The sequence below is a fragment of the Halalkalicoccus paucihalophilus genome, assembly GCF_001593955.1.
GTDB classification, from domain to species: domain Archaea; phylum Halobacteriota; class Halobacteria; order Halobacteriales; family Halalkalicoccaceae; genus Halalkalicoccus; species Halalkalicoccus paucihalophilus.
Window position 1 is genome coordinate 108,566 of sequence record NZ_LTAZ01000007.1, and the last position, 45,566, is coordinate 154,131.

Sequence of the window (45,566 nt, forward strand, 5' to 3'; positions counted from 1 at the left end):
CGCGACCCGCGAGATGTACGGTTCGAAAGTCGAGACGACCGTCGAGGTCGACGCCGAGCGGGTCGCGGTGATGATCCGCGGCGGCGAGTGGCCCGGCGCGACCGGCAACGGCGACACCGAGGTCAGGGAGTTCGAGGCCGATATCGACGAGTCGGCGGTCCGGACGACGGTCACGGGCTTCGAGGAGGTCGGCGGCGGTGACGTCGATATCAGCGACGCCGAGGTGCTCGTCAGCGTCGGGCGGGGCATCGGGGAGGAGGAGAACATCGAGCTGATCGAGGAGCTCGCGGAGGCGCTCGATGCGACCCTGTCGTCCTCGCGGCCCATCGTCGACAACGAGTGGCTGCCCAAGAACAGGCAGGTCGGCCAGTCGGGCAAGACCGTCACGCCCGAGGTCTACATCGCGATCGGCATCTCAGGGGCGGTCCAGCACGTCGCCGGGATGAAAGGCTCGGAGACGATCGTCGCGATCAACACCGACCCGAACGCGCCGATCTTCGACATCGCGGACTACGGCATCGTCGACGACCTCTTCGACGTGGTGCCGGCGCTGATCGACGAGTTCGAGGGCTAGGGGTACTCGGTTCGCCCGCGTTCGCGTCGCTTGCTGCCGGTCGTCGTCACCTCAAGGCCGGGACTGTAGTAACAGACGGGCTCGGAGTCGGGACGGGCGAACCCGTTGGCCTCGAACAGCGTGTTCTCCTCCAGCCGTGCCGTTGCCGGATACAGCGTCCACGGGCCGTGATCGACGTCGGTGTAGCGGACGGCTCCATCGGCTCCCTGCGTGTAGAGCCGTCTGCGCTCGGTCAGGAACGCCGCACGGGAGCCCGGTTCTGGGATGAAGGGCTCGCCCGTCGGCCCGTAGGTCGCCGAAAAGCGAACGGGCCGGTCGCCGGGGTGGAGCCGCCGGCTCGCGAAGTGCACCTCCCCGTCTGTCGCCTCCACCTCGATCCGGGCGTAGTAGTAGGGAAGCCGGTGGAACAGGCGCGCGCCGAGGACGCTCGCGACCCCCTGTGCGTCGAGACTGAAGAAGTAGACCCCCGGTTCGCCCCAGTGGGTGACGTAGGTTCGGAGGTTGAGTTCGGGGAGGTCGATCCCCACACGTCGAGGGAGCCTGCGCGGGCGAGTGTCGACGTTGACGAAGGGGACGACCGAGAGCCAGCCGGCTCCTTCATGGGTATCGACCGACAGCGCGTCGGGCAGGTGCGAATCGAGTCGGTCGGGATCGACCGACCAGTTGGCGAACAGGAGGTGTCGCCACCCGAACGTAAGCGGGAGCGGAACGTCCATACGCGGCGTACGTCGCCCCGTCGGTTAACCCCGGCGTCGGGAGCGCCGTCGATCCGTCATCTACTTGCCTCGACCGCCCCGAATGCCCGGTAATGGAGTATCTCGAACGTCGCCAAGCGCTCGTCGACGAGCGCCTGGAGGCCATCGTGGGCGGGGTCGAGCCCGATCGCCTCGCCCACGAGGTGGGCCACACGGCGCTGTCGGGGGGAAAGCGGGTCCGCCCGACGGTGACGGTGCTGGTCTGCGAGGCCGTCGGCGGCGAGCCGGACGACGCCGTGGACTTCGGCGTCGGGATCGAACTCGTCCACAACGCCTCGCTCGTGGTCGACGACATCATCGACCAGTCGGCGAGACGCCGCGGCGTCGAGAGCGCGTGGACGAAGTACGGCTACGGCCCGGCGATCATCGGGAGCGACGCCCAGCTCGGCGAGGCCTTCGCGCTGTTCTCGGCGGATCCACGCGCGATGCAGACGGTGACCGAGGCGATGGTCGAACTCGGGGAGGGCGAGGCCACGGAGCTGGTGGCCCAGCCGAGTTCGGAGGCCGAGTACATGGAACTCGCCCGACGCAAAACCGGCGCGTTGTTTCGTGCCGCGGCCGAACTCGGGGCGATCGCTACGGACGCCGACGCCGTCACCGTCGAGGCCGTCGGCGAGTACGCAGAACGGGTCGGGATAGCCTTCCAGATCCGCGACGACGTGCTGGATGCGACGGCCGACGCCGACGATCTCGGAAAGCCCACGGGACAGGACGACGAGATGGAACGGCCCTCCCTGCTACAGGTGACCGACCTCACGCCGGAGGAGGCGGACCAGCGTGCCCACGACCAGTCCGAGGCCGCACTCAAGGCGCTCTCGCGGATCGAGGTCGCGGACGAACAGGCCCACGAGTACCTCCACGATCTCGCGGAGTTCGTCGTTATTCGTGAACAATAACCCGGTTTTAGCGCTTGGCCAACGGACCTTTATCCGCCGAGACCGTACGTCCGTCCAATGACGCGACCCGTCCACGCGACCGACCCCGACGGCCCGCCCGACAGGAAATCCGTGCTGTTCTGTCCGAACTGTGAACACTGGAGCCCGGTCGATGGCGACTGGACCGTCCGCGAACGTGCGACGAGCGTCGAGTACCGCTGTCCCGACTGCGAGGCGCGGATCACCGAGCGCGAACGCGAGCAACCGCCCATCGCGCGGGCGTGGTCCGCGTGGGTCCGCGCGGCGAGCGCGTGGTTCAAACCGCCCAAACGGCTTCGGGCCTGAAACGCTCAGGTCGGCTCCGCCCGGCGATCTATTCTCGATTCGGCGATAGCGAAGACGAGCGTGCTCGCGAGTCCCAGCAGCGTGCCGACCGTGAGCGCGATCGCCACATAGGGAAGGTCCCGATAGCCCAGCACGAACGCGCTGACAGCGTGGAGCACGACCGCGATCGAGACGACGTAAAACGGCGCGTTGAGGTAGCGCCACTCGAAACGCCCCGCGAGGTACTCGTCGGTGATCTGGCCCAGACTGGAGGTGATCCCGGCGGCGGCGAACCACTGGATCGCGCCGTAGACCAGCGCGGCGATCACGCCGCCGGTCCCTAGTGTCGTCCCCACGCGAGCACGCTCGAGGGCCTCGAGCCCGCCGACGCCGCCGATGAACAGCAACGCGGCCGCCACCACGTAGGTGATCAGGGTCACACGACCGGTGTAGAGCAACTGTCGGCCGCGTTCTGCGTACTCGTCGACCGTCGTTTCGAGCCCGAGCCCCCGGAACAGAACGTACAGGCCCAGCATCGCCGAGAGCACCCCGAGGATACTGCCGGGGAGTCCGAGCAGGTCGGCGACGGCCACGAGCGGATAGATCAACAGGAGAATACCGAGTGGAATGAGGATCGTCCCCCTCGTCTCGGGGTCGTTCAGCACCTGCTTGATCGTGTAATACATCGATTCTAAGTCCTGAGCCTGCCGGACGACGACCCGGCGCACGCCGTCGACCGGAACGCGCGAACGGATCACGGGGATGACGCTCTCGTCCTGGGCACCGTCAGTGACGATGATCACGGAGACGGACTCGCCGGTCGCCAGTCCCGCGAGCACGCGGTCGAGTTCGTCCCCGACCTCGCGGTTGGCGCTGACGTCGGCCTTCGCGTTGCCGGTGATGGCGGCGACTTCGACGGCCTCGCCCTCGCTCGCGAGCCGGTCGTAGAGGTGGGTACCCTGAAAGAGGACGTTCACGTCGGAGTCCTCGGGATCGGCGGTAGCGAGCGCGACGGCGGCGGCCTCACAGGCCTCACGGCCGACGACCGGGGTGTCGAAGCCGGTCTTCCGGCCGATGTCGTCGTCGAGGTCGACACACAACACCAGCAGCATCGGGCGGGTCTACGCTACGGGCGGATAAGGACCTTCGGGGAATCGATTGCCGCGGCGAGGCCCTCGGGACGAACCCGTGTGTCTTTTGTCCATCGGACGCGTTGTCGGAACACGAAATGATCTCGAAGGGCTGTGAGCAGTGCGCAAAAGGGGGGAAGATGGTGCTGTTCGTCTACGGCTACTGCGACCAGCGCGACTGCTTTTACTGTCCCTTGGGGGAAAACCGGAAGAACGTCACGCAGGTCTACGCCAACGAGCGCCCCGTCGAGAACGATTCCGACGTGATCGAGGAGGCAAAGCGGATGGACGCTTTGGGTACCTCGCTGACGGGCGGCGAACCACAGGAGGCCATGGAGAAGACCTGCCGGTATCTGCGCCTGCTCAAAGAGGAGTTCGGTGCCGACCACCACACCCACCTCTATACGGGCATCACGGGCGGACGCGAGAACATGCGCCGACTCAGCGAGGCGGGCCTCGACGAGATCCGATTCCACCCTCCCCTAGAGCTTTGGGGCGAGATGCACGGCACCGAATGGGAGGAGATCCTCCATATCGCCCGCGAGGAGGGACTCACTCCTGCGTTCGAGATCCCCGGTATTCGCGCCGAAACCGAGTTCCTCGACTTCCTCGACGAGGGGGCGGCGGAGTTCTGTAACATCAACCAGTTCGAGATGAGCGACGGCAACTACAGGCGGATGCAGGAGGAGGGCTACGAGCTCGAAGAGGGCCACATGAGCGCCGTCGAGGGCTCGAAAGCTATCTTAGAGGAGATGGGCGATCACCCGAAAGTCTACTTCTGTACGAGCGTGTTCAAGGACGCCGCCCAGCACCGGAATCGCCTGAAACGGATGGCCCGCAACATCCGCCGGGAGTTCGACGAGATCACCGACGACGGCACCCTCGTGTATGGAAAGACCCGGGCGCCCGAAGCCCGACTCCGGGATCTGGACGTACCCGCGGAGTTCTACACCGCCAAATCGGATCACGTCGAACTCGCGTGGTGGCTCTTAGAGGAGATGGTCGAGGAAGGAGACCTGACCGAGGGCGAGATCGTCGAGCAGTACCCGACCTACGACGGGACGGTCGTGGAGCGAACGCCGTTAGCGTAGGCGGTCACGGTTGCGGCCCCGTTTTCCCCGCGAGCGAACGAAGTGAGCGAGCGGTAGCACCGAGTGACAGACGGGAACGAGGTGCGCTTTTGATCGGCCTTTTCCTGCGCTTCGCTGGCAAAAGGTGGGTCGTAAGCGTTTAGCCCGCCGCTTTGCTACCGTTCCGTATGCCGGACTGTCCGCTCGCAGACGAGTGCCCGAGTTATTCGGAGCGAATCGCAGGGATGGGGTGTCAACACTACGGGGATCGCGGCGGCGCCGAGTGGTGTAACCACTACAATCAGCCGATCCGCGAACTCAAACAACAGCCCGTCCAGCCCGGCGAAGAGGTCGTCATCGAGGTCGATGACATGCACGAGAGCGGAGCCGGCGTGGGTCGAACCGAGGACGGGTTCATCGTAATGGTCGATGGGATCCTGCCTGTGGCGCGCGCTCGCGTGAAGATCACGAGGGTCCACTCGAACCACGCCCGTGCCGAGGAGATCGAACGACTCCCGCTCGAATCCGAGGAGAACGAGGAGCGGGCCGAAACGGACGGCGAGTCCGAGGACGAGGAGACGGAAGGAAAGGGCAGAAAACCGAGTCGCGAACGGCTCGGCAGTCGTGACAACTTCTGGGGCGCATAGGCGCACCATGACCGAATCGAACGACTACGACGTCGACGCGTTGCTCGATCAGGTCGGCTTCGAGTCGGATCGAAACGTGCTGACCCGACGACAGGCCGAGGTGTTGGCACTGCGCGAACGCGACGTGCCACAAGCCGACATCGCCCATCGCCTCGGTACCTCCCGGGCGAACGTCTCGAGCATCGAGGCGAGCGCCCGGACGAACGTCGAAAAGGCCCGCGAAACGATCGCCTTCGCTGAAGCACTCAACGCTCCGGTTCGCGTGGACGTCGCCGCGGGCGCTGATCTCTACGACATTCCCTCTCGCGTGTATGCCGCCTGTGACGACGCCGGTGTGAAGGTCAACCAGACCGCGCCGGAACTGATGAAATCCGTCAGCGATGCTGCCGGTGACGCAGTGAGCGGACGTGAAGTCAAGCGCGACCTACTGGTAGGAGTCACAATGGACGGCACCGTACGAGTCCGGCGACAGGACACCGGTTGAACGAACTCCCGACGATCAGCCGGAGGTCCACCACAGATTATAAACCAACAGTGACGATAGAGAACCGGCGAGCGATGCTCTCGGTCGAGGTGGTGTGCACTAGGGAGGGTCGCGCTTCTGAAAACGGTCCTCGATCCCCCACCGGGACGATACCGACCGATCAGCCCCCGAGTTTCGGCGTGCCGAACGGATAAGTAGATCAAGTATTGTGGTAGAGTAAATCTAACAATGAGATAGGTCTCTCGAGATCGGTCTCGATGGATGTCGGCTATATGATGGGTGTCGGGATCTTCACCGCGCTCGGCATCGTCGCCGTCACCGCCAGTACTCTCGCGTGGCTCGCGTTCGTTGCCTTCGAGGGGTAGGAACTCCTCCTGTTTTCGACGGGCAATGCGCTCACTGCGATCCCCTCTAGCGCCGCTCGACTCTGGAAGAGATGGTCTGTGAGGACAACCTCCCGACCGAACTCCACGGAATCGACGACAGTGAGCCGAGACGACCGTTACTCATCACCGGCGCTCGCGGTGCTCGGAAGCTTGAACGCGATCAGTTCGTTTGCACCGCTGTCCTTTGTTGTGATCTCCGTCTACTACAGAGCGTTCCGGCGGTTGTGCTCTCGGTCTCGATCGCTTCGCGTTCGAAGTAACCGCTTCGATAGCGATGACGTCGATGACGAGCCCACCACGAACGTATCGACCTTGATGGTATATAGGTGAGACAGTAAGGCGATAGCGACAGACATCGCCCCGACCGCATCGATAACCGAGAGGGGACCCGTCACCATCGAGTCGCACCGTGGTATCGCAAGCGCGCTGATCGGTACGTCGGTCGAACCTCCTTAACCCCGATCCATCGTTCGAGAGGAGCCGTCTCGCCGAACCGCCTTTTATCCATCACCTATCGTTCTATATCGTAGAATAGAGTTTATCCCGGTCACGCGCGAATCGGACGCCCCAAAGAGGTACGAACGGAAGCTACCAGGTCTCGATCGTCTCGTTATGGAGGTCCTCGACACAGCCCTCACAGTCGGGATGACCGGCCTCGTAACACTCGGGACGACCGTCAGAATCGAGTTCGACGGCTCGCTTCTCGGCGTAGCGTCGACAGACGATGTGTGCGCGTTCGTTTTCGAGGACGGAATTTCTGGCGCCTTCGTAGTCGTGGCGTGCCTTCTCGTAGTGTCGCCCCGCTTTGCGGAGCGTCGTCCGTACGAAACGATTCATCGCCCGTCGATCCATACGGTTGCTACAGGAGCGCCACACAAAGACCCGTCGTCGAATTTACCTCGCGTCCGTACGGGAGTACGTTCGAGGTAGGTGTATCGATACGTACCGAACCGTCGGCTGACCGGATACGGACGCTCGCTACGGACGGTACTCGAGGATGGAGGGATCACTTTCACTCCGCTCACGGAACTTTTTATACTATCGGGGACCAACAGTCGTATGTCTCCCATTGAAAACGAAGCGGAGACAGTAAACCCATGACAGACCTGCGACAGCATGCGGAACGCATAGCAGACCAGTTCTCCGAACACCTCGATATCGACAGCGACGAGGTCGAGGCCCGACTCGAAACACTCGTCAGCGAGTACAAGATCCCCGCGGAGGAAGCACGTCGAAGCGTCACCAATCACTATCTGGACGAGGCAGGGTTGGAGCGCGACGCGCTCGGCGGTGGATCGAACAGCGAAGTAGAGCTCGCGGGAATCGACGCCGCAGAGCAATGGGTCGATCTGACCGTGAAGGTCGTCGACCTCTGGGAGCCCCGGAGCGACTCCATCGCTCAAGTGGGGCTGCTGGGTGATCCATCGGGCACCCTGAAGTTCACCAAGTGGGCGAAGTCGGATCTACCGGAACTCGAAGAAGACGCCGTCTACCGCCTAGAGAACGTCGTCACCGACGAGTATCAGGGTCAGTTCTCGGTAAAGCTCAACCGGACGACCACGATTACGGAGCTCGACGAGGAGCTCGAAGTCGGCGACGACGAGACCGAGATCGAAGGCGCGTTCGTGGACATCCAGTCGGGGTCGGGGCTGATCAAGCGCTGCCCCGAAGAGGGCTGTACCCGCGTCCTCCAGAACGGCCGGTGTTCGGAACACGGCGAGGTCGAAGGCGAGTTCGACCTCCGGATCAAGGGCGTCCTCGACGACGGCCGCGAGGTCCAGGAAGTGATCTTCGACAAGGAAGCGACCGAAGAGATCGCCGGGATCGGTTTGGACGAAGCCAAACAGATGGCGATGGACGCACTGGACACGACGGTCGTCGCCGACGAGATTCGAGGCAAACTGCTCGGGCGGTACTACCGCGTCCGAGGCCCGACGTTCGGCCGGTACGTACTCGCCGACGCGGTCGAGAAACTGGGCGAACCGACGGATCCTGAAGAGACGCTGATCAAAGCGAGGTCGATCTGAATGAGTCAAGCACCCACCCGCGAACTCGCCCAGCGCGTCTTCGCCAGCGAGTTCAACGACGCCGGCTACACGTTCAAGGAGAGCGACGACGAACGCGCGCCGCTGTACGCGCTGCTCCCGACGGGCGCGCGCGCGAACCGCGTGTTCATCGTCGGCACACTCACCGAGAAAAGCGACGTCGGCGAGGACAGCGAGTACTGGCAGGGTCGGATCGTCGACCCCACTGGTACGTTCTTCGTCTACGCCGGCCAGTACCAGCCCGAGGCGGCGAACTTCCTGCGCGAGGCCGAACCGCCGGCGTACGTCTCGATCGTCGGGAAGCCACGCACTTACGAAACCGACGACGGCGACGTCAACGTCTCGGTCCGACCGGAATCGATCACCGAGGTCGACGTCGGCACGCGGGATCGTTGGGTCGTCGAAACCGCAGAGCGCACGATCGAACGCATCGAGACGTTCGACGACGAGGCCAACGAGTACGCCGCGATGGCCCGCGAGGAGTACGACCTCCCGATCGAGGACTACCGGCGAGACCTACTCTCCGCACTCGAAAGCGTCGAGGAAGCCGACGACGAATCCGAAGAGAGCGCCGAAACTACGGCGTAACGACGTATCGTTTTCGATCGACACTGCCCTGAACGATCGCCAAAATCGAGGCGTCCGGGTGTCACTACCACCCGAACAGGCCGGCTACCAGCCCATGCAACCCGAACCCAACGAGAGGCAAGAACGTATCGATACGACCGACCGTCGGACGTCGCCGAGTGCCGGATGGCAAGCGGTGTACGCCGCGATGGGTGTCTCACCGAGCGGGGATGTAGAAGACGAAGAGACGGCACCGAAACGTGATCGAATACCCGAACGCGAGCAGTCAACCGAGGCGAGCGCGGGCGAAAACCACGCTTCGGTGGACCCATCGCCAGTCGTCTGACGAACGCTTAAGTGTTTTACGAGCGAAGTGAGGGGAGAATGGGCAACAAGAACAAAACGATCTCGTTTCGCGTCAACGAGGACGTCTTCGAGACGTTACGGGAGATCGCAGAGGAACGTGACATCTCGCTTTCGGCTGTGTTTCGCGACTACGTCGACACGTTGGTTGCCCACGACGGTCAGGTGCGGGTCGTTCCCGAAGGCGAAGCGACTGGAGAGGACACCGAGGAGTTCCCACCGAAGGTGGAGGTACCAAAGAGCTTCGTCCGCGAGCACGAGCGCCTCGAACTCGAGGCTGAACACCTCCGCGACCAACTCGACGAGCACAAACGCTACATCACGCAGTTACGCCAACGGCTCGACGAGGGCGAGGAGATCGAGGAGGTCGTCCACCTCGAGGAACTCGACCGCGAGAACGGGAAAGCCGAGGACCCCTACAGGCTGGGTTAGCCCGAGAGTTCGCGTTTCTTCTCGCTTGCCACCCGCTCGGCCTCGTCGTTCCCGTCGACGCCCGCGAGCGCCTCGATCGCCTCGAGCGTTCTGACCGAATCGTCGAGAAACGAGAGGACGTCGCCGGGATACGCATAGACCATGTAGTCGTCGCTCATCACGTCGACGATCGCCTCGGGACCGAGGCCGCCGGCTCGAAGTTCGAGGAGGTAGCGCATGAACTTGCGTTCGGGATGCCCACAGTAGGGGTTGGTGTCACAGCCACAGTCGAGGAAGTCCTGTGCGAATTCCAGGACACGCTCGCGGGAGGCCTCATCGAGTTTCTCCAAGCCCTCCCCCTGAAAGAGCAAGTCGAGCGTCGCTCCCTTGAACGCCCCCTTCGGGATCGAGGTCTCGAGTTGGGAGACGAGTTGGCGGTGGTTCTTGACGTAGATCTTGTCCGTGATCGCCACGATGGAAGGCTCTACGGGCCGCGATCACAAAAGCGCCCGGTCCTATTCGAGGGTGACGTCCCGTATCTCGCTTCAGACGGTACTCCCTGCTACAGTGACGCCCATTGAAACGAGCAGGGTATCCTACTAACCAGTGATAGCACACCCCACGTCCTCGAAGAGTCGTAACGTATTTCAGCCACAGGGCGAGTAGGAGTGGGTGTGTCCGGGTTGGGGTAGTGGACTATCCTTCAGCCTTGTGGAGGCTGAGACGCGGGTTCAATTCTCGCACCTGGACCTCTTTCGAACGATAGCTCACGAGCGGGTGCTCTCGCCGGAAACCCCCCTCTCGAACGCTGAAGAGGCAGTAAGCTCCGTTCGACTCTACCCGGTACCCGGATCTAGAACAGCGGCGCTTTCGGCGGCCGACGTGGTCTGTAAAAACGGCGTTACTCCGAGGGGTCGTTACCGCGCTGGAACAGGTAGGTCATCTCCCACAGCGCCGACTCGAAATCGTTCTCGTCGCAGGCGCTTTCGAGCTGTCGGTACAGCGAGTCGGAGACGGTGATCTCTGGCATCACCGATCAGTACAACTGCTTGCCATAAGAAGCTACTGCGATTCGAAATCGAGTAAATTTTCGTTCAGGTGTTAGCACATTTCTCGTAAATTTTATATAGAATTGTAAACAATATACTACCGATCATTATGGCAATGCGACGCTACCCCTTCGAGGAGATGGATCGAATGTTCGAACAGATGCGCCGTTCGATGTGGGACGGCTGGGCCGACCGGCCAGCGCTCCCGGACGGCAACGTCGGGATCAACCTGAGTCTCGACACCGACGACGAGGGCTACGTCGTACTGGCGGACATGCCGGGCTTCGAGAAGGAGGAGATCGACCTCCGATTCGACGACGGGGTCCTGTCAGTCGAGGCGTCCCACGAGAGACGCGAAGACGACGCGACTACCGCTCGGCGGCACACTCGCCACGTCCACGAACGGCTCCACGTCGGCGACGTGATCGACGAGGAGATCAGCGCGACCTACCGAAACGGCGTTCTCGAAGTTCGGCTCCCGACTCGCGAGGAGGTCTCGGACGACGGATCGCGTATCGACATCGACTGACGAATTTTTCGACGCTATCGATCCCAGCGCTGATCGGAGCTACGGTTCCGTGGCGGTGGTGAGCGGTCGGAATCGGGATCGGGTTCGTCGGCCGCCCGTTTTGCGGCCTCGATCGAGCCGCTCGATTGGATGATATCGAGCGCGGTCATCAGGTCCGTGCGGGAGATCAACCCGACGAGTTCGTCGTTTTCGACGACGAGCAGGCGTCCGATTCGGCGCTGTTGCATCCGGTTGAGGGCCTCCATCGCCTCGGCGTCGGGCTCGATCGTCTCCAGTTCGGTGGTCATCACGTCCGCGACGGTGAAGGCGTCCCGCTCGACGGCGTCGACCCCACGGGCGTCCGAGAGGGTGACGATCCCGACGAGCCGACCGTTCTCCATCACGGGGTAGCCGGTGTGGCGCTCCGAGAACATCCGTTCTAAGAGGTCGGCAACCGAGGTGTCGGGCGAAACGCTGTCGACCTCCTCGCCGGGAGTCATGATATCGTCGACGTGAACCCCCTCGAAGGCGGCGTTCAACACGGTCTGCTGGGCCTCGCCCGAGGCACCGATGTAGATGAAAAAGGCGATCCCGATGAGGATGATGTTGAGTTGGAGCAGGCCGAACAGTCCCATGAGCAGCGCGAAGAGCTTTCCCACCTCGGCGGCGATCTGGGTCGCCCGCGCGAAGGGGCGGTTTCTCGCGAGGAGCGCCCGCAGGACGCGCCCGCCGTCCATCGGGAACGCCGGGAGCATGTTGAAGCCCGCGAGCGCGATATTGAGCAGTGCCAGGTAGGCCAGAACGAACACGACGCCGTCGAGTCCCGACGGGACGACGAACAGCAGGAGATACGAGCCGACCCCGACGAAAACGCTGACGATGGGGCCCGCGATGGCGATGAGAAGCTCCTGTTTCCAGTCTTCGGGCTGGTCGCTGAGTTGGGCCAAGCCGCCGAAGATCCACAGCGTGATCGAATCGATCGGGAAGCCGTAGCGGATCGCCACGAGCGAGTGGCCCAGTTCGTGAAGGATGACGCCCGCGAACAGCCCGATGGCCGCAGCGAGTCCGAGGGCCCACGGCCGGTAGCCAGTCGTGAGGTCCGCAGCGTCGAGCCCGGTTCCAAAGACGGCGTTCAACGGTCCCACGAGCAGTTCGATCTGCGCGCCGATCAGCCACGCGAAGATCGGGAGGATCAGCAGAAAAGAGACGTCTAGCTTGATCGGAATTCCGAAAAGCGAGCCGATCCGGAAACTCTTGAACATTACCGGGAGATTGGGGAAGCAGACGTATAAAAGACGCCACGAGTCACGGCGATCAGCGGTCCCATAGCCGGCTTGCTAGCCTACCGAGAACCGACGCATCGGGCCGACGACGCGCCACGATCACGGTCCGATCCGAGCGTCGGCCGACCGCCTGCGGGACCGATCCGACCACTCGGCGGCGAATCAACCCGCGCCGGGTCGCCCCGAACACGACGAGATCGCAATCCTCGGCGGCCTCGACGATGGCGTCGGCCACATCGGGCACCTCCCGGAGTTCGGCTTCGGTCGGAACCGACAGCAGGTCGGTCGCCTCCGCGAGGTGCTCGCGGGCGGTCTCGCGTTCGGCCTCGTCGGCGTTCGGGGCGACCACCGAGAGCACGGCCACCGTCGCGTCGTTCGCGCCGGCGACCGCCTCCGCGACGCTCGCCGCAAGCGGGAGGTGTGGGCCGCCCGCGACCGGCAACAGCACCCGATCGACCCCGTCGGCGGTCGGCCCGATCCGCTCGACGAGCACGTCACAACCGCTACGGCGAAGGAGGTCGTCGATGGTCGATCCGAGGACGATCCCGTCCCTACGGGACCGGCCGTGCCAGCCGACCAACAGCGCGTCGGCGTCGAGGTCCGCGGCTGCAGACCGGATCGCACTGGCCACGTCGGTCCCGACGACCACACGACCGTCGACGGGGACGGTGCCGTCGGCGACCGAAAGCGCCCGATCGAGGATCTCGCGGCGGTCGCCCGCGAACTCGGTCCTGATGGTCTCGTCCGAGAAGACCGAAAACGGCGAGTCGCGGGGTTTGTGGACGGCGGTGATGATCATCACCTCGCCCTTGTTGGCCCGTGCGATGTCGACGGCCGTCCGAACCAGTTGCTCGGCGTAGCTCGGATCGCCGACGGCGACGACCAGTCTGTACCCGTCGTTCGCCGTCGCGTCGCCCGACGCTGCACCGGTTCCCATGAGTGATGTTCGCTAGCAGTAGTAAAAAGCGTTCAGTCGCCGTCCCACGCGGCGGACGTTGACCTCGACAGCCAGTGGGCTCGACGCAGCGGCGGGTTTCTACTCGCGACGCTCGGGCTGTTGCTCGCGCTGTGAGCGCCCGGAGAGTGACAGGCACAAATACCTCCCGCTCGTAGGGCAGCCAGTGTCAACGCAGCGCCAGCGGGTCGGGACGCTCTTTCTCCACGGGACCGGCGACGACTACCTCGCCGTGCCCATCAGGGACGACGAGCGGCTGTTCCAGGCCGTCCTCGAACTGAAGGAGACGAAGGCGGGCCCCCGACCCGGGAAGTTCCGCATCAAGCGCGACTCGACCCAGGAGCCACGCAGCCCCGAGGAGTTCGTCGAGTTCGCCCGCGGGGCCGACCGAATCAGGATCTCCGAACAGACCTCACGGGAGGGACGCGACGAACTCCGCGAGATGCTTGCGGGCTACCAGCTCGATGCGCGTGTCGTCAGGACCTGTCGACTATGTGCGGCGGCGGGACGGTACTCGCCGATAACGGAGGAAACGGCGATCGAAACGGGCCGGGAACAGATCTGTCCGGACTGTGCGTTCATCGAACTCGAACGCGAACTCTCGTACGCGGGCGGCGTGACGGGCGCGGCCGAAGACAGGCTAAAGGATCTGTTGCTGGAAGTTCAGGACTTGGAACGGATCACGAACCTCCTGCAGGGTCAGCTCGATCCCGACCTCACGAAGTTCGACGAGATCAGCGCGACGACCGACGAGGTCGATCCCGTCCCCGTCTCCTCGCTCGATCTGCACCCGGAACTACAGGGCCTGCTGGAGGGACGGTTCGACGACCTGCTGCCGGTCCAGAGCCTCGCCGTCGAAAACGGACTGTTCGAGGAACAAGACCAGCTCGTCGTCTCGGCGACGGCGACGGGGAAAACCCTCGTGGGGGAGATGGCCGGGATCGACCGTGTGCTCAAGGGAGAAGGCAAGATGCTCTTTCTCGTACCCCTCGTGGCGCTCGCGAACCAAAAACACGAGGACTTTCGCGACGAGTACGGCGATCTGGTCGACGTCACCCTGCGCGTGGGCGCGAGCCGGGTCAGGGACGACGGCAACCGCTTCGATCCCGGTGCGGACGTGATCGTCGGCACCTACGAGGGGATCGACCACGCGCTGCGGACGGGGCGGGATCTCGGCGACATCGGCACGGTCGTCATCGACGAGGTCCACACCCTGAAGGAAGACGAGCGGGGCCATCGCCTCGACGGGCTGATCGCCCGGCTGAAGGACTACTGCGAGCAGCGCTCACAGTCGCGACAACGCTACGGCGGTGCACAGTGGATCTACCTCTCGGCGACCGTCGGCAACCCCGAGTGGCTCGCCCAGAAGCTCGAGGCGCGGCTCATCGAGTTCGAGGAACGGCCCATCCCGATCGAGCGCCACCTCACCTTCGCCGACGGCGCAGAGAAACCGCGCATCGAAAACAGGCTCGTCAAGCGGGAGTTCGACCGGGAGTCCTCGAAGGGGTATCAGGGTCAGACCATCATCTTCACCAACTCCCGGCGGCGGTGTCACGAGATCAGTCGAAAGATCGAGTACAACGCCGCGCCGTACCACGCGGGGCTGGATTACGGCCGGCGCAAGAAGGTCGAGCGGATGTTCGCAGACCAAGAACTCTCGGCGGTCGTGACGACGGCGGCGCTCGCGGCGGGCGTCGACTTCCCTGCCTCGCAGGTGATCTTCGACTCGCTGGCGATGGGCATCGAGTGGCTCTCGGTCCAGGAGTTCCACCAGATGCTCGGGCGGGCGGGCCGTCCCGACTATCACGATCGGGGGACGGTCTACCTGCTCGTCGAACCCGACTGTGCGTACCACAACAGCATGGAGGGTACCGAGGACGAGGTCGCCTTCACCCTGCTGAAAGACGAAATGGAGCCCGTGCGCACGCACTACGACGAGTCGGCGGCGATCGAGGAGACGCTCGCGAACGTGACCGTCGGGGGTAAACGCGCAAAAACGCTCAACGACCGCATGATCGGCGAGATTCCGACCACTCACGCCATCGGCAAACTCCTAGAATACAAGTTCATCGACGGCCTCTCCCCGACACCGCTCGGGCGGGCCATCACCCGACACTTCCTCGCGCCCGACGAGGCGTTCAAGATCCTCGACGGGATCCGAAAGGGCGAGGACCCCCTCGACATCGTCGCTGAGATGGAACTGTACGACGAAGACTGACCGGACCAGGGTTCAAGTCAGGTCACTCGGGTCGGTCGGTTCGCCGTTCGGTCCATCGGTCTTCGGCGACGAACCACGAGACGACGAGCGCAAGGGGGCGCATCCTCTCGGGACGTGGCAGGCGAATGATGTCGGTATGGGATAAATAGGTGCTCTAGCCACCGCATGACACCGGTCGACCGATGCGCCGTCGGAGGATCAAACGAGCGCGAGGAGGGGTGTAAAGGCGATGTTCAGATAGGCGAGCAGTATCACGAGCAGCGCGCCCGGAACACCGCCGATCGCGACGATCAGGAGAACGATCGGCGTGATCTCGACGCCGAATCCGAACACCGACGCGAGGATCAGAGCGACGAGACCGACGACCGCGTTAACGATGAACGGGCGAACGGTGTGGATCACGCGGTACGAACCAAGCAGGAGGACGATAACCGCGATCAGGATCGCGATTTCGAGACCGGTAACCATACCGGCGATAGACACGCGGCCGGTAAGAACGAAACGTTTTCGTTATCGGCGGGAAAACAAGGGGTACGGGACCGTGGGGTAGCTTGGTATCCTTGCGGCCTTGGGTGCCGTTGACCCCGGTTCAAATCCGGGCGGTCCCACTGCGATTCTTCGAGGGACGATCGTGCCGAGCGAATCGCTCGTCCATGAACTGATCGCGCCGCTATCGAGTGACGATCCACGCCACGGGAGGGTGCTATCCGTCCGGTCGAGTCGTCGGCGCGGACTGGCTTCGGGTGAAATGAGAGCCCATTTAGCGCCCGACGCCAAACGATCGGTATGGCGACGGCAGACGTACAGCGACGGGCGAAGGATCGGCCACTGGCGGCGGCGCTCGTGCTCACGGCACTGGGCTACACGCTCGTTATCGGGACGTTCGCCGGTGTCGTCCCGCTGTATCCCGATATCGGCGAGGCGGGCGTCGATCTGCTCTCACACGCGATCGCACTCGTCAACACGACCGCGACGGTATCGCTCGCGCTCGGGTGGTACTGGATCCGGAAGGGCGAGATCGACAGGCACAGGAACGCCATGGTGCTGTCGTTCGTCCTGATCGTGTTGTTCCTCCTACTGTATCTCCCGAAGGTCGGCGGCGGCGGCGAGAAACACTTCGTCCTCGCGACCCAGTACGCGTGGGTACCGTTGTGGGAGTGGGTCTATCCGGCGTATTTGGCTATGCTCGCGATCCACATCGTCCTCTCAGTGCTCGCGGTGCCGCTCGTGCTGTATGCGATCGTTCTCGGGCTGACCCACACGCCGGGCGAACTCACCGAGACTCGCCACGCGGCGGTGGGTAGACTCGCCGCAGGAACGTGGATCCTGAGCCTCTCCCTCGGCGTCGTCACTTACGTCATGCTCAACCACCTCTACGCCGCCGAGTTCGTCCCCGCCTAACCCCGGGGTAGGCGGGGCGGTAATCGTCACGTTAGCGTAGGATCATATACGGGTATCGTCTTCGGTAAACCATGAGTACGATCGCTCCGGTCGAAAACGGGGTGGCAGTTCGGACCGCACGTCAAGCGGAACACGAGGAACTCACGACGACGATAATCGAGACGCTTGCAGCGGCCGAAGGGGTCGATCCGCTCAACCTCGACATCCGAATCGGGGACGTCGTCGATCCGGACGCGCTGAACGCGCTGTTCGACCCGGCGACGGACCGATCGGGCCGGGTTACCGTTCCGCTCGCGGGCTATCTCGTTCGAGTGAGCGCAACCGGCGAGGTCGCGCTCTATCGCTCGTAACAGGTCTGTAAAACGTCGACTCGGTAGAACAGGACTGCCTCAGATGCTGTCGATGAGTTGGGAGGGGGTGATGACCTCGACATCGCTCTGTTCGATGTAATCGAGCACCTCACGGAGCTGTTCGTCCGTGATGTCCGCGAGCGGGTCGTCCTCTTCCGCGTCGGCGGGTTGAACGCCGTGTGCCAACCCGACCGCGAGCTGGTTGTGCTGTGCGGCCATGTCGATCAGGCTGGTAAAGCCCTCGATGTCGTGCATATCGACACGGGAGATGTGCATCGGGTCCGTCAGCGGGACGTTGCTGTTGTTGCCGGCGAAGTAGAAACACGTCTCATGGTACTCGCGGGCGATGTCGATGACCTCCTGGTTGATACTGTGATAGGGGGCGAACATGTGACGCGCGCCGTCGGGGAACCCGCGGTTGTCGAGGTACTGGAAGGCGGACTGGATCGTGTTTCTCGCCTCCTCGGGGTCGACTTCCGCGAGTCCGGTTCCCGGATCCGGGTGTGAGGAGACGTCCCAGCCGGCGTCGCGCATCTCCCGGAGCTGATCGATCGAGAGGCGCTGTGGGCGATTGAGCGAGTCGGGAATGACCGCCAATGCCCCTTGATAGCCGTACTCCTCGAGGATCGGGAAGGCACGCTCGTACTGGGTCGCGGCCCCGTCGTCGAAACTGAGGATGACGTAGCCCTGATCGGCGGCGGGCGTCGCTCGCAGGTCGTCGATCCAGAAGCGGATCTCCTCTTCTTCTTGGGTCTGGATGTAGATCCGCATTTCCTGAATGTTCCCGAGGTTCGGCTCACCGCGAGTGCCCGTCCAGCCGGCGTCCATTCGGAGCCAGCCCGAGTGGGGTTCGAGGATCGTTCGAGACGTCCAGAGCTGGTCGGCCCGTGCCGGCGCGTCGATCTCGAGTCTGACGCGGGTCGGTCGCGGGGAGTCGACACGAACGGCCATCGAGAGGTTACTGCCCGAGGCGTCGAGACCCTCGGGAAACGCCTTGAAGACGCCGGCGGTCGTCCCCTGGTTCTCGATGCGAAGGGCCTGCTCGCCGGTCAGCGCCATCTCCGTGTCGCCGACCGCATCGCCCTCCATCGGGGTCCAGCCCTCGACTTGGTCGAACCCATCGATCAGTTCACCGTCGGCGATGGCCGGCGGGGGCACCTGTGTTTGCCCGCCGTTCGTTCCGCCGTTACCGCTCCCGTTGCCGCCGTTCCCGCCGTTCCCACCATTACCGGCGTTTCCACCGTTGCTATCGCCGAGGAGGTCGGTACAACCCGCCAGACCGAGAGAGCCGACGCCGATCGCCGTGAGAAACTGCCGCCGGTGTGAACGCTTCGTCATTATCGGTTCGTGATTGGTGCCGAGCGCTCTTGGTTATTCGGGATGAAATACGAGGATCGGACACATGAATAAAATCAGGCAGATGTCGGATATCGCAAGCGGGCAATCGAATAGGCTGTGTATAGGTCGAGTAAAGGGAGTGATTAATGTGAGCGTTCGACACGGCCAATAACGGATCGGGGTTTAGGTGACGGTTAATCACGCCTTCGTCGGTGTCGTTCGTCGTGAGACCGCGGGGCGTGGTCGGGCGTATACCGGACCCTATAGTAATGAGGGGGGACAACAACGAGCCGATATGAGCCTCTTTGGAACGAGTGGAATCCGTGGACCGGTCGGCGACGTCGTTACCGGCGAGCTCGCGCTCTCGGTCGGGCGGGCGGTAGCAACCGAGAACGCAGACCGGGTCGTCGTCGGACGTGACCCCCGCGAGAGCGGCGAGTGGCTGTGCGAAGCCGCCACTGCGGGGGCGCGTGAGTGTGGTGCGGACGTCCTCGATGCCGGAATGGTCGCGACGCCGACGCTCGCACGCGCCGTCGGGCGGGAGGACGCGGGCGCGGGAATCGTCGTCACGGCCTCCCACAACCCACCGGAGGACAACGGGCTCAAACTCTGGAACCCCTCCGGGCAGGCGTTCGACGCCGCCCAGGCCGGACGGATAGAAGGACGCATCGAATCGGGCGAGTACGATCTCGGAGGCTGGAACGATGGCGGGGATCGAACCGTCCTCGAAGACGCGACCGAGCACCACGTCGAGGAACTCGTCGAGGCGGTCGGCGGGGACGGCGTCCTCGAGGGGCTCTCGGTCGTCGTCGATCTCGGCAACGGTGCGGGCGGCGTCACCGCCACCGCTCTCGAGCGACTCGGTTGTGACGTCGAGGCCATGAACGCCGAACCCGACGGTAGCTTCCCGAACCGGCCCTCCGAACCGACCGCAGAGAACTGCGAGGGACTCTGTGAGCGGGTCGCCGAAACCGATGCGGACCTCGGGATCGCCCACGACGGCGACGCCGACCGGATGATGGCCGTCGACGAGGGGGGTCGGTTCGTCCCGAAGGACGTGTTGCTCGCGCTGTTCGCGCGCGAAGCCGCGAGCGAGGGCACCCGTGTCGCGGTCCCGGTCGATACGAGCCTCGTCGTGGAGGACGAGTTAGCGGGGATCGGCGCGTCAGTCACCCACACCAAGGTGGGCGACGTCCACGTCGCCGAACGCGCGACCGAGTCCGACGTCGTCTTCGGCGGCGAACCGAGCGGGGCGTGGATCTGGCCCGACGAGACGCTCTGTCCCGACGGCCCGCTCGCGGCGTGTAAGCTCGCGGCCACAGTAACGAAGACGCCGCTGTCGGAACTCGTCGACGGCGTCGTCTCCCCGCACCTGCGCCGCGAGAACATCGAAACCGATCGAAAGGAGGCGGTGATGGAGCACGTCGCGGCGGCAGTTCCCGAGGCCTATCCCGAGGCCGACCTGCTGACGATCGACGGCGTCCGGGTCGGCTTTTCGGACGGATGGTTCCTGCTCCGGGCGAGCGGTACCCAACAGCTCGTGCGCGTGACCGCGGAATCGCGCGAGGAAGAGCGCGCCGAGGAGCTTCGGGAGATCGCCTTGGGACTCGTCGACGACGCGGTACGGAGCGTGTGAACACCGCTCGTTGGGGCGTACGAATCGCCATACATTAACCGGCAGATAACAAAACCAGGTACCAAGAAACCACCAAACAATGCAAACCGTAATCCTCGCAGCGGGTCAGGGAACCCGCCTTCGTCCCCTCTCGGAGTCCGTCCCGAAACCGATGTTACCGGTCGCCGGCCGTCCGATCGCCGCCCACGTCGCCGACGCGGCGGTCGCCGGCGGGTCGGACGAACTCGTCTTCGTGACGGGCTACATGGCCGACGTCGTCGAGTCGTACTTCGGCGAGACCTATCGGGGGGTACCGGTCAGCTACGCTACCCAGGAAGAACAGTTGGGAACGGCCCACGCCGTCCGGGCCGCCCGTGAACACATAACCGAGGAGTTCGCCGTTCTCAACGGTGACAACCTCTACGATCCCGAGAGCATCGCCGAACTGTTCGCGGACGGGCCCGGGATCGGCGTCTTCGAGGTCGAGAACCCCTCGAATTACGGCGTGCTCTCGACCGACGCGGGGCGGGTGACCGACATCATCGAGAAGCCCGACGAACCGCCGACGAACCTCGCGAACGCGGGGGTCTATCTCTTCCCTGCGGAGGCGCGGGAGTTCCTCGACGTGCCGATGAGCGAGCGGGGCGAACACGAACTGACCGACGTCCTCGCACGCGTCATCGAGGACTACGACGTCACGCCCGTGGAGCTCCAACGCTGGATGGACGTCGGACGCCCGTGGGAGCTGCTCGAAGCGAACGAACTCCTGCTGGGCGAGGAGGCCGGTCGGATCGACGGCGATGTCGATCCCGACGCCACGATCGACGGAAACGTAGTCGTCGAGGAGGGCGCAACGGTCGAATCGGGCGTGACCATCGAGGGGCCCGCCTACATCGGATCGGGTTGTTCGGTCGGACCGAACGCCTACATCCGCGGGGCGACCCTTCTCGAAGGAGCGGTCCACATCGGCCAGGCAGTGGAGATCAAAAACAGCGTGATCATGCGCGGGACGAACGTCCCCCACCTCTCCTATGTCGGCGACAGCGTCCTCGGGCGGGACGTCAACCTCGGCGCGGGGACGAACGTCGCGAACCTGCGACACGACGGCGAGGACGTGAAGCTCACCGTCAAGGGCGAGCGAGTATCGACCGGACGCCGGAAGTTCGGCGTCGTCGTCGGCCACGGCGCGAAGACGGCGATCAACACGAGCCTCGCACCCGGCGTGACCCTCTCGGGGGACGCGACCACGACGCCGGGCGAGGCGGTCCTCCGTGATCGGTAAGCCCGTGACACGAGATTGATAACGCCGGTAGCACTACGGCCAGAAACCAGTATATGAAACGGACACTCGTCACCGCGTTCATCTCCATCGCCGGCGCGAACGTCGCCGCCACGTTCCTCGGAGCGGTGATGACGCCGATCCTCGTGCGGATCCTCGGTCCCTCGCAGTACGGCACCTACGCGACCGTGATGTCGGTGTTCGCCCTGCTGATGATCGCCGTGAGTTCGGGCGTCGACAGCGGCACCCGGAAGTACCTCGCGGAGGACCGCGACGACCCCGACTGGCACGACAACGTCTTCGGCTACTACTTCCGGATCGCGACGGTCCTCGCGCTCGTCGCGAGCGCCCTGCTGATCGCCGCGACTCAGATCGGGGTCGTCGACGCGACCCTCGGCGAGGAGTACGCCTTTTTCTTCTTCCTGCTCGCGATCATTACGATCATGGCCCAGTTTCGCGAGTACGTCCGGCGCTCGCTGCTGGGGCTGAAACTCGAATACCTCTCGGAGCCGCTCTACGTCGCCCAGAAGGTCTTTTTCTTCCTGTTTGCGATCCCACTCGCGTATCTGGGCTACGGCGTGACCGGCGTGCTCATCGGCCACATCCTCGCGGACGGGCTCGTAACGGCGATCGGCCTCGTCGGACTGGCAAGCCACGTCTCGCTGTCGTCGGTCTTCGAGCGCACTCCCGAGAGCTTCCCCCGCCGGGAGCTACTCAGTTTCAACAACCTCTCGATCGTCTACATCTTCCTGCTGACCTCGCTGTATCACGTCGACGTGCTCATGCTACAGGCGTACACGACCGAGGCACAGGTCGGCTACTACAAGGCCGCGCTCGTCCTCGCGGAGTTCCTCTGGCTCGCACCCAAGGCCGTCCAGTCGGTGATGATCCAGTCGGCCTCCGAGCTCTGGCATCGCGATCGGATAGAGAAGATCACCGCACTGGCGTCAAAGGCGACGCGCTATACGCTGTTGTTGACGGCGCTGATGGCGATCGGGATCGCCGTCCTCGCGGCACAGTTCGTCCCCCGATACTACGGGGCGGAGTTCACCCCGACGATCACACCGCTGTTGTTGTTGCTTCCCGGTACCGTGGGCTTCGCCGTTGCGCGCCCGATCCTCTCGGTGAGTCACGCGCGCGGGGACATGCGGGTCATGATCCTCGCGACAGGAGCGGCAGCAGCGATGAATATCGTGCTCAACGTCACGCTCATTCCACGGTTCGGGATCGAGGGGGCGGCGGTCGCGACCTCGCTGGGCTATCTCTCGCTCCCGATGTTCCACCTCTTCGGAGCGCGTGCAATCGGCTACAACCCGCTGGGTGACATCCGCCCGATCCCCGTCTCGATCACCGTCGCAGTGACCGGTGGTGTACTCGTCGCGCTCGCACTCGGAATCGACGCGCTGATCGGCTCGCCGCTCGCTACCGTCGGGGTTCCACTGACGGGCGCTTCGCTTCCGATCGACGCCGCACTGCTCGCGTTCGTGATCATCCCGCCCGCCGGCCTGCTGGTGTACGGGGTACTGACGCTGCTGACACGGGCGATCGATCCGTCGGAGATCGCTCAGATCCTCCAGGGAATGCCGGGGCCGCTGAGCCGTTACGCCTCGACGATCCAGCGGCTCTTCGGCGACAGGGACGAGATCAGAAGCTGACTCATCGGTCCGAGAACCGATCGAGCAGACCGTTTGCCGTCCGCTCGATCAACGACGGCCGGTCGTAGACGGCCTGGTCCTCGGTCCACGAGAGGAGTTCTCGGACGCGCCGTTCTACCTCGGGGGTACGGAGATCGGGGACGGTGCCCGTTTCGACCGCCAGCGCCGTCTCCATCACCGACCGGTGTGAACTGTTACGGACGACGTTGAGGAGGGTAAGCAGTTCGTCCTGTCGAGCGTCGCCGTCCCACAGCCCGTCCTGTGTGAGGTGTTGCCGTGGCTGGCGCACGAGCGCGACCGGGTTGCCGCCCGCGGCCCGCCGTAACCACCCCGAGTACCGTTGGTTGAAGATCCGAGTTGCGATCTCCTGCCAGTGGGCCGCGTACTCGTCGGGGTCGGCGATGATCCCCGAGAGCCGGTGGAGATGGGCCAGTCGCTCCTCGCGTCGGGATTCGTCGTCGAGGAGATCGACGCCGGCGTCGGTTTCCTCCGTGAGGAGGAGCCTCGCGCTCGCGGGTGTCGGGCCGTCGAAGGAGATCTCGAGCGAGAGCCCCCACTCGGCCTTCGGGCGGGCGGTGTGGTTGAACAGGAAGTTCCCGAGACTGTAGAAGATCGGCGTGCCCTCGTGGCGTTCCCAGCCCTGTGGGACGTGTGGGTGGTGGGCGACGACGAGGTCGGCGCCCGCATCCGACAGCCGTCGGAGGCGGCGTTGCCACTGCGTCGGCGGGAGCGGGACGAACTCGACGCCGCCGTGTGCGATGAGGATCACTGCGTCGGCGCGGTCGTTTGCCCGTTCGATAACCCGAGGGGCGTCGGGATGGCCGATCCAGGCTGTCCCCGGCTCTCGTTCGGTTGCGACGCCGAACTCCCGCTCGCAGGCGTTGACGATGGCGATTTCGGTTCCGTTGACCGTTCGGTACTGTGGTGTGAGTGCGTCAGTGATGTCGGTGCCGACACCGAGGGTGTCGAGGCCGGCGGCCGCACACGCATCGACCGTATTGGAGAGGCCGCCGAGGCCGTGATCCATCGTGTGGTTGTTCGCGAGCGTTACGGTGTCGAACCCGGTCTCAGCGAGCAACGCCGGAACGTCGGGATGTGACTCCTTGCGTGGACCGGCTTTCGGGATCGAGTCGTCGGCCGGTATCGGGGCCTCGAGGTTGAGGATCGAGACGTCGTTCGACGCGACGTGATCCGCGAGCGACTCCCCGATCGTCGATGGAGTCGGCGGACGGTCGTATACGCAGTCACCCGCGACGTAGAGCGACCACGTCTCCCCACCGGCCTCCGAGAGCTGGAGGCGGTCGTCAGTAGCGCCACACATTCTAGTCGCCCTAGATCGGATGGGGACTTAACTACCCGCTTTACATAGACGGAGACATGCTATCGACACGCACTCCTTACCGAACCGATAATAAAGCGATAGGCGCTAGTACGGAACAGTAATGTGGACCGTCTCACTCCCGTCACTCCCCCTTTCGACGCCGGTACAGCCACCGCCCATCGTGACACGACTCGATCAGGTCTTCATCCAGCGTGCGCTACTCGTGTTGGGTGTGAGCCTATTCGTTATCGGTCTCACGATCACCGCCGGGCTTCCGGGTGGCGATCTGGCGTCGGGCCCCATCCCTGCCGGTGAGGACGACTCAGACGGTTCGTCGGAGCCCAACACCGACACCGGAGGAACGGACGACACGGCGGACGGGGCGGACGACCCGAGCGGCGACGAAGGGAGTGAGGATGGCGGAAGCACGGACGCTCCACCGGGCGATGGGAGCGACGACGACGGAGGGAACGAGGACGGCGAATCCGACGACACCGATGGCGGTTCCGACACCTCGTCCGATGGGGGCGGAGACGAGGGGACGGGTGACGATGGCGGGAGCAGCGATGGTGACGGTAGTGGCGACGGTGGTTCGTCCGATGGGGGCGGCGGGGACGACACCGGCGGCAGCCCGATCTTCGGTGACGGCGGCAGTGACAACGAGACCGACGGGACGGACGGAGAAGGGGACGGATCAGCGAACGAAACGGGCGGCGGGGGCGAAGACGGGACGACCGGCAGCGATGACGGAACGACTGACGGAGGGACGACCGACGGCGAAGGAACCACTGATGACGGAGCAGAAGGAGGATCGACCGAGGACGACACCAACAGTAGCCCGATCTTCGGCAGCGTAGACGCCTGACCGTCGCGTTAGCGGACGGATGTGGGGCGGACGAGATCCGATGGTTCGCCGATCCCCTCGTCGGCATACTCGAGCCACGTTCGAGCGTCGTTGATTCGGAGTTTGACTCTGGGGGGGAGTGCGTGGAGATCGGGCCGGTCGGGGAACAGACGCGTATCGAGATCGTTCTTATCGTAGATACGATCCCGATCGGGCCACGGCGTTCCGAAAGGACTGATTCCGGGGAGCTTCTTTCGGAGGTACTTTTCCATCTGGTTGAGCTGATAGGATCGGTGTGGTCGGTCCGGCGGCCGGTAGCGGAAGATGTCCGGATCGACCATCCGGAGAGCCTTCTGATAGGTACGATCGTTTCTGTACTCCGGCGGCGTCGTGAGATGCCAGTCGATGAGCTCCGTATCGGCCGCGACGAAGCTTTCGAGGAACTGATCGGCGAGGTGGGTCCTGAACGGGAGTGCAGATTTGGATTTGATACCGAGCAACGCCATCGCGTTGTAGCGCGAATCCGCCCGGTCGAACCCACGCCGGTAGTGGCGTGTGATCGTGTTCTCAAGGAACTCCGCCGGAGTTTCGGCGTCGATCTCCGGACAGTCGACGAGCGTCCGGTCGCCATCGTCGTAGAAGCCGAACTTATCGGCAATATGTTGCGTAACGTCCGGATCGGGGTCGAGTCGCGGTAGGGGAAAGTCCCGATCGATGACGTCGAGATGGAGAGTGTCGTGGGGGACGAACCGGCCCCTGAGCAGCGTATCGAGGAAGAGCCCGTGATAGATCGTGTCCGTGGTGATCTCCGCCGTGTTCCCCCGATGATGGATGTGAACCGACTCGCGGATCCCGTTCGTGTACCGGACGATATCCGGACCGACCGCGAGGTAGTTTTCGTTTACGAGCAGCGTCTGGTGGCGTGCGCCGTACTGGCTGGCGACCTTGCGTGCGACCTTCACCTCGGGCGTCTGTGGCGTCCCGAGGGTGTAACAGACGTCGACGTCCCGAAGGCGTGCAAGCAGCAGTCGCGAGTCGAACCCGGCACTCATCAGCATCCCTTTCGTCCCGGGATAGGCGGTGCGCCGTTCGATCGCGCGTTCGAGGCGGGCCGCGAGCTCCTCGGCGTACTCGAACGTCGCGGGTTCATAGACGAACCGTGAGAGTGGTGTCGTGGTATCGTCGGTGAGGTAGCTGTCGAACGGGAGTCGTCTCACCTCCTCGATGGTGGTCGTTTCGCCGAACGTCAACCCGAAGTGAACGAACTCACACAGACCACGACAGTCGATCGTCGGGGAGGGTAGCGTCCGTGTCAGTGCAGCAGCGTCCGTCCCGAAACACCGGTCAGTATCGGTGTCCGCATAGAAACACTCCCAGGAATGGATCGGATCGTTGACGACGAGTGCCTCGCCGTCGTATTCGAGAACCACGAGATACGACCCGTTCAACCGTTCGAACGCGTCGGTTCCGTCCTCGATGTAGCGTTCGAACAGCCACGCAGCGGTCGATTTCTCGACCCCTCGTGGGGTAAACGTCTCGCCCCAGACGACACAGAACCCCTCAGTCGAGCGGTGTGTCGTCGTCCGATTCGGGAGGTCGAGGTGGGGATCACGGATACCGACGGTGACCGACTCGCCGACGAGGAGTCGGTCGAACTCGGTCGGGGTACGGAACCGCATGAACCGCTCGCGGTCGCCGAATACCCCGAACAACTCCGTCCTCATATGAGCGACTCTATTCGGAGGAGAACGATGTATCTTACCGTTATCTCCTCACGATCACGACGAAGAGGTATTGAAAAAACACGTCCAAACGATCGGGCTACTCGACAGTGACGCTTTTCGCGAGGTTGCGCGGTTTGTCGATCGGGCGACCGAGTGACCGTGCCGTATAGTAGGAGACGAACTGGAGTTGGACGTTCGCGAGCAATCCGCTGAGATCGGGATGCGTATCGGGGATCACCAGCATGTCGTCCGCGAACGCCGCCGTTCGTTCGCTCGCGGTGACGGCGACGATCTCCGCACCACGGGCCTGGGCCTCCTTCGCGTTGGTGTGGGTCTTTTCGTCGTGTTTCCCGTCGAACAGCGCGAAGATCGGTGTTCCGGGCGTGACGAGCGCGAGGGGGCCGTGTTTGAGTTCGCCCGAAGCGAAGCCTTCGGCGTGTTCGTACGTGATCTCCTTGAACTTCAGTGCGCCTTCGAGCGCGACCGGATGCTGGAGGGCGTGACCGATGAAGAAGTACGCGTCGCGGCCGTCGTACTTCGAACTGAGTGCCTCGGCCCGGGAGGTACGAATCACTTCCTCGATCTGGTTCGGCAAGACCGAGAGCGCCTCGAGGAACGCACCGAGGTCCTCACGGGCGGCAGCACCGTCGATCTCCTGCGTGAGCCGCTCGACGAGCAGCGCGAGCGTGACGACCTGCGAGGAGAACGTCTTCGTAGCGGCAACGCCGATCTCAGGACCGGCCCGGATGTAGAGCACCTCGTCGGCCTCGCGGGCGACCGTCGAGCCGACGACGTTGGTCACTGCGAGCGTTCGGGCCCCGGCCTCGCCGGCCGCCCTGAGCGCACCCAGGGTGTCGGCGGTCTCGCCGCTCTGTGTGACCGGCACGACGAGCGTTCCCTCGGGATCGGGGATCCGGCCGGTGAACTCGCTCGCCCGCGAGGTACGAACCCGAACGTTCGCCTCCTCGAGGAGGCGTGCGCCGTAGAGCGCGGCGTGATACGACGTGCCGCAGGCGACGAAATGGACCTCGGTGACGTCCTGGAAACAGCCCGGGGGGAAGTCCTCGAGGTGGACGGCGGGTGCTTCGGGATCGATCCGTCCTCGGATCGTGTTCGAGAGCGACTCGGGCTGGCTCTCGATCTCCTTGAGCATGTAGTGATCGTAGCCGCCCTTGCCCGTCTCTTCGGGGTCCCAGTCGACGGTATCGATCTCGCGGGAAATCGGTCGGCCATCGAGGTCGGTGATCTCGAGCGAACCCTCGTCGACCGTGACGACGTCACCGTCTTCCAGGTAGATCACTTCGTCGGTGAACTCGAGGAACGCGGGGACGTCGCTCGCCAGGTAGTAGGCGTCGTCGTGGAGGCCGACGACGAGCGGCGAGCCCTGTCTGGCCGCCCGGACGGTGTCTTCGCCCTCGATCATCATCGCGATCGCGTAGCTCCCTTCGAGACGGTCGATGGCCTCCCTGAACGCCGCGTCACTGTCGAGGCCGTTATCGAGGAAGTGTTCGACGAGATGGGGGATCACCTCGGTATCGGTGTCGCTCTCGAAGACGTATCCGTGCCCTTCGAGCTCCGAACGGAGCGTCTCGTAGTTGGAGATGACGCCGTTATGGACGACTGCAACAGTGCCCGAGGCACTCGTGTGGGGGTGGGCGTTCGCGTCGGTCGGCGGGCCATGAGTGCTCCAGCGGGTGTGACCGATCCCGGAGATCCCCTGCGGGAGTTCCCGGACGAATCCGTCGGTCAGGTCACTGATCTTTCCGGCGCGTTTTCGGACGACGAGGTCGGTTCCGTTCTGTATCGCGAGGCCTGCAGAGTCGTAGCCGCGATATTCGAGGTTCTTGAGACCGGTCAGTACGGTGTCGACGGCGTCGTTCGAGCCGACACAAGCGATGATCCCGCACATATCAGTTCACCTCGGTGATCGAGGCGGGCTGTCGTCGGTACGTCTCGGAGGGTGGATCGTTCGATGTCATGATTGGAGGTGCTTACGTAGCGGGGTAAGCATCGGACTTCTGTCGGATAGAACTGCTCTCGTATGCATTACTATACGCAGACTAAAACCCTACCGAACGACGGTCGATACAGTCACCTTACGCACAGATTGAGAGACGGTAGAAAACGGTACACGAGGCGGCACAGCGGGGAACGAACGTCGGTATCGGGTTTAGCAGATCGATAATCGATCGATAGCAAACAGCTCGCTACGAACGACGAACAGCCGTCGCTGACGTTCCCGCGATCCGAAGGGTGTAGCCGCATCGAACTGCTTCGGAGTTGTGCGGGTTACGTACGCCGGGAACCGTATTCAGCTGTCCGAGCCGTCGTCCGAGGCGTAGACTTCGTCCATCGATCCGAGGAAGATGATGTTCTCCCTCCCGACGGTCAGTTTCGTGATCTCCGCGTTCTCTTCCATCCCCGAGAGCAGACGACTGACCTTGGCCTTCGACCAGTCGGTGTGGTCGACGATCCGGGACTGTTTCATTCTGCCGTCGTTGGAGGCAAGCAGACGGACGATTCGGTCTTCGTCGGTCAGTACGGGATCGTCGCCGAGCGATCGGTCTCGCGACGTGGTCGTCTCAAGGGGTGGAATTGACATCGAAGCGGGTCGCGAGGGGTCTGCGGGCGAGCGAGACGGTTCGTCCGGGACACGCACGCGCGCTAGTGCCATACCAGCCAACATTCCGCCGAGTAACCCGATCAGCAGGGCGATCAGACAGTCGATACCGGGTGTGAACTGGAGGAATGCCGTCGATCCGACCCAGAGGCTCGGACACGAATACCGTCGGTACTCACCACGCCCTATCCGTCGAGGATGACACTCGTGATCGGGCGGCCGAAAGAACACCGAAGTCGAGGGTTTCGAGACGGTCGAATCCATACGGTCGTATCGAGTCAGTCCTCCAACGAGTGAATCAGCCCCACCGTCACCGTGACGTAGATCACGGTGATCAGCGTCGCTACCCCGAGACCGGCGACCGGTGAGAGCCCGAGCCATGCGAGCGTGAGGAGCCCGATACTGAGAACAGTTGCGCCACCGATATATCGCACCCACTTTGTGGCCTCGGAGTTTTCGTTCGTCGAATCCACAGTCGCGTCTTGGAGGTAACTCGCTACCTGATCGGCCAACGGCGTGCGCTCGACGACTCCCCGACTGCGATTGTAGGTGATCAGGTCGAAGTCAGCGAGTTTCGGCAAGTGAGACTGATACAACGCGATATAGACGCGCTGGCGTTGATCGGACGTGAGTTGTTGAACGGTCGTATCGTGTTCCCACGCGGCGACCTGTTCTGCGATATCACGCATATCTACAGGCCCTTCGGTGTCGGAAAGGTACTGCAGTACGCGGCGACGACGTTCGTTTTGAAGAATATGAAACGTGTCGTCTTTGGAGAGAGAGCGTTCAGGAGGAGCGGCCTCCGAGACGGCGGTGTCGTTCGAAGAGGATCGCTCCGCATTGACGGTCGACATCATTTCGTCGTTTTCGCAATATCGGCCGGCACATAATAAACCGTCCGTTGTTCCAAGTAGTTTTAGATCGTTCCAGACCGTTTCACGAACTCACACCTATCTACAAATGTACTGAATGAGATACGATAAGCATTACCCAAATCCATATCCGAGATGTCGAATTCTGCTTTTTCATCGCGATATACAGGATAACCACCCCACTAGAGGAGATATCGATTAATAAATCATAATATATAGTATATTATAATCGGTCGTTTCTTGCGTTATCGAATACATTGGATTTCCAATATATATGGCTAGAGTCGGAGAGAGGTTGTGTAGAGCGTAAGAAGTCGATCACCCATTTCATCGAGGGCTAATCCGTCGACAACGTCCCGTCCATCGGCTCGTTGGCCACGTTCGAGGATAGAATCGAGATGACATGCAAGGACGTCGGCGGACTCCCCGATGAAACAGTTCGAAACACCCTCGAGAACGTCGCTGACGAACCCGACGTCAGTCGAGACGACCGGGAGGTTACACGCAGCGGCCTCTTTGACGACCATCGGGCCGCTTTCGCGCTCGGAGGTGACGAGCAACGCGTCGCTCGCATTCATCACGTAGGGCATCTCCTCGTATGCGAGCCCCGAAACCGTATGGAGTTTAGCAGTGGTCGAGAGTCGGTCGATCACGCGTTCGGCGAGCGGGTAGTTCTTTACCGCCCGGTCTGGGTCGTACGGGAAAAGCACGATCCGCTCGTCGAGGTTCCAGCCCAAATACTCGCGGGCCTCGTCCCGGTCGATCGGCCGAAACAGGTCGGTGTCGATGCCGAACGGAACGATCGTGTGCGGAACGTCGAGTTCGCGCGAAACCGCCGCCGAGGGTGCGATCACCGCGTCGCTGTGGCGTGCCGCGAATCGGGTGACGTAGTCGAGACGGTTCGAGTAGCCCATCACCTCGGATCCCCAGATCGAGAGGATCACCGGACGGACGGGTTGGGCGAGCGCGATCGGACCGACCAGCCCATAGTTCGCATGAACGAGATCGTAGTTCCCAAAGAGAGCCTCACGGAGGACTCGTCGGTAGAAGCGCGCGAACTCGCCCGGGCCGCGGCCGTTTTCCGGTCGAGGGACCTCGACGACCGTACACTCGATGCCCCGTTCTTCGAGCATACGCACCTGCTGGTCGAAAAACGAGCGGGGCGTCGTCACCAACTGGAGGGCTCTAATAGGAGCCATCGCCGGTGAGTGCCCCGAGGATCACGTCCGTCGTGTCGACCTTCTCGTCGAGCAGGCGCTCGCGTGCGCTCTCCCAGTCCCGGTCCTCCTCGCCCGAGAGGATCGATTCGGCGACGTCGAGGGCCATCCGGTGGCGGAACGACCCCTGACAGTTGTACAACAGGCCGTAGCGTGCCTCGAGTTCATCGGTATAGCCCATTCGGAGGGTGTTGACGTAGACCGCGGGCGTCCCCAGCACCGCGCTTTCGGCAGCCATCGTCGCGCCCTCGCCGACGAACAGCGACGCTCCGGCGAGCAGGTCGTGCATCCGATGTGGCTCGATGTCGACCTGCCGGTTACGAACGCGAGAGGGGAGGTCCCCCTCTGCCGTGATCAGTACCCGTACCCCGGTGGCTTCGAGCCGATCGACCACGTCGCCGACGTCGTCGATACCGCCCGCACCGGCGTCGTGGGAGGCCTCCCACGAGACGAGTCGGAGTACGACGTACTCCTCGTCGGAGCCGAGACCGACGTCCTCGCGGATCGATTCGTCGGGCGTAAAGCGGTCCGGATGGAGGTACGCGAGTTCGTGATAACCCGGATATCGGACCTGTTTCGCGCCGAAGTCCGCGTGGAAGCACTCCGGCGTCCAGATCTCGTCCGCGAAGGGGGCCATGAGCTTGTTCGTCAGCGCCGCGTGTTCGGTATCGGTGAAGACGACGCTCTTTGCCCCTACTGCGCGTGCGACGTGGGCGACCGCCGAACCGCCGATCGCGGTCATCACGTCCGGTTCGAACGCGCGGGCGCGACGCAGCATTCTCGCTTCGTATAGTCCCTGGGCGGCGAGCAGCCGGACTCCCGAGGCGGAGCGGCCGATCACGTCGTACTCGAAGCCGTAGGCGTCGAGCAGGTCGGTCGCGACCTCCGAGTCGCGCACGACGATCGAGATCTCGTGGTCGGCTTCGAGCTCGCGGATCGCGTGTCTGTAGAAGTGGACGTGCGCCGGGTGCTGGATGGCGACCAGCAGGCGCTCGGGTTCAGAGCTTGCGGTAGGCATATCCGGCCTCCTCGACCTCAGTTTCGTCCAGTACGCCTTTCACGTCCACGAGGACGGGGTTCTCGGCGAGCTGTTCTTTCGCCGCCTCGAGATCGAAGTCCTCGAGGATCGTATCGTGTGGCGTCGCCAACACGACCCCGTCGGCATCCTCGAAGTCGGGTTCGGGCAGCGGGTCGATACCGAACGACTCGCGGATCTGCTCGTCGGGTGCGAGCGGATCGTAGCCGTCACACTCGATGCCGTATTCGGCGAGGGTCGTGATGACGCCGCCGATTTCCGACGTGCGGAGGTCCCCGACGTTCGGTTTGTACGCCAGCCCGAGCACGACCATCCGACTGTCCTGAAGCACCTTTCCGGACTCGTTGAGTGCCTTCAGCGTTAGTTCGGCGGTGTGCTTGGGCATGTACTCGTTGACCTCGCGGGCCTGGAGGATGAGCTTCGGCGAGTAGCCCGCTCGCTCGGAGCCATGGACGAGAAACAGCGGATCGACGGGGATACAGTGGCCCCCGACCAGTCCGGGGGTGTACTCGTGGAAGTTCCACTTCGACGCGGCGGCGTCGATGACCTCCTTCGTATCGAGCCCCATGTGATCGCAGATCAGCGCGAGTTCGTTGACCACCGCGATGTTGACGTCCCGCTGGACGTTCTCGAGGACCTTTGCCGCTTCCGCGGTCTCGATCGTGGGCGCTCGATAGAGGCCGGCGTCGATGATCTGCCCGTAGAGCGCCGCGAGGTCCGCGAGCGTCTCGTCCGTGTCGCCGCTGACGATCTTTTTGACCTCGCGCAGGCTCTTGTCGGTCCCCGGGGCGAGGCGCTCGGGCGAGTAGCCCATGTTGAACTCCTCGCTCTGGGTCAGCCCCGAGGCCTCCTCGATCGCGGGTCCGAGGACGTCGCGTGTCACGCCGGGGTAGACGGTCGATTCGAGGACCACGGTGGCGCCGGGCGAGAGGTGTTCGCCGACGGTCCGGCCCGCGCTCTCGACGAAGTCGAGATTGGGGTTTTTCATGCTGTCGACCGGCGTCGGAACGGTGATGACGACGTAGTCGGCGCGTTCGATTCCGGTGGGATCCATCGTGAACTCGATTCCGCTGGTAGCGACAGCGTCGTCGCCGATCTCGCCGGTCGGGTCGCGGCCCGCGGAGAGCCCTTTGATCTTCCCCTCGTCGACGTCGTAGCCGATCACGGCGAGGCCCTCCTCGTCGAAGGCGCTTGCGAGCGGTAGGCCAACGTATCCGAGACCGACGATACAGACCGTATCTCCGTTTGGTTCAGGCATTGATACCGATTCCTCTGTAGTAGATTCCGTGTTCATTCTGTAGTTCCGAAAGAGCCTGCCGGCCGTCGACGACCACCAGCGGGTCGTCGGCCGCCAGCGCAGGTATTTCGAGGTCCTCGAACGCTTCCTGGGCGGTCACCAGGACGACCGCGTCGTAGCTCCGCTGGCGGGCGTCGTCGAGCGAGACGACCGCCGCACCCACGTCCTCGAACGGTTCGTGGGTGTCGGTGATCGGGTCGACAGCCGTGACGTTCGCGCCCGCGCTCGTGAGGCGTTCGATGACGCCCACTGCGGGCGTTGCACGCAGTTCGTCGACGCCGGCCCGGTAGGTCAGCCCGAGGACGAGCACGTCGCTTCCCTCGGTCTCCTTGCCGTGTTTCGTCAGCCCGGAGAGGGCGAGTTCCGCGGTGTAGGTCGGCATGGTGTCGTTGATCTCGCGGGACAGTTCCATCAGCCGCGAGTCGGCCTCGAACATCTGGATCAGGAAGTGGGGGTAGTAGGGGATGCAGTGGCCCCCGACGCCCGCACCGGGGATGTGCAGGTCACAGAACGGCTGGGTGTTCGCGGCCTGAATCGCCTCCAGAACGCTGATCTCCAGTTCCTCGGCGTGTTTCGTCAGCTCGTTCGCGAGCGCGATGTTGACGTCGCGATATACCCCTTCGAACACCTTGACCGCCTCCGCGGTCGTCGCGTCCGAGACGGGGATGATCTCCTGGGAGTTGATCTCGCCGTAGATCAGTTCGGCCACGCGCGTGCTCTCGTCGTCGATCCCGCCGACGATCTTGGGGTAGGCCCCGTGGATGTCCTCGATCGCCCGCCCGCTCGCGGTACGCTCGGGACAGAACGCGACGCCGAACTTCTCGCGGTCCAGCCCGCTTTCTTCTGCGAGCAACGGCGCGACGACGTCCCGGCAGGTGCGGGGCGGGACCGTCGATTCGAGGATGACCTGATCGCCTGCTTCGAGTCCCGAGGCGATCTGTTCCATCACCGATTCGACGACCGAGAGGTCGGGTTTGCTGTTCTCGTCGACCAGCGTGGGAACGATCACGACGTGGATCCGGGCGGCCTCCGCGGCGGCGGGACCGTCGGTCGTCGCCGAGAGCGCGCCGCGCTCGACGACCTCGCTCACGAGCTCCGAGAGCCCGGGCTCGCCGACAATGTGGTTCTCGCCGGCGTTGACGCCCTCGACGACTGCGGGGTCGACGTCCATCCCGGTGACGTTGCCGGTCACGTCGGCGTAGACCGACGCGAGCGGCAGGCCCATCTTGCCGAGCCCGTAGACCGCGACCGGGATCTCGCCGCTCGTCAGGGCAGTGCGTTGTTCGTCCGTCGATGCCTCCGAACCGTAGAGCGCCGGGGCGCTCCGTGTTGTATTACTCATCGAGTAGGTTCTCCCCCGAGAGGGACTCGGGAAGGTCTCGGTGTCGTGCGGGGGTTCCGAGCGCGAGGGTGTGGGGCGGGACGTCCTCGGTCACGGTCGCACCGGCGGCCACGAACGAGCCGGCACCGACACGAACCCCCGGCAGGATCGTCGCGTTCGCGCCGATCGAGACGCCGTCTTCGAGGGTCGGCCCCTCGAGGTCGTCGTCCCGCCGAACGGGATAGGGATCGTTCGTCATCACCGCACGCGGGCCGATGAAGACGTTCGAGCCGATCGTCGTGTCCGTCGGGACGTAGACGCCCGTCTGGAGGCTGACGTGCGAGCCGATCTCGGTGGTGCCGTCGATCACGGTGTCAGTCCCGACGATCACATCGTCGCCGATCGTCGTGTCTTCCCTGACGAGGGCGTTGTGACCCGTCGTGAAGTCGTCGCCGATCTCGACGTCCGCGTAGACGATGGTACCCTTGCGGATCCGTGCGCGATCGCCGATGACGGCGGGGTCGGCCGACTCGTCGTGGAGATATCCCACGGAATCCGGGTCGTCGATCACACAGTCATCGCCGAGTTCGAGCCGTGTTTCTGTCATACAGTGCGCCTCCTGTCGTTAGTTCGTATCGTGTGCATGGAAATCATCGTTCCGTTCGCGTGCGGACTATAGGAGATCGTCGCTTTCCCGGATGGTTACTAAGCGATGCATAAATCGGGCTACACCGTATCGGTCATTTCAGGGGTCTCCTTGGCGGCAAGCCCGTCGATCTCTCGGGCGAGCGAGAGTGCACGGATACCGTCCTCACCGGTCACGACCGGCTCGGAGCCGGTCCGAGCGGCCTCCGCGAAGGCCGAGAGCTCGTTTTTCAGGGGCTCGCGGCGCTCGACGAGCACCTGCTCGACGATGTTCTCGTGGCGGTAGCGAAAGCCCTCCTGTTTGACGTACTCGGGGAGCGACTGGCGCGTGATCTCGATCGACTGGTCGATGTAGTCGACGATCACCCGGCAGTTCTCGGCGGTGATCGTCAGTTCGCGGACCTTCTGTTGGGTGACACGGCTCGCGGTGAGCTGGCCGATCCGGCCCGAGGGCGTCTGGATCGTCGCGGTGGCGTAGTCCGACCCGCGCGTGCCCGCGGCGTAAACGTCGGTCGCCTCCTCGCCGAGGATCGACAGCAGGATGTCGATGTCGTGGATCATCAGGTCCATCACGACGGTGTCTGCGATGTCCCGTTCGACCGGCGGGCCGAGCCGACGGGCCTCCATCGCGATGATGTCGAGGTCCTCGAGGAGGTCCTTTAGCGTCATCACCGCAGGATTGAACCGCTCGATGTGGCCGACCTGCAGCACGACCCCCCGTTCTTCGGCCAACTCGATCAGCTTTCGGCCGTCCGCCAGATCCTCGACGAAGGGCTTCTCGATGAGGACGCTCACGCCCGCGTCGATACACTCGCGGGCAGTGTCGTAGTGGAACTGGGTCGGCACCGCGATCGAGACGATATCGACCGAATCGAGGAGGTCGGCCATCTCCATTGCCGTCGACCCGAATGCGTCGGCGACCGACTGGGCCTGCTCGGTATCGACGTCCTGAACGCCGACGAGTTGGGTCTCGGGGAGTTCGCGGTACACCCGAGCGTGGTTCTGTCCCATGCTTCCGACGCCGATGACGCCAGCGCGGATCGGCGGTTGTTCAGACATGTCCTACCTCAATGTCCGCGAGCGCTTCAACGATCCGATCCGCGTCGTCGGACGAGATATTCGGGTGAACAGGCAGCGAGAGGGCCTCCTCCGACGCGCGCTTTGCGTTCGGAACGTCCGCGCTGTAGCCCTCGTAGGCCTCGAGTTCGTGGATACAGGTCGGATAGTAGATCTTGCTGTCGACGCCCCGGTCTTCGAGCGTGCGCTGGAGGGCGTCCCGATCGTCCGTTCTGATGGTGTACTGGTGGTAGACGTGCGTCCGGTCGCCGGGAACGGTCGGCGTCTCGACGCTCGTCTCGGCGAGTCCCTCGGAGAGCCGTTCGGCGTTCTCCTGACGGGCCTCGGTGAACGCGGGAAGCCGCTCGAGTTGGGCGCGTCCGAGCGCCGCGGCGATGTTCGTCAGCCGCAGGTTGTGCCCGACAATGGTGTGGGCATACTGGGCGCTCCCGTCGCGCCCGTGGTTGATGAACTGTCGGATCCCCGCCTCGAGGTCGGGGTCGTCCGTCGTCACCATCCCCCCCTCGCCCGTAGTCATGTTCTTCGTCGGGTAGAACGAAAAGCAGGCGACGTCGCCGAGCGAGCCGACGCGCCGGTCGTCGACGGTCGCGCCGTGGGCCTGGGCGGCATCCTCGATCAGCGCGACGTCGTACTCCTCGGCGAGTTCCCCGAAACAGGTCATGTCCGCCGGCAGACCGTAGAGGTGGACAGGCATGATAGCCGCGACGTCCTCTCGCTCGCGGAGGATCGATTCGACGGCGTCGGGATCGAGGTTGTAGGTGTCGGGATCGATGTCGGCGAAGACGGGTTCGCCGCCGGCCAGCCGGATCGAGTTCGCGGTCGCGACGAAGGAGAAGGGGGTCGTGATCACCGCCCGTCCTCGAACATCGAGGGCCTCACAGGCGGCGTGGAGGGCGGCGGTGCCGTTGGCGGTCGCGACGCCGCGATCGGCTCCGCAGAACTCGGCGAACTCGTTTTCGAAGGCGGTGACGACGTCGCCGCTCGCGATATAACCCGAATCGAGGACGTCCATGACGGCCTCCCGTTCGTCGTCGCCGATGTCGGGGTTGGCGATCGGGATCATCGTCGTCCTCCGCAGGAGGGCGGACCATCGGCTCGATGAGTGTCGAGCGTCGAACGGGACTGGGTGTGGTCGTACTCCGCGCGCGGTCTGGAGGCCACAGCGGGGTGGTGTGATGAGGATTGCATAGTGGAGTCGATACGGGTCGAAGCCCGTTCTCACTGCGTGCCTAGAGTGATGGAGTCTTTGTTATAAATGTGTTAACCCAGTATGGCGCCGCATAAATGGGGAAAAAACGCCGCCAGCGACGGTGTTCGTGTCGATAAACGAACTGGACGATGAGGGGGTGGCTATCCGATCGGACTGTCGGGGGGTTTTTCAAGACACCTCGCGTAGGCGGTGGAAATGAGAGTCCACCAGTGGACCGGAGACCTGCTCCTGATCCTCCTCTTCAGCGGGCTCGCCGCGGGCGGCATCCTGTCGGAGATCTCCGTCACGCCGATCCGCGTCGCGCTCGCGCTCCCGCTCGTGCTGTTGGTGCCCGGCTACGCGTTCATCAGCGCCCTCTTCCCGGAGGTGCCCGACGAGGACGACGGGTTCGGTGCCCTCGAACGGGTCGTCCTCTCGGTCGCACTCAGCCTCGCGATCGTCGCACTGGTCGCGTACGCCGCGAACTTCACGCCCTACGGGATCACCCTCCTCCCGATCACCGTCGCCGTCGTCGCGTGGACCGTTCTGTTCTCGTTGCTCGGCCTCGTTCGACGCGCCCGACTCGACCCCGCGGACCGCTACGGGATCCGGGCGGGTCCCTCCCTCGGGGTCGTTCCCGGGCTCTTTACCGTCCAGCGCCGTCGACCGGGCGACACCCGCGGGCCGTTCGAACCCGAGAACGGCCGTCACCTCCTGTTGAACGTCTTTCTGGTGTTCAGTCTCCTCGCGCTGCTGGTCGCCGGTGGCTACATGGCCTTTGCCGCCCCGTCGCTCCCGGACGAACAGCCCCACACCGAGTTCTACCTGCTCTCGGAGAACGACGAGGGCGAGTTGACCTCGACCGACCTGCCGACCGATCTATCGGCGGGCGAGACCGACCCGATTACCGTCGCCATCGAGAACCACGAAGGTGAAACCCAGACCTACACCACGGTCGTCTATCAGCAGGAGGTGACGCTGAGCGAGGACGGTCGGACCGTCGAGAGCGTCGACGGCGCGGAGGAACTCGACCGGTTCGAGACGATAGTCGAGAGCGGCGAGACCGAACAGGTGTCGTACGACGCCGGCCCGACGGCTGACGGCGACGTCTACGTCTGGTTCCTCCTCTATCACGGCGACGTACCCGACGATCCCTCCCCTGAGAACGCCGACGAGACCACCCGTCTCGTGTTTACTGACTAAGCGGAGGGACGCGATGTCCCCGTTCTCGATTGGTCTACACTTACCGGGTCGACGCCACGTCCGTCGCGGCGACGTCTTCGTAGAGCGATCCGAGCGATTCGATCACCGTTTCTGGTGCGAACCGTTCGAGTTGGTGGGGGATCGCCTCCCGGTGGTCGGCGTACTCACGACACAGCGCATCGAAGGCGTCGGCGAGTGACTCGGGATCGCCGGGTTCGAAGAGCGTCCCGGCGGGGCCGACGATGTAGTCCATGCTCCCGACGTCGGCGCTCACGATCGGCGTGTGGGTCGCGAGCGCCTCGAGCATGACACGACCGAACGGCTCGTCGATGACCCCCGGATAGACGAACAGGTCCGAGGACCGATAGAGGTCGGGCAGTTCGCCGTGATCGACGTAGCCGAGCCACGTGATCGCCTCGTCCACGCCGAGGTCGGCCGCGAGTTCGCGAAGCGTCCCTTCAAGGGGGCCGCGACCGGCGATCTGTAACTCGACCTCGTGTCCGTCCCTCCGGAGCAGTGCGAGCGCCCGGACGAGGGTGTCGATACCCTTGATGTCCTGGAGTGCGCCGACGTAGAGCGCGGTGATCGGTTCGGTCAGGTCGGCGGGTCCCTCGCGCGGCCGGTGGAACTCCTCGTCGTAGAAGTGCGGGACGACGGTCGTCGCCTCGGCGGGGAATCCCAGATCGGCGTAGTCCTCCTTCAGGTGCGGTGAGAGCGCGTGATAGGCCGTGATCTCGTCGGCGTGGGCCATCGAGGAGCGAACGAACGGGATCTGACCCATCGAGACGTAGCCCTGTCTGAGTTCGGCCTCGAGGCCCTGTCGGCGTTTCATCGCCGTCGCGGGCACGCAGGTCGCACACTTCAGCCGACCGGGCCCCGAGCACTTCCGTTCGCCGTGGTACATCATATCGGCTTTCGGGCACACCGGTAGGTAGGAATTGAGCGTGAGAAGCGTCGGGACGTCCAGATCGGCGAGCACGGGGATGAACGCCGAGGAGTAGGAGTGAACCAGATCGTGGCCCTCGAGGGCGGCGCTCTCCTCGCGCAAGGCGTCCATCTTCGTGAAGATGGGGTGGGGAAGCTTCGGGAGGCGGTCGTGAAGGACGTACTCGACGCGGTCCTGCGCGGGAAGCGTCGCCTCCGCGGCGTCCATCTGCGTCGAGACGTACACCGTCAGGTCGTGGTGATGGGAGAGCCGTTCGATGTAGATCGTCGAACTGTGGGTCGCGCCGGTGCCGTCGCTACCCGGACACTCCGCGGGAACGAACGCGACGTCGAGTCGGTCAGACATGGATACTGGAATCGGTTCCGTCGATCATTCTCGTACTCGTTCTCGGCGGGCGCACCTTATTATCGGTGTCGTAAGTCGCTTCCCCTCGCTATCCGGTTCGGCGGAGTTCGACACAGAATACCGAACCCTCCGGGTCGTTGTCCTCGACCCAGATCCCGCCGTCGTACCGGGTAACGAGCCGATCGACCAGCGAGAGCCCGATCCCCATACCCGAACTCGCCTCGCCCTGCTCGCCCTCGGCGAAGATCCGCTCCTTACGCCGATCGGGAATGCCGGGGCCGTTGTCCGCGACCCGGATCACGACCGTCTCATCGGCGGGTTCGACCGAGAGGGTCACCTCGGGAACGTCCTTGTCGTTGTAGAAGATGGCGTTGCTGATGAGGTTGCCCACGACCGACGAGAGGAGGTCGTTCGCACACACTCGCAGCCCCGCGACCTCGCCCTCGATCGAGAGTTCGACGTCGCGATAGAGCCCCTGGGCCTTCTCGACCTCGGTCGCGAGCACCTGCGAGAGGACAACGGGGTAAAGGTCGACCGCTTCGTCGTCGGTGACGGTCTCGACGATGTCGCCGACGGTCCGGGTGAGTTGAAGGACGTGGTTGCTCGACTGGATGATCTCGTCGACGGCGTCCTGCCCACGGGGTTCGACGTGTTCTGCGACCTCGCGTGCACGCCCGACGACGAGACTGATGTCGTTTCTGATGTCGTGGCGGGTGAGCTGGTTGAGAATAGCGAGTTCGCGGGTGCGCGTTCTGAGTTGGCGTTCGGTTTTCTTCCGTTCGATGGAGTAGCGGATCGCCCGCGCGAGGACCTCGGGAGTGACGTCGTCTTTCACGAGGTAGTCCTGTGCGCCATAGGAGACGGCCTCCATCCCGAGACTCGCCTCGGGCATCCCAGTCAGAACGATCACCGGCACCGTGTCGGTCTCATAGAGGACACGCTCGAGGGTGTCGAGGCCGGTGCTGTCCGGGAGACGCAGATCCAGCAGGAGGACGTCGGGATCGGTTTCGGAGAGATGGGCGAGTCCCGCATCGAGCGAGGACTCGTGGACGAACTCGATCGAGGAGTCGCGATGTTCGCGGAGCATCTCCTCGATGAGGCGGGCATCGCCGGGGTTGTCCTCGATCAGCAGCACGGACTCGAAGACGGGATCAGCGTTCATGCTGAGCTACCGGCGGGAGCGTCACGGTCGACAACCAGAACGATTCGAGGTGCTCGATGATCGAGACGAACTGCTCGACCGTTTCCGGCTTCGTGACGTAGGCGTTGGCGTGGAGGTCGTACATCCGAACGACATCATCTTTCGAGTCAGAGGTAGTAAAAATAGTGATTGGTATTCTTCGTAAAATATCGTCCGACTTCACGGCGGCAAGCACCTCCGCGCCGTCCCGTTTCGGAATGTTGTAATCGAGGAGAACGAACGCGGGCGTCATTGCGTCGGCGTACTCGCCACGGGTGTAGAGGTAGTCGATCGCGGCGACGCCGTCGGTGACGACGTCGAGTTCGATCGAACTGTCGGCCTCGGCAATGGCTTCGCGTGCGAGGCGGACGTCGTGGGGGTTGTCCTCGACGAGCAGGACGCGCGCCTCGTGCGCTCGCTCAGGCGTCATTGATGAGTGCCTGAAGCTGGGGATCGTCGGCCGCGTCGGCGGGATCGTCGAGCTCCGATTCGAGTTCCTCGATACGGCTGTGAAGGCGGTCGTACTCGTCGCTGGCGTCGAGTTCGGCCGTCGATTTCTCGGCGCGCAACAGCGACTCCTTCGCCGATAGCGCGAGGTACTCCCGGAGTGGCCCCTCGTGTACGTCGCGGGCGAGCACGTCGGTGACCGTCTCGCGGACGTCCTCTCGGAACCCGGGTTTGGTGATGTAGGCGTCGAACCCCATATCGACGATGTCGAAGTCCGGCTCGACCGCCGAGAGCATCACCACCCCGCAGTCGAGGTTCCACTCGCGGATCCGGGACAGAACGTCCTCTCCGGAGATCCCGGGCATCCGCCGGTCGAGGAGGACGACATCGACCGACTCGTCGAGTTTCCTGAAGGCCTCCTCGCCGTCGTAGGCCCGCTCGACGGTGTAGTCGGTTTCGAGCCAACTGGCGTGCATCTTCACGAGTCGGGGATCGTCGTCGACGATCAACACCACGGGATCCGGATCCGGATCGAGGTGCCGGTCGCCCCACGCGGCGAGCTCCTCGAGGGCGCTCTGGAGCTCGAGGCCCGTGTTCGTCAGTTCGTACTCGACGCGCAGCGGCGATTCGCTCACCACCGTCCTGCGCAACAGTCCGTTCTCCGTGAGATCCTCCAAACTATCGGTGAGGACCTTCGACGAGATCCCCTCGATTCGTTCCTTGAGTTCGTTGAACCGCAGCGGTCCCTCCTCAAGGAGTCGGTGGATGATCACCGGATGCCACTTCTTCGAAATGAGGTCGACGGTATCGACGACCCGTTGTGCCCGATCTGTATTGCTGTTCACCGGCTATCGCCCACTTTCCATAGAATCTCCTCCGTAATTTATTATACGTTATCTAGTTTAATTAAAGTTATATTATAAACATATTTATCGAGACGGCCGTCGTTAGCTGAACAGCGATCGGAAGAAAGCGATGATCCGCTCGAAGAACCCCATCGACTCGTCCTCATTGGGGGTCTCGTTTGGCTGTTCGTTGGGAGTTTGGTTCTCGCCGGGACTGGTCCGTCCGACCCGTCGCTCGGGAGCGGCGGCGACGCCGAAGACCTCGAGCGCTTCCTGAACGGAGACGACCTCGATGTTCCGTTCCTGTGCCTGCTGGAGGACGAACTCGACTCGCTCGGGCGGCAAGGTGTCGTACTGGCTGTGGCCGGCGAGGATACCGTAATCAGGTTCCTCGGCGACGGTATCGAGGAACGTCTCGATTTCGGCCTCGGTCATGTGATCGGTCTCCATATAGCGGCGTCCGAGGCTATAGGGGTCGGGGTTGTGGGTCGGATTGAGGCCGACACCGTCGTGGGTGGGGGTCGCGACGTAATACTCGGGGGCGAGTTCGCTCACGAGGCCGTCGTCGCGTTCGAAGGGGTAGATCATGTTCGTGACCTGTCCCTCGCCGACGTACTCTTCGAGTTGGGCCTGTGATTCGGTGAGTATCTCCCGGAGGAACTCTTCGGTGTAGCGGACTCGCGTGCTGGAGGAGGCGGTAAAGCCCGTGTCGATCCCCTCTTCGAGTTCGATATAGGGGCCGATGTCGTCCTCACCGTTGCCCGCGATGGTCGCTTGGGTTTCGTTCTGCTCGTCGAGGACGGCGATCGGATCGCCCTCGAACCGCCCGTGGATGTTGACATCGGGGTAGATCCGGGTGTCGCCGGCCTCGATGTCCTCGACGATGGGGGCGAATCCGAGCGCACGATGCTTGATCGTATGGGACATGATCTCCCAGCCGTTGTCGGCCATCTCGAGCAGTCGACCGCTGCTGAGCCACTTCTCCGAGGAGTTTATCAGACCGGGGCAAGCCGCGGTACAACCCGCCGCCCCGTAGCGCTGATGCAGGTGAAACATCTCGTAGTCTTGGGTGGGCCCGTCGTCGTAGATGATCGAGAGATAGCCCGCCGGTTCGTCGTCCGATTCTTGGGCACCAGCGGTGCCCAACAGACCGGCCGCACCGACCGCGGCCGCTCCCGCTCCGACCGTCCGCATGAACGAACGGCGACTCGGACGGGATCGAATTGTGTGCGTCATCGTACGTACTATCCGAGTCCCGACGTTTATTTATACATCGAATAATTGCCGCTAGTGACGTACTACCACGATGTACGAACGCGAGAGATAACAGTCGGCACAGATCACCCGGTATCACGCGTCTCGTCCGCTTACTCGCCGGTAGCCGACCTCGATTGCGATAGTGATAGCTTGATTTACTAGATCGTCTATTGTTTTTTGAGTTCGTGAGAAACCGTGACTGAACAACTACACACCACGAACGAATCACCGTCGGGGCTCTCCCGACGAACGTTCATGAAAGCGGTCGGTGCTGCTGGCGCGGTTGCGGCGACCGGTACGACCCGATCGCCGTCCGTTCGACGGCGGGAAGACGTACATCTCGGACGTCGTTAACGACGAACACGGTCAGTATAGACAAATAAGCAATATCCGCGGTGCGGACAACGCGAAGAGCGACCTCTTCCGACCCTGCTGACGCAGTCCCTCCACTCAGCGGATTCGAACAGTTGCCCATTTTATCAGAACTCCGATATTATATGGAGACGGTCGGGATTTCGAAAGGACTACCCATAACGACTGCTGTCGTCGGAACGAATGCGAGACAACGACCACGAAGAGCGCAGTTCCGTTAGCAGACGCGGGTATCTCGGTGCCGTCGGCGGACTTGCGGCGACACCGCTTCTCGGATCACTCGCGAGCGCGGCCGACTCCTCCGACTATTCCGACGTCGTGGACATCGTGGAGGCGGGTGCGGACAACGACGGCAACGAATCGATCACCTCCACGCTCCGCCAAGTCGCCGGAGATGACACCCTCGTGAAATTCCCCGCCGGCGAGTACCTCATGGATGGCCAGTTCCGCATCGCGGGCTACGAGCAGTTCGGGATGGTCGGCGACGACGCCACCATCCGCGTCGCCCCCACCGACGGCTACACGT

46 protein-coding genes, 2 tRNA genes and 1 pseudogene (1 of these 49 cut by a window edge) are annotated in these 45,566 nt (G+C 63.6%); 23 read left to right on the forward strand and 26 right to left on the reverse strand.

Going from position 1 to position 45,566, the window contains the following annotated elements; all coding sequences use genetic code 11:
• Window positions 1–574, forward strand: the 3' portion of a protein-coding gene (locus HAPAU_RS13370) for an electron transfer flavoprotein subunit alpha/FixB family protein (protein WP_066383600.1). 383 nt of this gene lie to the left of the window's left edge; 574 of the gene's 957 nt are visible here — the last part of the coding sequence; its start codon lies beyond the left edge, outside the window; it ends in the stop codon at window positions 572–574.
• Here the strand turns inward: HAPAU_RS13370 and HAPAU_RS13375 are convergent.
• Complete coding sequence (locus tag HAPAU_RS13375; protein ID WP_066383602.1) at window positions 571–1,290, reverse strand: YqjF family protein; 720 nt, start codon at window positions 1,288–1,290, stop codon at window positions 571–573. The two genes, HAPAU_RS13370 and HAPAU_RS13375, sit on opposite strands and share 4 nt — an antisense overlap.
• Window positions 1,291–1,382: 92 nt before the next feature.
• On the opposite strand from HAPAU_RS13375, the gene HAPAU_RS13380 reads away from it, so the two are divergent.
• Together HAPAU_RS13380 and HAPAU_RS13385 are read left to right on the forward strand one after the other, a co-directional pair.
• Window positions 1,383–2,225 carry a polyprenyl synthetase family protein gene (locus HAPAU_RS13380; RefSeq protein ID WP_066383604.1) on the forward strand — a complete coding sequence of 281 codons (843 nt, stop codon included), beginning with the start codon at window positions 1,383–1,385 and terminating at the stop codon, window positions 2,223–2,225.
• A gap of 57 nt (window positions 2,226–2,282) precedes the next feature.
• The gene (locus tag HAPAU_RS13385) at window positions 2,283–2,549 is read left to right on the forward strand and encodes a hypothetical protein (RefSeq protein ID WP_066383607.1); all 267 of its coding nucleotides are present in this window, start codon (window positions 2,283–2,285) and stop codon (window positions 2,547–2,549) included.
• Window positions 2,550–2,554: 5 nt separating this feature from the next.
• Here the strand turns inward: HAPAU_RS13385 and HAPAU_RS13390 are convergent, their stop codons facing one another.
• The gene (locus HAPAU_RS13390) at window positions 2,555–3,640 is read right to left on the reverse strand and encodes a DUF373 family protein (protein ID WP_066383616.1); all 1,086 of its coding nucleotides are present in this window, start codon (window positions 3,638–3,640) and stop codon (window positions 2,555–2,557) included.
• 116 nt (window positions 3,641–3,756) lie between these two features.
• Here HAPAU_RS13390 and HAPAU_RS13395 point away from each other — a divergent pair, with 116 nt between their 5' ends.
• The 3 genes from HAPAU_RS13395 (at window position 3,757) to HAPAU_RS13405 (ending at window position 5,859) form a co-directional block, all read left to right on the forward strand.
• Entirely contained in the window at window positions 3,757–4,749 is a 993-nt protein-coding gene (locus tag HAPAU_RS13395) for a radical SAM protein (protein WP_066383621.1), read from the forward strand.
• Between the two features lie 167 nt (window positions 4,750–4,916).
• On the forward strand, window positions 4,917–5,375 hold the full coding sequence (locus HAPAU_RS13400; RefSeq protein WP_066383623.1) for a TRAM domain-containing protein: 459 nt from the start codon (window positions 4,917–4,919) through the stop codon (window positions 5,373–5,375).
• Window positions 5,376–5,382: 7 nt separating this feature from the next.
• Window positions 5,383–5,859 carry a Tfx family DNA-binding protein gene (locus HAPAU_RS13405; RefSeq protein ID WP_066383626.1) on the forward strand — a complete coding sequence of 159 codons (477 nt, stop codon included), beginning with the start codon at window positions 5,383–5,385 and terminating at the stop codon, window positions 5,857–5,859.
• 974 nt (window positions 5,860–6,833) lie between these two features.
• Here HAPAU_RS13405 and HAPAU_RS13415 read toward each other — a convergent pair.
• The gene (locus HAPAU_RS13415; RefSeq protein WP_084383732.1) at window positions 6,834–7,082 is read right to left on the reverse strand and encodes a DUF7091 family protein; all 249 of its coding nucleotides are present in this window, start codon (window positions 7,080–7,082) and stop codon (window positions 6,834–6,836) included.
• 260 nt (window positions 7,083–7,342) lie between these two features.
• Here HAPAU_RS13415 and HAPAU_RS13420 point away from each other — a divergent pair, with 260 nt between their 5' ends.
• Genes HAPAU_RS13420 through HAPAU_RS13435 form a run of 4 tightly spaced genes read left to right on the forward strand, consistent with a single transcriptional unit; the run spans window position 7,343 to window position 9,652 of the window.
• Window positions 7,343–8,272, forward strand: a complete 930-nt coding sequence (locus HAPAU_RS13420) for a replication factor A (protein ID WP_066383633.1) — start codon at window positions 7,343–7,345, stop codon at window positions 8,270–8,272.
• Window positions 8,273–8,878 (forward strand): RPA family protein, encoded by a 606-nt coding sequence (locus HAPAU_RS13425; RefSeq protein ID WP_066383640.1) that lies wholly within the window; start codon window positions 8,273–8,275, stop codon window positions 8,876–8,878.
• Between the two features lie 58 nt (window positions 8,879–8,936).
• Window positions 8,937–9,203 carry a hypothetical protein gene (locus tag HAPAU_RS13430; protein ID WP_157078470.1) on the forward strand — a complete coding sequence of 89 codons (267 nt, stop codon included), beginning with the start codon at window positions 8,937–8,939 and terminating at the stop codon, window positions 9,201–9,203.
• 38 nt (window positions 9,204–9,241) lie between these two features.
• Entirely contained in the window at window positions 9,242–9,652 is a 411-nt protein-coding gene (locus HAPAU_RS13435) for a ribbon-helix-helix protein, CopG family (protein WP_066383644.1), read from the forward strand.
• On the opposite strand, the gene HAPAU_RS13440 is transcribed toward HAPAU_RS13435, so the two are convergent.
• A complete protein-coding gene (locus HAPAU_RS13440; protein WP_066383646.1) occupies window positions 9,649–10,104 on the reverse strand; it encodes a DUF5814 domain-containing protein in 456 nt (151 codons plus the stop codon). The genes HAPAU_RS13435 and HAPAU_RS13440 overlap by 4 nt on opposite strands.
• Window positions 10,105–10,308: 204 nt before the next feature.
• Here HAPAU_RS13440 and HAPAU_RS13445 point away from each other — a divergent pair.
• A tRNA-His gene (locus tag HAPAU_RS13445) sits at window positions 10,309–10,381 on the forward strand.
• A 151-nt stretch (window positions 10,382–10,532) separates the two neighbouring features.
• On the opposite strand, the gene HAPAU_RS13450 is transcribed toward HAPAU_RS13445, so the two are convergent.
• On the reverse strand, window positions 10,533–10,661 hold the full coding sequence (locus HAPAU_RS13450; RefSeq protein WP_066383648.1) for a phosphohydrolase: 129 nt from the start codon (window positions 10,659–10,661) through the stop codon (window positions 10,533–10,535).
• Window positions 10,662–10,789: 128 nt separating this feature from the next.
• Here HAPAU_RS13450 and HAPAU_RS13455 point away from each other — a divergent pair, with 128 nt between their 5' ends.
• Window positions 10,790–11,209: an Hsp20/alpha crystallin family protein gene (locus HAPAU_RS13455; RefSeq protein WP_245634109.1), complete on the forward strand. Its 420-nt coding sequence runs from the start codon at window positions 10,790–10,792 to the stop codon at window positions 11,207–11,209.
• Window positions 11,210–11,223: 14 nt separating this feature from the next.
• On the opposite strand, the gene HAPAU_RS13460 is transcribed toward HAPAU_RS13455, so the two are convergent.
• Window positions 11,224–12,450, reverse strand: a complete 1,227-nt coding sequence (locus HAPAU_RS13460; RefSeq protein ID WP_066383652.1) for a M50 family metallopeptidase — start codon at window positions 12,448–12,450, stop codon at window positions 11,224–11,226.
• 52 nt (window positions 12,451–12,502) lie between these two features.
• On the reverse strand, window positions 12,503–13,408 hold the full coding sequence (locus tag HAPAU_RS13465; protein ID WP_066383655.1) for a universal stress protein: 906 nt from the start codon (window positions 13,406–13,408) through the stop codon (window positions 12,503–12,505).
• 184 nt (window positions 13,409–13,592) lie between these two features.
• Between HAPAU_RS13465 and HAPAU_RS13470 the strand changes: the two genes are divergently transcribed.
• A complete protein-coding gene (locus tag HAPAU_RS13470) occupies window positions 13,593–15,644 on the forward strand; it encodes a DEAD/DEAH box helicase (protein ID WP_066383656.1) in 2,052 nt (683 codons plus the stop codon).
• 198 nt (window positions 15,645–15,842) lie between these two features.
• On the opposite strand, the gene HAPAU_RS13475 is transcribed toward HAPAU_RS13470, so the two are convergent.
• The gene (locus HAPAU_RS13475) at window positions 15,843–16,112 is read right to left on the reverse strand and encodes a pro-sigmaK processing inhibitor BofA family protein (RefSeq protein ID WP_066383659.1); all 270 of its coding nucleotides are present in this window, start codon (window positions 16,110–16,112) and stop codon (window positions 15,843–15,845) included.
• A 67-nt stretch (window positions 16,113–16,179) separates the two neighbouring features.
• Between HAPAU_RS13475 and HAPAU_RS13480 the strand changes: the two genes are divergently transcribed.
• From HAPAU_RS13480 to HAPAU_RS13490, 3 genes are all read left to right on the forward strand, one after another.
• Window positions 16,180–16,252 (forward strand) — tRNA-Pro (locus HAPAU_RS13480).
• Between the two features lie 178 nt (window positions 16,253–16,430).
• A complete protein-coding gene (locus HAPAU_RS13485) occupies window positions 16,431–17,045 on the forward strand; it encodes a DUF420 domain-containing protein (protein ID WP_066383662.1) in 615 nt (204 codons plus the stop codon).
• A gap of 71 nt (window positions 17,046–17,116) precedes the next feature.
• The gene (locus HAPAU_RS13490) at window positions 17,117–17,395 is read left to right on the forward strand and encodes a HalOD1 output domain-containing protein (protein ID WP_066383665.1); all 279 of its coding nucleotides are present in this window, start codon (window positions 17,117–17,119) and stop codon (window positions 17,393–17,395) included.
• 39 nt (window positions 17,396–17,434) lie between these two features.
• Here the strand turns inward: HAPAU_RS13490 and HAPAU_RS13495 are convergent, their stop codons facing one another.
• Entirely contained in the window at window positions 17,435–18,733 is a 1,299-nt protein-coding gene (locus tag HAPAU_RS13495) for a polysaccharide deacetylase family protein (RefSeq protein ID WP_084383727.1), read from the reverse strand.
• Window positions 18,734–19,028: 295 nt separating this feature from the next.
• On the opposite strand from HAPAU_RS13495, the gene glmM reads away from it, so the two are divergent.
• From glmM to HAPAU_RS13510, 3 genes are all read left to right on the forward strand, one after another.
• On the forward strand, window positions 19,029–20,369 hold the full coding sequence (gene glmM / locus HAPAU_RS13500; RefSeq protein WP_066383667.1) for a phosphoglucosamine mutase: 1,341 nt from the start codon (window positions 19,029–19,031) through the stop codon (window positions 20,367–20,369).
• A gap of 79 nt (window positions 20,370–20,448) precedes the next feature.
• Window positions 20,449–21,630 carry a bifunctional sugar-1-phosphate nucleotidylyltransferase/acetyltransferase gene (gene glmU, locus HAPAU_RS13505; RefSeq protein ID WP_066383670.1) on the forward strand — a complete coding sequence of 394 codons (1,182 nt, stop codon included), beginning with the start codon at window positions 20,449–20,451 and terminating at the stop codon, window positions 21,628–21,630.
• Between the two features lie 53 nt (window positions 21,631–21,683).
• Window positions 21,684–23,282 carry an oligosaccharide flippase family protein gene (locus tag HAPAU_RS13510; protein ID WP_066383672.1) on the forward strand — a complete coding sequence of 533 codons (1,599 nt, stop codon included), beginning with the start codon at window positions 21,684–21,686 and terminating at the stop codon, window positions 23,280–23,282.
• Between the two features lies 1 nt (window position 23,283).
• On the opposite strand, the gene HAPAU_RS13515 is transcribed toward HAPAU_RS13510, so the two are convergent.
• Window positions 23,284–24,603, reverse strand: a complete 1,320-nt coding sequence (locus HAPAU_RS13515; RefSeq protein ID WP_066383675.1) for a CapA family protein — start codon at window positions 24,601–24,603, stop codon at window positions 23,284–23,286.
• Window positions 24,604–24,784: 181 nt separating this feature from the next.
• Between HAPAU_RS13515 and HAPAU_RS13520 the strand changes: the two genes are divergently transcribed.
• On the forward strand, window positions 24,785–25,468 hold the full coding sequence (locus HAPAU_RS13520; protein ID WP_245634110.1) for a hypothetical protein: 684 nt from the start codon (window positions 24,785–24,787) through the stop codon (window positions 25,466–25,468).
• Window positions 25,469–25,476: 8 nt separating this feature from the next.
• Here the strand turns inward: HAPAU_RS13520 and HAPAU_RS13525 are convergent, their stop codons facing one another.
• From HAPAU_RS13525 to HAPAU_RS13575, 11 genes are all read right to left on the reverse strand, one after another.
• A complete protein-coding gene (locus HAPAU_RS13525) occupies window positions 25,477–27,171 on the reverse strand; it encodes an asparagine synthase-related protein (protein WP_066383693.1) in 1,695 nt (564 codons plus the stop codon).
• Window positions 27,172–27,268: 97 nt separating this feature from the next.
• Window positions 27,269–29,080, reverse strand: a complete 1,812-nt coding sequence (gene glmS / locus HAPAU_RS13530) for a glutamine--fructose-6-phosphate transaminase (isomerizing) (RefSeq protein WP_066383695.1) — start codon at window positions 29,078–29,080, stop codon at window positions 27,269–27,271.
• A 402-nt stretch (window positions 29,081–29,482) separates the two neighbouring features.
• The gene (locus HAPAU_RS13535) at window positions 29,483–30,055 is read right to left on the reverse strand and encodes a helix-turn-helix transcriptional regulator (protein WP_066383697.1); all 573 of its coding nucleotides are present in this window, start codon (window positions 30,053–30,055) and stop codon (window positions 29,483–29,485) included.
• A gap of 14 nt (window positions 30,056–30,069) precedes the next feature.
• The gene (locus HAPAU_RS13540; protein WP_449267235.1) at window positions 30,070–30,648 is read right to left on the reverse strand and encodes a DUF7344 domain-containing protein; all 579 of its coding nucleotides are present in this window, start codon (window positions 30,646–30,648) and stop codon (window positions 30,070–30,072) included.
• A 293-nt stretch (window positions 30,649–30,941) separates the two neighbouring features.
• Window positions 30,942–31,862: a glycosyltransferase gene (locus tag HAPAU_RS13545; RefSeq protein WP_211263577.1), complete on the reverse strand. Its 921-nt coding sequence runs from the start codon at window positions 31,860–31,862 to the stop codon at window positions 30,942–30,944.
• On the reverse strand, window positions 31,849–32,898 hold the full coding sequence (locus HAPAU_RS13550; protein ID WP_066383698.1) for a DUF354 domain-containing protein: 1,050 nt from the start codon (window positions 32,896–32,898) through the stop codon (window positions 31,849–31,851). The genes HAPAU_RS13545 and HAPAU_RS13550 overlap by 14 nt, the downstream gene beginning before the upstream one ends.
• A complete protein-coding gene (locus HAPAU_RS13555) occupies window positions 32,879–34,174 on the reverse strand; it encodes a nucleotide sugar dehydrogenase (protein ID WP_084383729.1) in 1,296 nt (431 codons plus the stop codon). The genes HAPAU_RS13550 and HAPAU_RS13555 overlap by 20 nt, the downstream gene beginning before the upstream one ends.
• The gene (locus tag HAPAU_RS13560) at window positions 34,167–35,555 is read right to left on the reverse strand and encodes a nucleotide sugar dehydrogenase (RefSeq protein ID WP_066383703.1); all 1,389 of its coding nucleotides are present in this window, start codon (window positions 35,553–35,555) and stop codon (window positions 34,167–34,169) included. Before HAPAU_RS13560 ends, HAPAU_RS13555 begins: the two co-directional genes overlap by 8 nt.
• The gene (locus tag HAPAU_RS13565) at window positions 35,548–36,141 is read right to left on the reverse strand and encodes an acyltransferase (RefSeq protein WP_066383706.1); all 594 of its coding nucleotides are present in this window, start codon (window positions 36,139–36,141) and stop codon (window positions 35,548–35,550) included. Before HAPAU_RS13565 ends, HAPAU_RS13560 begins: the two co-directional genes overlap by 8 nt.
• 119 nt (window positions 36,142–36,260) lie before the next feature.
• Window positions 36,261–37,238 carry a Gfo/Idh/MocA family protein gene (locus HAPAU_RS13570; RefSeq protein ID WP_066383708.1) on the reverse strand — a complete coding sequence of 326 codons (978 nt, stop codon included), beginning with the start codon at window positions 37,236–37,238 and terminating at the stop codon, window positions 36,261–36,263.
• Entirely contained in the window at window positions 37,231–38,319 is a 1,089-nt protein-coding gene (locus HAPAU_RS13575; RefSeq protein ID WP_066383714.1) for a DegT/DnrJ/EryC1/StrS family aminotransferase, read from the reverse strand. The genes HAPAU_RS13570 and HAPAU_RS13575 overlap by 8 nt, the downstream gene beginning before the upstream one ends.
• A 342-nt stretch (window positions 38,320–38,661) precedes the next feature.
• On the opposite strand from HAPAU_RS13575, the gene HAPAU_RS13580 reads away from it, so the two are divergent.
• Window positions 38,662–39,648 carry a DUF1616 domain-containing protein gene (locus tag HAPAU_RS13580; RefSeq protein WP_066383717.1) on the forward strand — a complete coding sequence of 329 codons (987 nt, stop codon included), beginning with the start codon at window positions 38,662–38,664 and terminating at the stop codon, window positions 39,646–39,648.
• 40 nt (window positions 39,649–39,688) lie between these two features.
• Here HAPAU_RS13580 and HAPAU_RS13585 read toward each other — a convergent pair whose 3' ends face one another.
• The 5 genes from HAPAU_RS13585 to HAPAU_RS13605 all read right to left on the reverse strand — a co-directional run bounded on the left by HAPAU_RS13585 (window position 39,689) and on the right by HAPAU_RS13605 (window position 44,605).
• A complete protein-coding gene (locus HAPAU_RS13585) occupies window positions 39,689–40,939 on the reverse strand; it encodes a glycosyltransferase (protein ID WP_066383719.1) in 1,251 nt (416 codons plus the stop codon).
• A gap of 88 nt (window positions 40,940–41,027) precedes the next feature.
• Window positions 41,028–42,101: a hybrid sensor histidine kinase/response regulator gene (locus HAPAU_RS13590; RefSeq protein WP_066383721.1), complete on the reverse strand. Its 1,074-nt coding sequence runs from the start codon at window positions 42,099–42,101 to the stop codon at window positions 41,028–41,030.
• The gene (locus HAPAU_RS13595; RefSeq protein WP_066383723.1) at window positions 42,091–42,549 is read right to left on the reverse strand and encodes a response regulator; all 459 of its coding nucleotides are present in this window, start codon (window positions 42,547–42,549) and stop codon (window positions 42,091–42,093) included. Before HAPAU_RS13595 ends, HAPAU_RS13590 begins: the two co-directional genes overlap by 11 nt.
• Window positions 42,539–43,411, reverse strand: a complete 873-nt coding sequence (locus tag HAPAU_RS13600; RefSeq protein ID WP_066383725.1) for a winged helix-turn-helix transcriptional regulator — start codon at window positions 43,409–43,411, stop codon at window positions 42,539–42,541. The genes HAPAU_RS13595 and HAPAU_RS13600 overlap by 11 nt, the downstream gene beginning before the upstream one ends.
• Window positions 43,412–43,513: 102 nt before the next feature.
• Window positions 43,514–44,605 carry a polysaccharide deacetylase family protein gene (locus tag HAPAU_RS13605; RefSeq protein WP_066383727.1) on the reverse strand — a complete coding sequence of 364 codons (1,092 nt, stop codon included), beginning with the start codon at window positions 44,603–44,605 and terminating at the stop codon, window positions 43,514–43,516.
• Window positions 44,606–44,863: 258 nt separating this feature from the next.
• Here HAPAU_RS13605 and HAPAU_RS22890 point away from each other — a divergent pair, with 258 nt between their 5' ends.
• A complete protein-coding gene (locus HAPAU_RS22890; RefSeq protein WP_157078471.1) occupies window positions 44,864–45,022 on the forward strand; it encodes a twin-arginine translocation signal domain-containing protein in 159 nt (52 codons plus the stop codon).
• Between the two features lie 201 nt (window positions 45,023–45,223).
• Window positions 45,224–45,566, forward strand: a pseudogene (locus HAPAU_RS22005) (hypothetical protein); the annotation flags it as partial.

Bases quoted from the DNA above. Each gene is read 5' to 3' on its own strand.
- HAPAU_RS13375 (WP_066383602.1), bottom strand. From the start codon at position 1,290: ATGGACGTTCCGCTCCCGCTTACGTTCGGGTGGCGACACCTCCTGTTC.
- HAPAU_RS13380 (WP_066383604.1), top strand. From the start codon at position 1,383: ATGGAGTATCTCGAACGTCGCCAAGCGCTCGTCGACGAGCGCCTGGAG.
- HAPAU_RS13385 (WP_066383607.1), top strand. From the start codon at position 2,283: ATGACGCGACCCGTCCACGCGACCGACCCCGACGGCCCGCCCGACAGG.
- HAPAU_RS13390 (WP_066383616.1), bottom strand. From the start codon at position 3,640: ATGCTGCTGGTGTTGTGTGTCGACCTCGACGACGACATCGGCCGGAAG.
- HAPAU_RS13395 (WP_066383621.1), top strand. From the start codon at position 3,757: ATGATCTCGAAGGGCTGTGAGCAGTGCGCAAAAGGGGGGAAGATGGTG.
- HAPAU_RS13400 (WP_066383623.1), top strand. From the start codon at position 4,917: ATGCCGGACTGTCCGCTCGCAGACGAGTGCCCGAGTTATTCGGAGCGA.
- HAPAU_RS13405 (WP_066383626.1), top strand. From the start codon at position 5,383: ATGACCGAATCGAACGACTACGACGTCGACGCGTTGCTCGATCAGGTC.
- HAPAU_RS13415 (WP_084383732.1), bottom strand. From the start codon at position 7,082: ATGAATCGTTTCGTACGGACGACGCTCCGCAAAGCGGGGCGACACTAC.
- HAPAU_RS13420 (WP_066383633.1), top strand. From the start codon at position 7,343: ATGACAGACCTGCGACAGCATGCGGAACGCATAGCAGACCAGTTCTCC.
- HAPAU_RS13425 (WP_066383640.1), top strand. From the start codon at position 8,273: ATGAGTCAAGCACCCACCCGCGAACTCGCCCAGCGCGTCTTCGCCAGC.
- HAPAU_RS13435 (WP_066383644.1), top strand. From the start codon at position 9,242: ATGGGCAACAAGAACAAAACGATCTCGTTTCGCGTCAACGAGGACGTC.
- HAPAU_RS13450 (WP_066383648.1), bottom strand. From the start codon at position 10,661: ATGCCAGAGATCACCGTCTCCGACTCGCTGTACCGACAGCTCGAAAGC.
- HAPAU_RS13455 (WP_245634109.1), top strand. From the start codon at position 10,790: ATGGCAATGCGACGCTACCCCTTCGAGGAGATGGATCGAATGTTCGAA.
- HAPAU_RS13460 (WP_066383652.1), bottom strand. From the start codon at position 12,450: ATGTTCAAGAGTTTCCGGATCGGCTCGCTTTTCGGAATTCCGATCAAG.
- HAPAU_RS13465 (WP_066383655.1), bottom strand. From the start codon at position 13,408: ATGGGAACCGGTGCAGCGTCGGGCGACGCGACGGCGAACGACGGGTAC.
- HAPAU_RS13475 (WP_066383659.1), bottom strand. From the start codon at position 16,112: ATGGTTACCGGTCTCGAAATCGCGATCCTGATCGCGGTTATCGTCCTC.
- HAPAU_RS13485 (WP_066383662.1), top strand. From the start codon at position 16,431: ATGGCGACGGCAGACGTACAGCGACGGGCGAAGGATCGGCCACTGGCG.
- HAPAU_RS13490 (WP_066383665.1), top strand. From the start codon at position 17,117: ATGAGTACGATCGCTCCGGTCGAAAACGGGGTGGCAGTTCGGACCGCA.
- HAPAU_RS13495 (WP_084383727.1), bottom strand. From the start codon at position 18,733: ATGACGAAGCGTTCACACCGGCGGCAGTTTCTCACGGCGATCGGCGTC.
- glmM (WP_066383667.1), top strand. From the start codon at position 19,029: ATGAGCCTCTTTGGAACGAGTGGAATCCGTGGACCGGTCGGCGACGTC.
- glmU (WP_066383670.1), top strand. From the start codon at position 20,449: ATGCAAACCGTAATCCTCGCAGCGGGTCAGGGAACCCGCCTTCGTCCC.
- HAPAU_RS13510 (WP_066383672.1), top strand. From the start codon at position 21,684: ATGAAACGGACACTCGTCACCGCGTTCATCTCCATCGCCGGCGCGAAC.
- HAPAU_RS13515 (WP_066383675.1), bottom strand. From the start codon at position 24,603: ATGTGTGGCGCTACTGACGACCGCCTCCAGCTCTCGGAGGCCGGTGGG.
- HAPAU_RS13525 (WP_066383693.1), bottom strand. From the start codon at position 27,171: ATGAGGACGGAGTTGTTCGGGGTATTCGGCGACCGCGAGCGGTTCATG.
- glmS (WP_066383695.1), bottom strand. From the start codon at position 29,080: ATGTGCGGGATCATCGCTTGTGTCGGCTCGAACGACGCCGTCGACACC.
- HAPAU_RS13535 (WP_066383697.1), bottom strand. From the start codon at position 30,055: ATGGATTCGACCGTCTCGAAACCCTCGACTTCGGTGTTCTTTCGGCCG.
- HAPAU_RS13540 (WP_449267235.1), bottom strand. From the start codon at position 30,648: ATGATGTCGACCGTCAATGCGGAGCGATCCTCTTCGAACGACACCGCC.
- HAPAU_RS13545 (WP_211263577.1), bottom strand. From the start codon at position 31,862: ATGGCTCCTATTAGAGCCCTCCAGTTGGTGACGACGCCCCGCTCGTTT.
- HAPAU_RS13550 (WP_066383698.1), bottom strand. From the start codon at position 32,898: ATGCCTACCGCAAGCTCTGAACCCGAGCGCCTGCTGGTCGCCATCCAG.
- HAPAU_RS13555 (WP_084383729.1), bottom strand. From the start codon at position 34,174: ATGCCTGAACCAAACGGAGATACGGTCTGTATCGTCGGTCTCGGATAC.
- HAPAU_RS13560 (WP_066383703.1), bottom strand. From the start codon at position 35,555: ATGAGTAATACAACACGGAGCGCCCCGGCGCTCTACGGTTCGGAGGCA.
- HAPAU_RS13565 (WP_066383706.1), bottom strand. From the start codon at position 36,141: ATGACAGAAACACGGCTCGAACTCGGCGATGACTGTGTGATCGACGAC.
- HAPAU_RS13570 (WP_066383708.1), bottom strand. From the start codon at position 37,238: ATGTCTGAACAACCGCCGATCCGCGCTGGCGTCATCGGCGTCGGAAGC.
- HAPAU_RS13575 (WP_066383714.1), bottom strand. From the start codon at position 38,319: ATGATCCCGATCGCCAACCCCGACATCGGCGACGACGAACGGGAGGCC.
- HAPAU_RS13580 (WP_066383717.1), top strand. From the start codon at position 38,662: ATGAGAGTCCACCAGTGGACCGGAGACCTGCTCCTGATCCTCCTCTTC.
- HAPAU_RS13585 (WP_066383719.1), bottom strand. From the start codon at position 40,939: ATGTCTGACCGACTCGACGTCGCGTTCGTTCCCGCGGAGTGTCCGGGT.
- HAPAU_RS13590 (WP_066383721.1), bottom strand. From the start codon at position 42,101: ATGAACGCTGATCCCGTCTTCGAGTCCGTGCTGCTGATCGAGGACAAC.
- HAPAU_RS13595 (WP_066383723.1), bottom strand. From the start codon at position 42,549: ATGACGCCTGAGCGAGCGCACGAGGCGCGCGTCCTGCTCGTCGAGGAC.
- HAPAU_RS13605 (WP_066383727.1), bottom strand. From the start codon at position 44,605: ATGCGGACGGTCGGAGCGGGAGCGGCCGCGGTCGGTGCGGCCGGTCTG.